58 protein-coding genes (1 of these 58 running past the window's edge) are annotated in these 55,241 nt (G+C 64.4%); 35 read left to right on the plus strand and 23 right to left on the minus strand.

All coding sequences use genetic code 11. The features are described from left to right. Nucleotides 1-333 precede the first annotated feature (333 nt). The 5 genes from GRS80_RS01625 to GRS80_RS01645 all read left to right on the plus strand — a co-directional run bounded on the left by GRS80_RS01625 (nt 334) and on the right by GRS80_RS01645 (nt 7,663). Nucleotides 334-618 carry a hypothetical protein gene (locus GRS80_RS01625; protein ID WP_235019608.1) on the plus strand — a complete coding sequence of 95 codons (285 nt, stop codon included), beginning with the start codon at nt 334-336 and terminating at the stop codon, nt 616-618. A gap of 152 nt (nt 619-770) precedes the next feature. Then, the gene (locus tag GRS80_RS01630) at nt 771-1,961 is read left to right on the plus strand and encodes a threonine synthase (protein ID WP_160046110.1); all 1,191 of its coding nucleotides are present in this window, start codon (nt 771-773) and stop codon (nt 1,959-1,961) included. Between the two features lie 509 nt (nt 1,962-2,470). Next, entirely contained in the window at nt 2,471-6,148 is a 3,678-nt protein-coding gene (locus GRS80_RS01635; protein WP_160046034.1) for an MMPL family transporter, read from the plus strand. Further along, nucleotides 6,145-6,897 carry a helix-turn-helix domain-containing protein gene (locus GRS80_RS01640; RefSeq protein WP_160046035.1) on the plus strand — a complete coding sequence of 251 codons (753 nt, stop codon included), beginning with the start codon at nt 6,145-6,147 and terminating at the stop codon, nt 6,895-6,897. Before GRS80_RS01635 ends, GRS80_RS01640 begins: the two co-directional genes overlap by 4 nt. 82 nt (nt 6,898-6,979) lie before the next feature. Then, nucleotides 6,980-7,663: an HAD-IIB family hydrolase gene (locus GRS80_RS01645; protein WP_160046036.1), complete on the plus strand. Its 684-nt coding sequence runs from the start codon at nt 6,980-6,982 to the stop codon at nt 7,661-7,663. 21 nt (nt 7,664-7,684) lie between these two features. Here the strand turns inward: GRS80_RS01645 and GRS80_RS01650 are convergent, their stop codons facing one another. Then, nucleotides 7,685-8,881, minus strand: coding sequence for an iron-containing alcohol dehydrogenase (locus GRS80_RS01650; RefSeq protein ID WP_160046037.1), 1,197 nt, complete (start codon nt 8,879-8,881; stop codon nt 7,685-7,687). Between the two features lie 98 nt (nt 8,882-8,979). On the opposite strand from GRS80_RS01650, the gene GRS80_RS01655 reads away from it, so the two are divergent. From GRS80_RS01655 to ribB, 5 genes are all read left to right on the plus strand, one after another. Continuing rightward, entirely contained in the window at nt 8,980-9,309 is a 330-nt protein-coding gene (locus GRS80_RS01655; RefSeq protein WP_160046038.1) for a hypothetical protein, read from the plus strand. Between the two features lie 79 nt (nt 9,310-9,388). After that, the gene (twy1, locus tag GRS80_RS01660) at nt 9,389-10,423 is read left to right on the plus strand and encodes a 4-demethylwyosine synthase TYW1 (RefSeq protein WP_160046039.1); all 1,035 of its coding nucleotides are present in this window, start codon (nt 9,389-9,391) and stop codon (nt 10,421-10,423) included. Nucleotides 10,424-10,471: 48 nt separating this feature from the next. Beyond that, nucleotides 10,472-11,359 carry a DICT sensory domain-containing protein gene (locus GRS80_RS01665; protein ID WP_343161402.1) on the plus strand — a complete coding sequence of 296 codons (888 nt, stop codon included), beginning with the start codon at nt 10,472-10,474 and terminating at the stop codon, nt 11,357-11,359. A gap of 115 nt (nt 11,360-11,474) precedes the next feature. Continuing rightward, the gene (locus GRS80_RS01670) at nt 11,475-12,179 is read left to right on the plus strand and encodes a DUF120 domain-containing protein (protein ID WP_160046041.1); all 705 of its coding nucleotides are present in this window, start codon (nt 11,475-11,477) and stop codon (nt 12,177-12,179) included. Beyond that, entirely contained in the window at nt 12,179-12,892 is a 714-nt protein-coding gene (gene ribB, locus GRS80_RS01675; protein ID WP_160046042.1) for a 3,4-dihydroxy-2-butanone-4-phosphate synthase, read from the plus strand. Before GRS80_RS01670 ends, ribB begins: the two co-directional genes overlap by 1 nt. A gap of 145 nt (nt 12,893-13,037) precedes the next feature. Here ribB and GRS80_RS01680 read toward each other — a convergent pair whose 3' ends face one another. Then, nucleotides 13,038-13,388 (minus strand): hypothetical protein, encoded by a 351-nt coding sequence (locus GRS80_RS01680; RefSeq protein ID WP_160046043.1) that lies wholly within the window; start codon nt 13,386-13,388, stop codon nt 13,038-13,040. A gap of 216 nt (nt 13,389-13,604) precedes the next feature. Here GRS80_RS01680 and GRS80_RS01685 point away from each other — a divergent pair, with 216 nt between their 5' ends. Both GRS80_RS01685 and GRS80_RS01690 read left to right on the plus strand, forming a co-directional pair. Next, complete coding sequence (locus GRS80_RS01685) at nt 13,605-14,132, plus strand: helix-turn-helix domain-containing protein (protein WP_160046044.1); 528 nt, start codon at nt 13,605-13,607, stop codon at nt 14,130-14,132. Between the two features lie 250 nt (nt 14,133-14,382). Then, nucleotides 14,383-15,312 carry a branched-chain amino acid transaminase gene (locus tag GRS80_RS01690; RefSeq protein ID WP_160046045.1) on the plus strand — a complete coding sequence of 310 codons (930 nt, stop codon included), beginning with the start codon at nt 14,383-14,385 and terminating at the stop codon, nt 15,310-15,312. 116 nt (nt 15,313-15,428) lie between these two features. Here the strand turns inward: GRS80_RS01690 and GRS80_RS01695 are convergent, their stop codons facing one another. Together GRS80_RS01695 and GRS80_RS01700 are read right to left on the minus strand one after the other, a co-directional pair. Next, nucleotides 15,429-16,784, minus strand: coding sequence for an MFS transporter (locus GRS80_RS01695; protein ID WP_160046046.1), 1,356 nt, complete (start codon nt 16,782-16,784; stop codon nt 15,429-15,431). Between the two features lie 220 nt (nt 16,785-17,004). Next, nucleotides 17,005-17,709 (minus strand): DUF502 domain-containing protein, encoded by a 705-nt coding sequence (locus tag GRS80_RS01700; RefSeq protein ID WP_149082389.1) that lies wholly within the window; start codon nt 17,707-17,709, stop codon nt 17,005-17,007. Between the two features lie 215 nt (nt 17,710-17,924). On the opposite strand from GRS80_RS01700, the gene GRS80_RS01705 reads away from it, so the two are divergent. The 3 genes from GRS80_RS01705 (at nt 17,925) to GRS80_RS01715 (ending at nt 22,260) form a co-directional block, all read left to right on the plus strand. Then, nucleotides 17,925-19,463 carry a heme-binding protein gene (locus GRS80_RS01705; protein WP_160046047.1) on the plus strand — a complete coding sequence of 513 codons (1,539 nt, stop codon included), beginning with the start codon at nt 17,925-17,927 and terminating at the stop codon, nt 19,461-19,463. A 75-nt stretch (nt 19,464-19,538) separates the two neighbouring features. Further along, complete coding sequence (locus GRS80_RS01710) at nt 19,539-21,290, plus strand: histidine kinase N-terminal 7TM domain-containing protein (protein ID WP_160046048.1); 1,752 nt, start codon at nt 19,539-19,541, stop codon at nt 21,288-21,290. 184 nt (nt 21,291-21,474) lie between these two features. Continuing rightward, nucleotides 21,475-22,260, plus strand: coding sequence for a hypothetical protein (locus tag GRS80_RS01715; RefSeq protein WP_160046049.1), 786 nt, complete (start codon nt 21,475-21,477; stop codon nt 22,258-22,260). 80 nt (nt 22,261-22,340) lie between these two features. Here GRS80_RS01715 and GRS80_RS01720 read toward each other — a convergent pair whose 3' ends face one another. Then, entirely contained in the window at nt 22,341-23,459 is a 1,119-nt protein-coding gene (locus tag GRS80_RS01720) for a hybrid sensor histidine kinase/response regulator (RefSeq protein ID WP_149082393.1), read from the minus strand. 102 nt (nt 23,460-23,561) lie between these two features. Between GRS80_RS01720 and GRS80_RS01725 the strand changes: the two genes are divergently transcribed. Further along, nucleotides 23,562-24,383 carry a winged helix-turn-helix transcriptional regulator gene (locus tag GRS80_RS01725; RefSeq protein WP_160046050.1) on the plus strand — a complete coding sequence of 274 codons (822 nt, stop codon included), beginning with the start codon at nt 23,562-23,564 and terminating at the stop codon, nt 24,381-24,383. Nucleotides 24,384-24,441: 58 nt separating this feature from the next. Here the strand turns inward: GRS80_RS01725 and GRS80_RS01730 are convergent, their stop codons facing one another. From GRS80_RS01730 to GRS80_RS01740, 3 genes are all read right to left on the minus strand, one after another. Then, entirely contained in the window at nt 24,442-24,630 is a 189-nt protein-coding gene (locus GRS80_RS01730) for a hypothetical protein (protein WP_149082395.1), read from the minus strand. Between the two features lie 177 nt (nt 24,631-24,807). After that, the gene (locus GRS80_RS01735) at nt 24,808-25,191 is read right to left on the minus strand and encodes a DUF5611 family protein (RefSeq protein ID WP_160046051.1); all 384 of its coding nucleotides are present in this window, start codon (nt 25,189-25,191) and stop codon (nt 24,808-24,810) included. Between the two features lie 142 nt (nt 25,192-25,333). Then, nucleotides 25,334-26,317, minus strand: a complete 984-nt coding sequence (locus GRS80_RS01740) for a hypothetical protein (protein ID WP_160046052.1) — start codon at nt 26,315-26,317, stop codon at nt 25,334-25,336. A gap of 130 nt (nt 26,318-26,447) precedes the next feature. On the opposite strand from GRS80_RS01740, the gene GRS80_RS01745 reads away from it, so the two are divergent. Together GRS80_RS01745 and GRS80_RS01750 are read left to right on the plus strand one after the other, a co-directional pair. Then, a complete protein-coding gene (locus GRS80_RS01745; RefSeq protein WP_160046053.1) occupies nt 26,448-26,747 on the plus strand; it encodes a DUF6432 family protein in 300 nt (99 codons plus the stop codon). Nucleotides 26,748-26,829: 82 nt separating this feature from the next. After that, nucleotides 26,830-27,957: an aminomethyltransferase family protein gene (locus tag GRS80_RS01750; RefSeq protein ID WP_160046054.1), complete on the plus strand. Its 1,128-nt coding sequence runs from the start codon at nt 26,830-26,832 to the stop codon at nt 27,955-27,957. A 260-nt stretch (nt 27,958-28,217) separates the two neighbouring features. On the opposite strand, the gene GRS80_RS01755 is transcribed toward GRS80_RS01750, so the two are convergent. Further along, a complete protein-coding gene (locus tag GRS80_RS01755) occupies nt 28,218-29,606 on the minus strand; it encodes a hemolysin family protein (RefSeq protein WP_160046055.1) in 1,389 nt (462 codons plus the stop codon). 102 nt (nt 29,607-29,708) lie between these two features. Here GRS80_RS01755 and GRS80_RS01760 point away from each other — a divergent pair, with 102 nt between their 5' ends. Both GRS80_RS01760 and GRS80_RS01765 read left to right on the plus strand, forming a co-directional pair. Beyond that, nucleotides 29,709-30,020, plus strand: a complete 312-nt coding sequence (locus GRS80_RS01760) for a glutathione S-transferase N-terminal domain-containing protein (RefSeq protein WP_160046056.1) — start codon at nt 29,709-29,711, stop codon at nt 30,018-30,020. After that, nucleotides 30,020-30,559: a redoxin domain-containing protein gene (locus GRS80_RS01765; protein WP_160046057.1), complete on the plus strand. Its 540-nt coding sequence runs from the start codon at nt 30,020-30,022 to the stop codon at nt 30,557-30,559. The genes GRS80_RS01760 and GRS80_RS01765 overlap by 1 nt, the downstream gene beginning before the upstream one ends. A gap of 31 nt (nt 30,560-30,590) precedes the next feature. Here GRS80_RS01765 and GRS80_RS01770 read toward each other — a convergent pair whose 3' ends face one another. Next, nucleotides 30,591-31,178, minus strand: coding sequence for a hypothetical protein (locus GRS80_RS01770; RefSeq protein ID WP_160046058.1), 588 nt, complete (start codon nt 31,176-31,178; stop codon nt 30,591-30,593). A 75-nt stretch (nt 31,179-31,253) separates the two neighbouring features. Here GRS80_RS01770 and GRS80_RS01775 point away from each other — a divergent pair, with 75 nt between their 5' ends. Together GRS80_RS01775 and GRS80_RS01780 are read left to right on the plus strand one after the other, a co-directional pair. Then, nucleotides 31,254-31,847 (plus strand): L-threonylcarbamoyladenylate synthase, encoded by a 594-nt coding sequence (locus tag GRS80_RS01775; RefSeq protein ID WP_160046059.1) that lies wholly within the window; start codon nt 31,254-31,256, stop codon nt 31,845-31,847. 61 nt (nt 31,848-31,908) lie between these two features. After that, nucleotides 31,909-32,490: a flavodoxin domain-containing protein gene (locus GRS80_RS01780; RefSeq protein ID WP_160046060.1), complete on the plus strand. Its 582-nt coding sequence runs from the start codon at nt 31,909-31,911 to the stop codon at nt 32,488-32,490. Nucleotides 32,491-32,599: 109 nt separating this feature from the next. On the opposite strand, the gene GRS80_RS01785 is transcribed toward GRS80_RS01780, so the two are convergent. Further along, complete coding sequence (locus GRS80_RS01785; RefSeq protein ID WP_160046111.1) at nt 32,600-33,967, minus strand: restriction endonuclease; 1,368 nt, start codon at nt 33,965-33,967, stop codon at nt 32,600-32,602. 145 nt (nt 33,968-34,112) lie between these two features. On the opposite strand from GRS80_RS01785, the gene GRS80_RS01790 reads away from it, so the two are divergent. The 3 genes from GRS80_RS01790 to GRS80_RS01800 all read left to right on the plus strand — a co-directional run bounded on the left by GRS80_RS01790 (nt 34,113) and on the right by GRS80_RS01800 (nt 35,520). Next, nucleotides 34,113-34,811 carry a hypothetical protein gene (locus GRS80_RS01790; protein WP_160046061.1) on the plus strand — a complete coding sequence of 233 codons (699 nt, stop codon included), beginning with the start codon at nt 34,113-34,115 and terminating at the stop codon, nt 34,809-34,811. A gap of 119 nt (nt 34,812-34,930) precedes the next feature. Beyond that, a complete protein-coding gene (locus GRS80_RS01795; RefSeq protein WP_343161403.1) occupies nt 34,931-35,128 on the plus strand; it encodes an antitoxin VapB family protein in 198 nt (65 codons plus the stop codon). Beyond that, a complete protein-coding gene (locus tag GRS80_RS01800) occupies nt 35,125-35,520 on the plus strand; it encodes a PIN domain-containing protein (RefSeq protein ID WP_160046062.1) in 396 nt (131 codons plus the stop codon). The genes GRS80_RS01795 and GRS80_RS01800 overlap by 4 nt, the downstream gene beginning before the upstream one ends. Nucleotides 35,521-35,568: 48 nt before the next feature. Here GRS80_RS01800 and GRS80_RS01805 read toward each other — a convergent pair whose 3' ends face one another. Together GRS80_RS01805 and GRS80_RS01810 are read right to left on the minus strand one after the other, a co-directional pair. Beyond that, complete coding sequence (locus GRS80_RS01805) at nt 35,569-36,798, minus strand: phosphohydrolase (RefSeq protein WP_160046063.1); 1,230 nt, start codon at nt 36,796-36,798, stop codon at nt 35,569-35,571. Between the two features lie 44 nt (nt 36,799-36,842). Continuing rightward, complete coding sequence (locus GRS80_RS01810; protein ID WP_160046064.1) at nt 36,843-37,295, minus strand: universal stress protein; 453 nt, start codon at nt 37,293-37,295, stop codon at nt 36,843-36,845. A gap of 109 nt (nt 37,296-37,404) precedes the next feature. Between GRS80_RS01810 and GRS80_RS01815 the strand changes: the two genes are divergently transcribed. After that, nucleotides 37,405-37,866, plus strand: coding sequence for a universal stress protein (locus tag GRS80_RS01815; protein ID WP_160046065.1), 462 nt, complete (start codon nt 37,405-37,407; stop codon nt 37,864-37,866). Between the two features lie 319 nt (nt 37,867-38,185). Here the strand turns inward: GRS80_RS01815 and GRS80_RS01820 are convergent, their stop codons facing one another. Further along, nucleotides 38,186-38,779, minus strand: coding sequence for a GNAT family N-acetyltransferase (locus tag GRS80_RS01820; RefSeq protein WP_160046066.1), 594 nt, complete (start codon nt 38,777-38,779; stop codon nt 38,186-38,188). A gap of 2 nt (nt 38,780-38,781) precedes the next feature. Beyond that, entirely contained in the window at nt 38,782-39,150 is a 369-nt protein-coding gene (locus GRS80_RS01825) for a universal stress protein (RefSeq protein ID WP_160046067.1), read from the minus strand. A gap of 126 nt (nt 39,151-39,276) precedes the next feature. On the opposite strand from GRS80_RS01825, the gene GRS80_RS01830 reads away from it, so the two are divergent. Then, nucleotides 39,277-40,689, plus strand: coding sequence for an ATP-binding protein (locus GRS80_RS01830; RefSeq protein WP_160046068.1), 1,413 nt, complete (start codon nt 39,277-39,279; stop codon nt 40,687-40,689). Between the two features lie 180 nt (nt 40,690-40,869). Here GRS80_RS01830 and GRS80_RS01835 read toward each other — a convergent pair whose 3' ends face one another. Beyond that, nucleotides 40,870-41,685 carry a hypothetical protein gene (locus GRS80_RS01835; protein ID WP_160046069.1) on the minus strand — a complete coding sequence of 272 codons (816 nt, stop codon included), beginning with the start codon at nt 41,683-41,685 and terminating at the stop codon, nt 40,870-40,872. A gap of 57 nt (nt 41,686-41,742) precedes the next feature. Further along, the gene (locus GRS80_RS01840; protein ID WP_160046070.1) at nt 41,743-42,204 is read right to left on the minus strand and encodes a helix-turn-helix domain-containing protein; all 462 of its coding nucleotides are present in this window, start codon (nt 42,202-42,204) and stop codon (nt 41,743-41,745) included. Nucleotides 42,205-42,496: 292 nt separating this feature from the next. On the opposite strand from GRS80_RS01840, the gene GRS80_RS01845 reads away from it, so the two are divergent. Next, nucleotides 42,497-43,321, plus strand: a complete 825-nt coding sequence (locus GRS80_RS01845; RefSeq protein ID WP_160046071.1) for an MBL fold metallo-hydrolase — start codon at nt 42,497-42,499, stop codon at nt 43,319-43,321. 160 nt (nt 43,322-43,481) lie between these two features. On the opposite strand, the gene GRS80_RS01850 is transcribed toward GRS80_RS01845, so the two are convergent. After that, a complete protein-coding gene (locus GRS80_RS01850; protein WP_343161404.1) occupies nt 43,482-44,486 on the minus strand; it encodes a DUF5787 family protein in 1,005 nt (334 codons plus the stop codon). A 353-nt stretch (nt 44,487-44,839) separates the two neighbouring features. Between GRS80_RS01850 and GRS80_RS01855 the strand changes: the two genes are divergently transcribed. Genes GRS80_RS01855 through GRS80_RS01875 form a run of 5 tightly spaced genes read left to right on the plus strand, consistent with a single transcriptional unit; the run spans nt 44,840 to nt 47,854 of the window. Continuing rightward, a complete protein-coding gene (locus GRS80_RS01855; RefSeq protein ID WP_149082418.1) occupies nt 44,840-46,072 on the plus strand; it encodes a translation initiation factor IF-2 subunit gamma in 1,233 nt (410 codons plus the stop codon). A gap of 23 nt (nt 46,073-46,095) precedes the next feature. Continuing rightward, nucleotides 46,096-46,482 carry a PIN domain-containing protein gene (locus tag GRS80_RS01860; protein WP_149082419.1) on the plus strand — a complete coding sequence of 129 codons (387 nt, stop codon included), beginning with the start codon at nt 46,096-46,098 and terminating at the stop codon, nt 46,480-46,482. Continuing rightward, on the plus strand, nt 46,483-47,052 hold the full coding sequence (locus GRS80_RS01865) for a DNA-directed RNA polymerase (RefSeq protein ID WP_160046073.1): 570 nt from the start codon (nt 46,483-46,485) through the stop codon (nt 47,050-47,052). A 2-nt stretch (nt 47,053-47,054) separates the two neighbouring features. After that, entirely contained in the window at nt 47,055-47,252 is a 198-nt protein-coding gene (spt4, locus tag GRS80_RS01870; protein ID WP_149082421.1) for a transcription elongation factor subunit Spt4, read from the plus strand. A 2-nt stretch (nt 47,253-47,254) separates the two neighbouring features. Next, nucleotides 47,255-47,854, plus strand: coding sequence for a GTP-dependent dephospho-CoA kinase family protein (locus GRS80_RS01875; RefSeq protein WP_343161405.1), 600 nt, complete (start codon nt 47,255-47,257; stop codon nt 47,852-47,854). A gap of 209 nt (nt 47,855-48,063) precedes the next feature. Here GRS80_RS01875 and GRS80_RS01880 read toward each other — a convergent pair whose 3' ends face one another. From GRS80_RS01880 to GRS80_RS01895, 4 genes are all read right to left on the minus strand, one after another. Next, on the minus strand, nt 48,064-48,786 hold the full coding sequence (locus GRS80_RS01880) for a hypothetical protein (protein ID WP_160046074.1): 723 nt from the start codon (nt 48,784-48,786) through the stop codon (nt 48,064-48,066). Nucleotides 48,787-48,788: 2 nt separating this feature from the next. Next, entirely contained in the window at nt 48,789-49,619 is an 831-nt protein-coding gene (locus GRS80_RS01885) for a hypothetical protein (RefSeq protein WP_160046075.1), read from the minus strand. Between the two features lie 170 nt (nt 49,620-49,789). Beyond that, the gene (locus tag GRS80_RS01890) at nt 49,790-50,923 is read right to left on the minus strand and encodes a hypothetical protein (RefSeq protein ID WP_160046076.1); all 1,134 of its coding nucleotides are present in this window, start codon (nt 50,921-50,923) and stop codon (nt 49,790-49,792) included. A 174-nt stretch (nt 50,924-51,097) separates the two neighbouring features. After that, entirely contained in the window at nt 51,098-51,349 is a 252-nt protein-coding gene (locus GRS80_RS01895) for a hypothetical protein (RefSeq protein ID WP_160046077.1), read from the minus strand. Between the two features lie 259 nt (nt 51,350-51,608). On the opposite strand from GRS80_RS01895, the gene GRS80_RS01900 reads away from it, so the two are divergent. Together GRS80_RS01900 and GRS80_RS01905 are read left to right on the plus strand one after the other, a co-directional pair. Further along, nucleotides 51,609-52,694 (plus strand): geranylgeranyl reductase family protein, encoded by a 1,086-nt coding sequence (locus tag GRS80_RS01900; protein ID WP_160046078.1) that lies wholly within the window; start codon nt 51,609-51,611, stop codon nt 52,692-52,694. 139 nt (nt 52,695-52,833) lie between these two features. Beyond that, nucleotides 52,834-54,480, plus strand: a complete 1,647-nt coding sequence (locus GRS80_RS01905) for an MATE family efflux transporter (protein ID WP_160046079.1) — start codon at nt 52,834-52,836, stop codon at nt 54,478-54,480. A 16-nt stretch (nt 54,481-54,496) separates the two neighbouring features. On the opposite strand, the gene GRS80_RS01910 is transcribed toward GRS80_RS01905, so the two are convergent. Then, nucleotides 54,497-55,241 carry the final stretch of a stage II sporulation protein M gene (locus tag GRS80_RS01910; protein WP_160046080.1) on the minus strand. It continues 791 nt past the right edge of the window, so the window shows 745 of its 1,536 coding nt (coding positions 792-1,536); its start codon lies off the right edge, out of view; the stop codon is at nt 54,497-54,499.

Consider the following 55,241-nt stretch of genomic DNA (forward strand, 5'->3'; position numbering starts at 1 on the left):
CGCCGGCTTCATCGAGCCGATCACGGAGGAACTGCCCATCGAGTACGCGGTCGAACTGAATCGCTTGATCGAACTCGAGATGGAGGGAAGTCTCGGCTAAGCGGTCGATATGAGTAAACGGAACTCACACCGTAGAAAGCGGTCGAACCGACGATCGGATAGGAACTCCAGCGGGAAGTTGCTGGGAACACGGATCTCGAAAGCGAGATATACATGAAACACGGAACGGATACCGAATCGCCACGGCTTCGATGCTACGAGTGCGGATGCCAGTACGGGTATCTTGGATCGAATCCACACCCGGGTCGATGCCCGTCATGCGGCTCGAGGTGCGTGTCTCCAGCTGGCGAACTCGTCGTCATCAACGTCGAAAAATGGCAAAACGCCACCGGGCTCTCGAAGATCTGGGTCGAGACGATCGACGAACGGGACCGTCAGTTTCGATTCGAGATTGTAGCGGCTGGAAGTGAGGGCAAGGTGGTTACCGTCACTGTCGGGGATGCTGTCCTCGATCCGGCAATGGACCCTTCTCTGCAACGTCTTCCTCCAGTTATTTCGGAGCTGGTCGCACACATCGGTATCTCCGACCTCGAACCGGGACGGACATCGCCCGCCTGATGCGGATTGCTGTCGTTTGGTGCCGATGATCGGTCGGACGGGGCAGCGGCCGAACGACTCGCGATTTGAACTTGCTTTTTGTTGCGCTCGGCGTACTACTCCGGCCCGATGGACAGTCATTAGTCTGGGGCCGCGAACAATCGCGTATGGAACTGGCAACGACTGACGCGTTCGTTGGCCTCGAGTGCGTCGACTGCGACGCGACTTACGACGCCGACGAAACGAACCGGTGTCCGGACTGCGGGGGGATTCTCGAGCCGAGTTACGACTACGACGCGATCGACCTCGAGCGGGAGGCCCTCGAGTCGCGGTCGTTCGACTCGCTGTGGCGCTACGAGGAACTGCTCCCCTTCGTCAGGGAAACGGCCGTTACGACCGACGAGGGGGCAACGCCGCTGGTCGAGTGTCCGACCCTCGCCGAGGAACTCGGCGTCGGCCGGCTGCTGATCAAAGACGAAGGGCGGAATCCGACGGGAACGATCCGGGACCGCGGCCAGTCGGTGGCGGTCACGGCCGTCGCCGGACGCGGCGGGACCGACGTCGCACTCGCGTCGACGGGCGACGGCGGGCAGTCCGCGGCGGCCTACGCCGGCCGCGCGGGCCTCGAGTCTCACGTCTATCTCCCCTCGCGCTCGGGCTTTTCGAACAAGGCGATGGTGAACGTCCACGGCGGCGACATGAACGTCGTCGGCGGGCGCTACGACGACGCCGTCGGTGCCTTCGAGGAAGGCCTCGCGGAACACGACGAGTGGGAATCGCTGCAGGCGTTTTCGACGCCGTACCGCCACGAGGGCGAGAAGACGACGCTGTTCGAGATCACGGAGCAACTCGAGTGGGCGGTGCCCGACGCGGTCGTCTACCCGACCGGCGGCGGGGTCGCGCTGGTCGGCGGTTGCAAGGCGGCGACGGAGTTGCAGACGCTCGGACTGGTCGACGACCGGCCGTCGCTGTACGCCGCCCAGGCCGAGGGTTGTGCGCCGATCGTCGACGCGTTCGAGTCGGGGGCCGCCGATACGGAACCGGTCGAGACGCCCGACACGATCTGTGGCGGGATCGAGGTACCCGATCCTGTCGCCGGTGGGAGGGTACTCGAGGCAATCTCCGAGACCGGCGGCGGCGCGGTCGCGACCGACGACCAGGACATCCTCGAGGCGGGCGTGACGGTGGCCCAACACGAGGGCCTCGAGATGACCCCGAGCGCCGCGGCGGCGGCCGGCGGTGCGTGGGAACTCGCCGAGCGCGGCGAGTTCGACGGCGACGAGACGGTCGTTCTCGTCAACACCGCGACCGGGAACAAGGAGGCGGACGTGTTGCGCAGTTACCTGATGAGCCAGGGCGTCTAGACGGTCTCAGGCTCGCCGAGTGGGCGAGTCGGTCCGCGTTACCGTCACGTCTCGAAAGTCACCTGGGTTACGATCGGCCTCGAGACTCCCCGTCCTTGCCGATCGCTTTTGCGGATTCGTCGCCGCCTTCGGGCGGCCACTCCTTTACTTCGCACCCCTGTACCTCGTTTCTCTCCAACCTCGGCACGTCACTCCGTTCTGCCCCGTCCCTCGCACGGGGGTGGCGACGACGTTTCGCAGCGCCCGATGCCGTCACCAGCGCACGCCGATGGGGGCGAATGGGAACTACCACCCAACGTATTGGTAAGAAATGTGCGGGGTACGTTACGGTGGGTTGGAGGGACGATAACGAACTTCATTGGGTCCCTCAGTGCTCGAGATGTGTATCAACGGTCGTGACGTTCACGATAATGTAAGTCTGCAAACACGTATATGCGGTCGTGTTTTTAGGATCGTAACAACAGCATGGTCCTCGAACCTGTCTACCTCGAGTCGGCGGAGGAGATCGAATGAGCGCGGCGGATCGGATCGCGAAGTTCGTCACCTCCAACGCGCGCATCGTTCTCGTTTCCCTCTTGCTCACGACGGCGCTGGTCGGCGCCGGCGCGTCGATGGTCGACGACGACTCTTCGCTCGAGCAGTTCGAGAGCGACTCGCCCGAGGGCGAAGCGATGGAAGCGATCGACGACCGCTTCGGCGTCGACGACGAGGAGGAGACGACCAGCGTGCAGGTGATCACCCGCGGCGACGGCGAGAACGTTCTGACGCGGGAATCACTGCTCGAGTCCCTCGAGTTCCAGGAGGAGATCAGGGAGAACGGATCGATCAACGAGACGCTCGTCGAAGACGACGCGATCACCGGCGTCGAGAACGTGGTCGCGATCACGGCGATCACGAACGAGCAGATCGCGGAACTCGAGGAACTGGGCGACGACATCGAGGAACGAGAGACGGAGTTGAACGAGACGAGCGAGGAACTCGAGGAACGCGGCGAGGAGCTCGAGCAACGTGGTGAGGAGCTCGAAGAGCGTGGTGGGGAACTCGAAGAGCGAGGTGCCGAACTCGAGCAACGCGAGGCGGAGTTAAACGAGACGAGCGAACGGCTCGAGGACGGCATCGACGCGTCGATCGGCATCCAGCGCGAGTACGAGGAGCTGGCAGCGACTTACGACGAAGACGACCCCGAGTATCAGGAGGGTGCGGCCGAACTCGAGGCGGAGTTCGACGCCACGATCGAGGAGGCGACCGCGGGCCTCGACGACGAACAGGCCGCCGAGTACGAGGAACTGGCCCAGCAGGCGCGGGCGATCGAGTCGGATCGGTTCGCGATCGAGCAGACGACCGACGACCCCGAGTCGGATCCGGAGTACCAGGAGCTCACCGAAGCGCTCGAGGACGTCTACCTCGGCGCGACGATGGCCGTTCTCGAGGAGGAGTACGAGCAACTCGAGGAAGAGGCCGACGAACTCGAAGCGGAAAGAGCCCAACTCGAGGCCGAGAGCGAGCAACTCGAGGAAGACAGCGAGCAACTCGAGGCCGAGAGCGAGCAACTCGAGGAGGAGTACGAACGGCTCGGTGAGGACGCCGAGGAACTCGAGGAACTGCAGGACGAACTCGAGGACGACGACGGACCGACGCTCGACGAACAGATCGAGACGCTCTCCGAGATCGACGACGACGAGTTCGAGGAGGCCCTCGAGGACGCGCTGTCGGACGACGACGAGAACCAGGGAGCCGCCCTCGGGTTCATGCCCTCCGACTACGATCCGGGATCGACCGAGGCTGACGCGCGGATGACGTTCGTCACCCAGGAGATCGGCGACGCCGACATCGAGACGGGTGCCGTCGACGAGGACGTCCTCGAGACCCAACTCGACCTCCAAGAACTTGCGGCCGGCCACGAACACGAGCAGATCGTCTTCGGCGTCGGCATCATCACCGACGAGATCGACCGCTCGATGGGCGACAGTCTGGCGATCGTCGGACCGCTCGCGCTCGCGTTCGTCGTCGCCGCACTCCTGATCGCCTACCGCGATCCGCTCGATATCGTCCTTGGCGTCGTCGGCATCGTGACGGTGTTGGTCTGGACGTTCGGCTTCATGGGCTGGACGGGGATCGCGTTCAACCAGATGATGATCGCGATTCCCGTCCTGTTGATCGGGCTCTCGATCGATTATGCGATTCACGTCTTCATGCGGTATCGAGAGCAACGCGAGACGCCACGGGTCTCGGATGAGCGAACGGGGAGTGAACCGACCCGTGAGCAACGTGAGACCCCACGGGTCTCGGACGAGCGAGCGGAGAGTGAACCGACCCGTGAGCACCGCGAGACGCCACGGGTCTCGGACGAACGAACGGGCGATCGTGCCGTCACGGACTCGAGCACCGTCCGCGGATCGATGGGCGTCGCGCTCGCGGGCGTCGGTGTCGCGCTCGTCTGGGTCACGGCGACGACCGCGATCGGATTTCTCGCGAACCTGATCAGCCCGATCGGCCCGATCCAGGAGTTCGGCGTCGTGAGCGCGTTCGGTATCCTCGCGGCGCTGGTCGTCTTCGGCGGGCTGATTCCGGCGGCGAAAGTCGAGATCGACTCGGCGCTCGAGGCCCGGGGTTTCGACCGCCGCAAGCGCGCGTTCGGCACCGGGGGCGGACGGCTGGGTGACGTCCTCTCCGTGGGTGCAGTCGCGGCCAGGCGGGCACCGCTCGTGTTGTTGCTCGTCGTCCTCCTCGTGACCGCCGGCGGCGTCTACGGCGCGAGCCAGGTCGACACCAGCTTCGACGAGGAGGATTTCCTGGCGGAGAGTCCGCCAGCGTGGACGGAGTCGCTTCCCGGCGGGATGGCACCTGGCGAGTACCAGGCCGCTGGCGATCTCGACTACGTCAACGAGAACTTCCAGCGCGACGATCTGCAGGCACAGATTCTCGTCGAGGGCGACGTCGCCGACGGGGACGTGCTGGAACGCCTCGAGACGGCCCAGGACGAAGCCGCCGCCAGCGACGTCGCGTACACCCTGCCCAACGGCGAAGCCGACGTCCAGGGGCCGCTATCGGTTATGGAGGAGACCGCCGCCCAGAACGAGTCGTTCAACGAATCGTTCGAGGCCGCCGACACGACGGGTGACGGGATTCCGGACGAGAACGTCGAGGCACTGTACGACGAACTGTTCGAAGTGAACGAAGACGAGGCGAGGCAGGTCCTCCACCGGAGCGACGACGGGACGTACGACGCCACTCGGCTGATCGTCGCCGTCGAGGGCGATGCGGCGTTCGAGCAGACGACCGACGAGATGCGTGCCATCGCGGCGACGATCGACGACGACGGCGTCGGCGACGAACGCGGGCTCGAGGCCGGTGAGCGAGCCGACGGCGAGTCGACGAACGATGACGAAATAGACGAGGACGACCCAGCGGTTCTCGCCGGTTCGGGCGGTGTCAGCGCCATCGCCACCGGCGACCCGATCGTCAACTACATCGTCGAACAGGATCTGCTCGACACCGTCCTCCAGAGCCTGTTGATAACGCTCGTCGCGGTATTTACCTTCCTCTCGATCGCCTACCGGCTGACCGGAAACAGCGCGACGCTCGGCGTCGTGACGTTGTTGCCAGTCGCGTTCGCCGTCAGCTGGATTCTGGGGACGATGTACCTCATCGGGATGCCCTTTAACGTCCTGACGGGGATGATCACCAGCCTCACGATCGGCCTCGGGGTCGCCTACAGCATTCACGTCAGCTCCCGGTACACCCTCGAACTCGAGCGCCAGGGCAACGTCTGGTTGGCCCTCGAGACGACGGTCACCGGCACCGGCGGCGCGCTCCTCGGAAGCGCGGCGACGACCGTCGGCGGCTTCGGCACACTCGCGTTCGCCATCCTCCCGGTGCTCGAGCAGTTCGGGATCATCACGGCGTTGACGATCACGTACGCGTTCCTCGCGAGCGTCATCGTCCTCCCGACGCTGTTGGTCCTCTGGACCCGGTACTTCGGTCCCGACGTGTCCTTCGACGTCCGGTCGCTTCGTCGGCCGACGCCGACGGCAAGCGACGGCGGGATGCCCGAAGACGTCGATCGCGACGGCGGTGAGGAGAACCCTGCGGACGCGACCGAAACGAACGGAACCGACGGGGCGACGGCAGGCGGAGATGTCGACAGTGCGGGCCGGAGCCGTCCCGACGACGGAGGTGGAGAATGAGCACGGACGAGACCGAAGCCGTCGACGCCTTCGAGCGCCTCGGGCTCACCAGCTACGAAGCGAAGGTGTTCATCGCGCTCCACCGCCTCGGCTCCGGCACCGCACGGGACGTCGCCCACATTGCGGACGTCCCCCGGTCGCAAGTCTACAGTGTCGCCGAGAGTCTGGGGGACCGGGGGCTGCTCGAGGTCCAGCAATCGAACCCGATCCGCTACCGGCCGGTCAGCGTCGAGGAAGCCCGAGAAACGCTCGAGAAACGGTTCGAGCACGAACGCGAACGTGCGTTCGACTACGTCGATCGAGTGAGCGAGGAGTCGGTCGGCGAGGAGACCCAGGAGGACATCTGGACGGTCCGGGGCCGCGACCGGGTCGACGACCGGGTCGTCGATCTCCTCTCGAGCGCCGAGGACCGGATCGTCTTCGGGACCCGGCTACCGGCGCTTGTCACCGACGAGATCGAGGCGACCCTCCGGAATCGGGCCACTGCGGGCGTTTCGGTTCTCGCCGTCAGCCGGACTGGCGCAGTCAGAGAACGGCTCGCATCGCTCGAGGGCGTCGAGTGTGAACTGCCGCCGGACCACCACGGCGACGACCAGCGGTCCGGTCGGATCGTTATCGTCGACGACGACGGAATCCTGCTCAGCGTCGTCGACGACGATGGCGGCGAGACGGCGATCTGGAGCTCCGGATCACGGTTTGCCTCCGTTCTGATCCAGCTCATCAGAGCTAGCACGCAGACGCCGGCGTGAGAGGGGTCGCTCACTCGCTGGCGACGGGAGCGACCTGCTTTCGATCCGACCGCTTTAGACGACGGAACGCCTACGTCGTGGTATGACGGCCGACCCGCCGCTGCTTCTCGACATTGACGGCACGTTGACCCGCCCCGACGCCTGGGGGATCGACCCCCGGATCTTCGATCCGCTGCGCGAGTGGGACGCCCCGGTCGTCGTCGCCACCGGGAAGGCGTTTCCGTACCCGATCGCGCTCTGTCACTTCGCCGCGATCCCCGAACTCGTCGTCGCCGAAAACGGCGGCGTCGTCTACACCGGCGACGACATCTTCGTCACCGCCGACCGCGAGGCACCTCGAGCCGTCGCCGAGGCCTACCGCGCGGCGGGCTACTCGCTGGGCTGGGGCGAGGAGGACACCGTCAACCGCTGGCGTGAGACCGAAATCGCCGTCAACCGCGAACAGCCGCTCGAGCCGCTTCGCGAGATCGCCGCCGAGTTCGGCCTCGAGGTGATCGACACCGGCTACGCCTACCACGTCAAGGATACGACGCCGAACAAGGGCGATGGTGTCGAGCGGATCGCCGACCACATCGGGTTCGACCTCGCCGACGCCGTCGCCGTCGGTGACTCGATCAACGATGTCCCGACGTTCCGGGTCGCCGGCCGAAGTTTTGCCGTCGCGAACGCCGACGAGGACGCGAAAGCGGCCGCCGACGAACTGCTCGAGGAGATCCACGCCGACGGCACGCTTTCGGTCCTCGAGCGGGTTCGCGACTCGAGATGATCGGTTCGTCGAAGACAGCCGTCAGTAAGCCGTCTCGAAGACGCCCACGATGTCGTCTTTCGTCATCCGCCGCGGGTTCCGATCGACGTTGTGCCGGGAGTGTTCGAGCGCGATGTCGGCGAAGGCGTCGAACGCGTTCGGGTCGACGTCCGCCTCGAGGTCGCGGATCCGGTTCGGAATCCCGATACCGTCGTTGAGTTCCTCGACGGCATCGACGCCGCGGTAGGCGCACTCGAGGGTGGTCTCGCCGTCGCGTTCGGGAACGCCGAGGAGGGTCGCGATCTCGGCGAATCGGTCGGCTTCGGCGGGGACGTTGTACGCCATCACGTGTGGGAGCAAGACGGCGTTGGCGAGCCCGTGACCGAGCCCGCACTCGGTGGCGAGCGGGTAGGTGAGCGCGTGGACGGCCCCGAGCCCGGAGTTGACGAACGCCTGGCCGCCGAGCATCGCGGCAAGGCTCATCCCGTAGCGGGCTTCGTCGTTGTGTTCGCCCTGGTGGATCGCCTCCCTGAGATTGTCGCCGACCAACTCGATCGCCCGTCGTGCGAGCGCGTCGGTGTAGGGGGTTCGAAGCGTCGAGACGTACGCCTCGACGGCGTGGGTGAGCGCGTCCATCCCGGTGGCGGCCACGACTCCCGGCGGCTGTGAGCGCGTCAGCTCCGGATCGACGATCGCCAGTTCCGCGAAGAGGTGATCGGAGTAGACGACCTTCTTGTTCCCCCCGTCGTCGCCGTCGGCGAAGACGCCGATGTGCGTCACCTCGCTACCGGTTCCGGCAGTGGTCGGCAACAGCACCGTCGGTCTGCCGGGCCCGGGGACGTTCCCCATCCCGAGTAGCTCTCGTACAGGGACGTCGTGTTCGGCCAGTGCGGACGCGGCTTTCGCCGTATCGAGGCTGGAGCCGCCGCCGACGCCGATCATGACGTCGGCATCGACCCGCGTCAGTTCGTCTGCCGCACGTTCGACGAGTTCGAGTTTCGGCTCCGGCTGGACGCCGTCGTACGTCTCGACGTCGACGTCCGCCGCCTCGAGCGCCGCGAAGACAGGGTCGGCCGCGCCTGCCTCGAGGACGCCCTCGTCGGTGACGACGAGCGCCGACTCGAGGTCCTCGTCGGTGACGTAGCCCTCGAGTTTCGCCGTCGCCCCCATCCCGTACTGGATCGCGTTCGGACTGCGAACTGCGTTGACGTCGTCGATCGAACCGATGCCATCGAACATGCTGGAATAGATCCCGATACGGGACAAAAGTGTTTACTTCCGTGAATGTATCGCTCGCTCGCGGAACCCTTTTGCCGTCGTCGACCGGATTCGTCGGTATGGTCGTGGAGTCGCCGCTGGTCGCCGCGCTCGGACTCGTGGCGACAGCCGTTATCTTCTGGATCGTCCGCTGGGACGCGATCCGCTCGGAGATCGGCCGACCACAGTTGTGGGCCGCCGTGGCCGCGGTCCCGTTTCTGGTCGGCATCTCGCTGTATCTGTTCGCGACGGTCCCGACGACGGGTGTCATCATGACCGCGAACACGGGGCTCGTCCTCTACACGTTCGAACGGGAGGTCGTGGCCGAGGACGACCAACCGGCCGAACCCGGACAGCTTCCACACGCCCCGTCCGAATCGACTCGAGGAGAGGACGGCTCCGAGGAGTGATCGAGCCGGCCGAGGGTCGATTGCGTTCGGAGACGGACACCACACGGCTTTTGTCCGCGCCACTCGAACCGACGCTATCATGAGCGACTCCGCCGACACCGGCGATTCCCTGACAGGGGCGGGGACGGACGCCGAGGGGGGCGACGACGGCGGCCCGGCCCAGGTCTCGAGTCCGAACTACCACAGCGAGAATCACACGGCGGCCCAGACCTGCGGCTGGACCGCAAACGCCCTGCGCGGGGAGGGCAAGTGCTACAAGAACATCTACTACGGCATCGAGTCACACCGCTGCATCCAGATGACGCCCGTGGTCAGGTGCAACGAGCGCTGTGTCTTCTGCTGGCGCGATCACAACGGTCACGCCTACGAGATGGACGACGTCGAGTGGGACGACCCCGAGGCCGTCGTCGACGCCTCGATCGACCTCCAGAAGAAACTCCTCTCGGGCTTTGGCGGCAACGAGGAGGTCCCCCGCGAGGTGTTCGAGGAGTCGATGGAGCCACGCCACGTCGCCATCTCGCTTGACGGCGAGCCGACGCTCTACCCCTACCTTCCCGAACTGATCGAGGCCTTCCACGACCGGGACATCACGACGTTTCTGGTCTCCAACGGTACCCGTCCGGAGGTGTTGCGGGAGTGCGATCCGACCCAGCTCTACGTCAGCGTCGACGCACCCGAACGACACACCTTCGATCAGGTCGTCAAGGCGATGGAGGACGACGCCTGGGATCGCCTGCTTAAGACGATGGACGTCCTCGCCGAGAAAGACGAGACCAGGACGGTTCTCCGAACCACGCTGGTCAAAGGCGAGAACATGCACCATCCCGACTGGTACGCCGGGTTCTACCAGCAGGCCGATCCCGACTTCGTCGAACTGAAAGCGTACATGCACGTGGGTCACTCCCGCGGGCGGCTGGATCGGTCGTCGATGCCCGACCACGACGAGGTCGTCGAGTTCGCGGAATCGATCCGGGAGTACATGCCGGCGTTTACCGAGTGCAAGGGGGTCCCTGCCTCTCGAGTCGCCTTGCTCTCGAAGACAACCGATACGTGGGTCCCGAAGCTGAAAAAAGACAGCGAGTTCTGGGAGCGCGACGCCGTCACCGGCGACTGATCGCCGACGGCGAGAACAGTTATGCGTCGTGACGATCTACCGCCGAACGTGATCTCGCGTTCGCTGGTCGACGAGGTCGGTGACGTCGACCACACGATCGCGGTCGTCGGCGACGATACGGCGAGCCCGCTCACGCCGTTGCTCGCTGACGCCTTCGACGACGCCGGCATCTCCGTCGAGACGACCGACGACGCCTCGAACACCAGCGGCGCTGGCGACGGAACCGAATTCGACGTCGACGACCTCGCCGGAGGCGAACTCGACCCTACCGTCGCGACGGGCGTCGAGTCCGACGGGACGACGGCCGTGTTGCTCGAGGAGGGCGTACCGGTCGCGGCGTCGCCGACGATGGATCTCTACGAGTCGATTCTCGCGATCAATTCGGATCTGTTCGCGACCGGCGCACGCGGTCTCGGCGAGGTCGATCTGCCCGATGTGTTGAGCGGTCTGGCGGATAGTCGACTCCGCTTGCGGGGGTATCCGCTCGCACACAGGGAGAAGCTCCTGTTGATCCTCATTTCACGGTACATCGAACAGGAAGCCTGGCAGGGCGACTCCGGGACGCTCCGGTCGGCGTTCCAACAGCTCTCGCGAATCGACGACGAGATCGGGACCCGACGAGCCTACAGACGACTCGCGGAAACCGACGTCGACGTCCACATCTACGGCGTCGACGACGGCGATCGACCGACCGTCGATTCGGCGACGGTCCACGCCGGGACTGGACCGGCCTATCGGGACTCGTGGTTCGTCGTGTATCGTCCGCCGGATGGTGCCAGCACGGACGGGGCTGCACTGGTTTCGGTGGAGACCGAACCCAGGGTCTGGGACGGGTTTTTCACGTTCGATCCCGATCACGTCGCCCGCATCGACGACGCCATTAGCCGCGAGTTCGGAACCAGCGCCGACGAACCCGAGAGATCCGGGCACCGATGACTTTTTCCCTCGATACTTCGATAGCCGAGATAGCTCGCCGGCCGAACCCCATCACAAAATCGTTATCCATTCCATTTCCAATACGCTTTTGGGAGCTGATCTCAAACGGGTACGTATGTCCGTGTCAACGGGGTCCGACGTCGGCTTCGACGAACTCGCCGTTCTGAAACTTCTTGCCCTCGAGGGTGCACTCGAGGGGGACGTCAAACTCTCGTGTTCGCATCTCGCTGACCGACTCGAGGCATCGAACCAGACCGCCTCGCGTCGACTTCGGCGTCTCGAGAGCGCCGATCTCGTCGTCCGAGAGACGGTCAGCGACGGCCAGTGGGTAGAGATCACTGACGAGGGCGAGCGCACACTCCACGCGGAGTACGAGGATTATCGACGACTGTTCGAGACCGACTCGACCGTCGACCTCGATGGATTCGTGACCAGCGGAATGGGGGAAGGACGCCACTACATTTCGCTTCCAGGGTACAAGCGCCAGTTCGCCGAGCGACTCGGCTACGAACCGTTCCCTGGTACACTCAACGTCGACCTCGACGAAGAGAGCGTTCGTCGGCGAGGAGCCGTCACCTCGCTCGAGCCGATTCCGATCGACGGCTGGGAAGACGACGAACGTACGTACGGCCCTGCGGTCTGTCGCCCGGCGACCGTCGAGACGGCCGACGGTGACGTCTACGAGACGGCACACGTCATCTCCCCCGAGCGCACCCACCACGACGACGACCAACTTGAGGTGATCGCACCGGAGAAACTTCGCGAGACGCTCGAACTCGAGGATGGCGATCACGTCATGGTTTCACTTGGTGATCGGTGATGACGGGCAACTGGACCGAACCGCGTCCGAACACGGACGGGCAGCCGGAGGTCTCGACATCGGTCGACAACAGCGCGTTCGAGGAGGCACTCGAGGCGCTTCGAGCGGGCGATCCCGTCCTCGTCCACGACGCCGCAGACCGCGAGGGCGAGACGGACCTCATCTATCACGCGGACGCGGTCACACCCGATGCGGTCGCGCGGATGCGAAACGACGCCGGCGGGCTCATCTGTACGGCGCTCGACCACGAGACCGCCGAGGCGTTCGATCTCCCGTTTCTGACGGAGGAACTCGACCACCCTGCCGCGAGCGACCACGACCTCGGCTACGACGAACGGTCGTCGTTCTCGCTGACGGTCAACCACCGTGATACGTACACAGGTGTCACGGACAAGGACCGTTCACGAACGATCCAAGCACTGGGGGAGGCCGCCACTTCTCCGACCGATGTCACGTTCGCCGAGGAGTTTCGCGTTCCTGGGCACGTCCATCTACTGAAGGCCGCACCCGAGTTGCTGGCCCAGCGGGAAGGTCACACCGAGCTCGGCATCGCGCTCGCGAAGGCAGCCGATCTCTCGCCCGCTGTCGTCGTCTGTGAGATGCTCGACGGTGAAACTGGCGAAGAACGCTCGCCCGTCGACGCTCGAGCGTACGCTCGCCGTAACGGGTTCACGTATCTCGAGGGCAAGGACGTGCTCGCGAACCTGTCGTGATCGATACGGCTGCTCTCCGTCAGTTTCGGGACCGGAGAATGGGTGTGGCCCCACCGATACCGACTCACAATAGACCGTATCGTACGGACCGCAGTGTGTCTGTCCCGATCGATCGGGGACCGGCAATCACTCATCGCAAACCGTATCAGTCGCCGTCGGTCTCCATCGTGTTCCGTCCCGATCCGGGGCCGCTTCGGTAGACGGCATAGAGGATCAGGACGGCGATCGTGAAGTCGAGTCCGTGTTCGACGAGGTGATGGACCGTCATCGGGACGACGCCGAATACCGTTCCGAGACCGACGAACGAGCGAGCGGCGAGCAAGCCGAGGACGACCGTAATCAGGAGGTATCGCGTCGATCGTCGGCGGACGTAGGCGACGACGCCGCAGGCGAACAAAATCGTCGTCCCGAGAGCCGCGAGGACGATCACGGCGAGGAGGACGGGGGCAAGCTGTGGATCGAGCCACCCGATCTCGAACGGGCTCGTGTGGTTCATCTCCGCTATGCTACGTCGGTCGGAGAGACACGTATGTGCTTCGGTCATTCTCGGCGCTGTGGCTCTCGGCTACTCTCACGGCAATGCTCGGGCTCCGGAAATGGACGGGTCATATGGCGGTTCTCAGTTCCCTGGAACAATCGAAACCCGTTATCGTCGTCTACCGACTAGATCAGAGTACGCCGCGACGATCAACGGAAAACGCGATCGATACCAATGAACGAGACACGACGACAGATCGAAGCACACGTCCAGGAAAACGTCGGAATCCACTTCAACGAGCTCGTCCGCGAATCCGAGTTCGCGCCGGGTCAGATCCAGTATCACGTCCGGCGGCTGATCAAGGGCGATCACCTCGTCAGAGCTGAGTTCTACGGCCGAACGCACTACTATCCGCCATCGTACGACGAGTGGGAGCGAGCGGCCCTCGCGTTGTTTCGCCGCGAGACGACCCGCGAAATCGTCGTTCACCTGATCGAACACGAGCCCGCAGATCCGGATTCGGTTGCCGACGCACTCGACATCGCCAGGAGTACCCTCGAGTACCACCTCTCCCGACTCGTCGAGCATGAGATCGTCGAGAAGCGCTATGACGACCGAAAACGAGTCACACTCCGGCTCGCGAACCCCGACCGGACCGGTCGACTGCTGTCGGCGGTCGAGCCGACGGTCCCCGACCGACTCGTCGACCGGTTCACCCGACTCGTCGACAACCTGCTCGAGCCTCCGGCTAACTCGCCCTGACGCCGCTGGGCGCGACCGGACAGGTTGTATCGGCCCGATCGCCCTCCCGTATCTCGGTCAGTCTCGGTCGAACCGCCCTCCGCGGAGCCGTAACGACTCGAGCGCACCTCGTATCCGTCACCGCGTGTGAAACCACAGCTCGGTTCCGGTACGACCGTATTCTGGGCACCGGTGTAACCGTGCCGACGGACCGCGCTCCGTTCGTGTAAATCGCGAACACTTAGTACGGTGGCTTTCTACACCTACGATCATGGGATTCGACGAGATGGACGTCGACACGATCTGGATGGACGGGGAGTACGTCGACTGGGACGAGGCGCAGGTTCACGTCCTCACGCACGGACTCCACTACGGAAGCGGCGTCTTCGAGGGCGCACGCTGTTATGACACCGAGCAGGGGCCGGCCATCTTCCGCTGGGAGGAACACTTAGAACGGCTCTTCCAGTCGGCCAAGCCCTACGAGATGGAGATCGACCACTCGGTCGAGGAACTCACCGAGGCGACGATCGAACTCATCCAGCGCCAGGAGCTTCCCTCCTGTTACATCCGCCCGATCGCCTTCTACGGCTACAACTCGCTGGGCGTCAGTCCCAAGGACTGTCCCACCCGCACCGCCATCGCCGTCTGGCCGTGGGGTGCCTACCTCGGCGAGGAAGCCTTAGAGAACGGCATCGACGTGATGATCTCCTCGTGGCGCAAACACGCCTCGAGCCAGATTCCGACGAATGCGAAGACGACGGGACTGTACGTTAACAGCATGCTCGCCGGCGAGGAAGCCCGTCGCAACGGCTACGCCGAGGCGATCGTCCTGAACAAGGAGGGCAACGTCGCCGAAGGTCCCGGCGAGAACGTCTTTCTCGTTCGCGACGGCGAGATCTACACGCCCGGTCTCTCGGAGTCGATCTTGGACGGCATTACGCGCGAGACCGTGATCACCCTCGCGGAGGATCTCGGCTATACGGTCCACGACAACGTCTCGATCTCCCGAGGTGAACTCAACACGGCCGACGAACTGTTCTTTACTGGCTCGGCAGCCGAGGTTACACCGATCCGCAAGGTCGACAACGTCGTCGTCGGCGACGGCTCGCGCGGACCCGTCACCGAGGACATCCAGTCGCGCTTTTTCGACGTCGTCGAGCGCAAGACAGACGAGTACGACGAGTGGTTCACGTACGTCTAACCGACTCGAGCGGGTGCTGACGTCGCACCGAAACCGATTTTGCCTCTTCTCGTGCGGTTTGGGACGACTGACGGCCGAGAGATCGTACGAGGCGTACGCGATCTCGAGTCCCGTGCTCAGTCCGACCCTTCGGGGCCGCTCCGAAGGTCTGGGTCCGGTTCTGGCTCCGACGCCGGGGCGAAGACGCGATCGGAGTAGAGCAACGCGACGAAGACGGCCGCCAGTACCGTCCCGAACGAGACGACGAGATAGCCCGAACGCATCCCGAGATGCTCGAGCAGATACCCGATGAGGGTGGGAAATGCCGCGCCAGTCAGCGTTCCAGCCGTGAAGATGTAGCCGAACACTCGGCCTTCGAACTCGGGGGGCGTGAGATCGCTGATCAGCGCGTCTCGAGCCGGGTTGACGCCGTAGAGGCCGCCGCCGAGGACGAACAGTACGGCGACGAGCGCCGCCGGGTGGAGGTCGAAGACGGCCAGCGCCACCATGCCGACGGTCGCGAGCAGCATACAGCCGATCAACACGAGCCGCGAGTCGTACTCGTCGGTTACCCCGCCCAGGTATAATTGTGTCGCAGCGCCGGCGAGCAACACCAGCGCGAAGTAGACGCTGGCAACCGACTCGGTGCCGACGTAGACGCCGACGGCCTCGAACGAGTGGGCGTACACCGCGACCAGAAACGCCGGGAGAAAGGCGGTGATGGCGTGACTCGTCACACTGCTCGAGACGAAAAAGAAGTAGATCACGGCCATCGGATAGAAGAACGTTCGGGGCTCCTCTCGGGCTAGCTCCGTCGTTGTTGTCGCAGCTGTACCGGTGTCCGTTCGCTGCCCGGACGGGACCGTCTCGAACTCGTCGCTGCGCAAGGCCAGAAAGAGCGCGACTCCGTAGAGGATCCCTCCTACGCCGAAGACGAGGATGATCCGCTCCCAGGATAACAAGAGGATCAGCCCGGCGATAGCAGCGGGCGTCGCAGCGTCGCCGAGTTTCGACGAGGCGCCGAACAAGCCGAGGACCTTCCCCTTGTTTCGGCCGTCAACGTTGTCCGTGATCATCGGGTAGCCGGCCGGGTGGACGACGGCCAGTCCGACGCCGACGATCACCATCGCGAGGGCCATAACGAGAAATCCCCCCTCGAAGCTGGTTCCGAACACCGTCACGACAGGCAACGACCCACCGAGAGTCGGCGCGAACGCGAAGAGAACGTACGCCCCGCCGGCGATCACGAGTCCGGTCGGGAGGAGATAACGGCGATCGATCCGGTCCGCGAGGACACCCAGCGGTGCCTGGACGATCCCCATGCCGATCGAGTACAGCGTAATCAACAGCCCCAGTTGCCACAGTGGGTACTCGAGTGCAACCGCGAGGACAGGGACGAGCGGTGGAAGCACCCGGTAGAAGACGTGCTGAACGAAGTGTGACGAACTGATCAGAACTGCGAACTCGAGTTCGCGCCGAGAGAGACCATACATCGATCTGACGTCGCCCACCACGGCCCTTGACCGTCTGCGTCTCGGCAAAACAGGTCAGTTCTCACTGCGCGAACAGAATCGGAACCGAGTGGGATGGATCCCGCTGCCAGCAGTCTCTCTCGGACGAGTTACTCTCCGTCACTGCCGGCCCACCCGCGACCCGTCTGCGGGTTCGCCGGGAGATCGGAACAGCAATCCGTTCCAGTCATCGCAAACCATATCAATCGTCGTCGGTCGCATCCGCGTTCTTACTCGTGGTCGCCTCGTCGACGACGTCGATCGAGACGCCAGCGTCCATGCCGCGCTGACGGTCCGCATCGCCGAACCCGGCGCTCAAGACCCGCGTGAGCGCATCCTCGACGTCCTCGTCTAGTTCCTCGATTCGGTCCGAGTGAACCTCGATGACGAACCCCGTGGTAATGTTCGGCGACGTCGGCAGAAACAGTACTTCCCTCCCGTCTTCAGTCACTTTCCCCGTCTTGAACGCCGTCATCCGGAGCCCCTCCCAGACCTCGAGTTTGACCGGGGTCTGAAGCGATTCCTGCTCGCCGAAGGCGGTTTCCGCCGCCATCTTCGAGGCGTTGTAGACGACGCGCATAACGGGGACGCGGTTCGCGACGTTGTCGACGAGACGTTCGACGAGCCCGCCGACGGTCGTCCGCATGAGATACCCCACCGAGAGCGTGAGAATAACGAAGACGGTTAACGTGACGAGGACCCGGAGAAACTGGGCGAGCTGTCGTCGGGTCTGGGCGGCCTGGTCGCTCTCGCCCGGAATGAGGGGCTCGAGGGCATCCGGTCGGAGAATGAGTTCAGGAGAGAACCCGGCGACGAGCCCGTAGATCCAGTAGATAACGTAGAGAGTGATGAGAATTGGGCCGAGGACGATCAGCCCGCTCGCGAAGTCCCGCTTCCACGAAGCCATGGTGTGAACCACTCACCAGGGACTAATGAGCCCTTCCCTTTAGCGCCCGAGGATCGCCCGGAGGGCGAATCGTCGGTTTTCATTCCGTTCCAGCACTCGGCGTAGAAGTGCGAATTCCGTTGATCGCCGTCGGGGTCGACTGATATAGATTATCGTCGACGTGCAGCGAGTCGAAAACCCGGTCCTTCTTAGCCTCGCCGCGGTAACCGTTGTACATGGACCGTCGCACACCACCGCAGACCGAAGAGGGCTGGTACGTGCTCCACGACTTCCGGTCGATCGACTGGGATGCCTGGCGCGACGCACCCGAGCGCCGACGTTCACAGGCGATCGACGAGGGGATCGAATATCTCGCCGCGGCCGAACGACTCGAGGACGCCGACGCGGGCGACTCGGCGACGTTCTCCGTGCTCGGCCACAAGGCCGACCTGCTGATCCTCCACCTCCGGCCGACACTCGCGGATATCGACGCCTTAGAGCGCCAGTTCGAACACACCGCATTCGCCGAGTTCACCGAGCGCGCCGACTCGTACGTCTCCGTGACCGAAGTGTCGGGGTATCTGTCCCAGGAGTACTTCGAAGAGGACAGCGAAGTCGAGGATACGGGTATCAAGCGCTACATCGAGTCCCGCCTCGAGCCCGAGATTCCGGACGCCGAGTTCTGTAGCTTCTACCCGATGGACAAGCGCCGCGGCCCGGATCACAACTGGTACGAACTCCCGTTCGACGAGCGTGCCGAGTTCCTCTCGAATCACGGCGAGATCGGCAAAGAGTACGCCGGACGAGTTACCCAGATCATCTCCGGGAGCATCGGCCTCGACGACTTCGAGTGGGGCGTAACGCTGTTCAGCGACGATCCGGCCGACGTCAAGGAACTGCTCTACGAGATGCGTTTCGATCCCTCGAGTTCGCGTTTCGCCGAGTTCGGCCGGTTCCTCTCCGCTCGCCGGTTCCCCGCCGAAAACCTCGGCGCGTACCTCGCAGGCGAATCGGTTCCCCAGAACGGGACGACCGACGCGCACGGTCACCCACACGGCAGGTCGGAGGGGGGCCAGGGCCACGGCTCGAGTGGCCACTCACACGGCGGGTCGGACGGACACTCCCACGGCTCCGACGGCGACTCCGACGGCGGCCCGCATAGTGGCGATTCGGACGTCCGGAGCGAACTCGAGGAGGCGGGCATCTACGCGGGCAAGCCCCACGGTGAGGACGTCCACGCGGTCGTCCTCTACTCGGCGGCCGATCCCGACGAGCTGTTCGAGGAGGTAGAGGGCCTCCGGGCGAACTTCGACCACTACGATACGCACGTCAAGACCGCAGTGTACGAACCGAGCGAGGCGGGCTCGAGCGGGGAGGATGGCGAAACCGGGGTCGTCAGCCTCTGGGAGACCGACCGCGCGGCGAATACGGCCGCCGGCTTCCTCGCGGATCTGCCGGAGGTCGTACGCCAGGCCGGAGACGATACCGAGGGTTCCTGGGGGACGATGGGGATGTTCTACACCGTCAAATCCGAGCACAGAGACGACTTCACGGACACGTTCGGCGATGTCGCCGCGTTGCTCGCCGACATGGACGGCCACCGGAAGACCGACCTGCTGGTCAACCGCGAGAACGAAGACGACATGTTCATCGCCAGCCGCTGGGACTCCCGTGGCGACGCGATGGAGTTCTTCCGGAGCGACGCGTTCTCCGAGACCGTCGAGTTCGGCCGTGACGTCCTCGCCGATCGACCGCGACACGTCTTCCTGGCCTGACCGCCGCGATCGGCGTTCGATTCGTTCGGTCCTCGATTCGGAAACCGACCGCAGTCTGCGGACGACGATGTGTCGATGACGTCACCTGCACTCGCTACCGTACAGTTGCTCGGCGCAGTGGTCGCGATCGCACTCGCGAGCTACGCCTATCGGCACCGTGATCGGCCGGGCGTCATCTGGCTCGTCGCGGTTCTGTTCGGAAACACGGTCTGGATGGTCGCGGCAGGTATCAACTACGCGACTGGGTCAACCACGGTCTCGACGGCGATGTTGCAAGTGCGCTACGTCGGGATCACCGTCGTCCCCGTCGCGCTGTTGTTCTTCGCCCTGTCGTACACCGGCACCGACGAGTGGCTGGGGCGGCGACGGCAGCTCCTGATCGCGTCGCCGGCCGCCGGAGCGCTCGCCCTCGCGCTCACCGACCACGTCCACGGGCTGTTCTACGCGGGCGTCACCCCGGCGTCGAACCCCCAGCAGATCGCCTACGAGTACGGAATGGTCGCGGTGCCGTGGATCGCCTACGCGTTCGTGCTCGTAGTAGCCGCCGCGGCCGTCTTCGTTCGGTACGCGACGATCACCGAAGGTGTCTACCGCTGGCAGGCGCTCGCGCTGGCCGGCGTCGTGTTGATGGGGACCGCCGCCGACGTGCTGTACTTCCTGCCGGTGCCGCCGACCGGGTTCGCGATTACCCCCCTGGCTATCCTCCTCTCAAGTGCGATCGCCGTCGGCCTCGTCGTCCGGTACGACTTCGTCCGTCTCGTCCCTGCGACCCGCGAACTCGGGCGGCGGGAACTCATCGAGCGGATGGAGCTGGGTATGGTGGTACTGGATGCCGACGGCAGGGTCATCGACGTCAATCCCGCCGCGGCCAAACTCCTGGAGTGTGACCTCGAGGCGGTTATCGGCGAGCAGGCACCGGACTCCCTCCCCGGTCCGGAGGGCCCCGCCATCGCCGAACGTACGTTCAACGTCGACGGTATCGACCGCGACGTCGAGATTCGGACTCACCGGGTCGACATCGGCTCGGGGATCACGTTGCTTACCCTCCGGCAACTCGACGATCTGACGGACGTCGTCTCTCACGATCTGCAGGGCCCGCTCATGGAGATCCGCGGGAGCGCAGACATGGCGATCGCGACGGGCGACATCACCCACGTCGATCGCGTCCTCGCCGCCGCCAACCGGATCGACGATCTCGCGACCGACCTGTTAGAGCTCGCACACACGGGCCGAGGACTCGAGACGCGTGAGCCAGTCGAGCTTTCCGAAATCGCCGAGACGGCGTGGAGACATCTCTGGACGCCGGAAACAGAACTCGTCGTCGAGACGGACCGGTCGGTCGTCGGCGATCCAGACCGGCTCCAACAACTGTTCGAAAACCTCCTTCGGAACAGCGTCGAACACGCCTCGAGCGACCACGAACGAGGTGATGACGGTATCGACACGATCGCGTACAGCGAAGCGACGGGAGACGACGTCACCCAGGCACAGCGGACGACTCGTAAGTCCACTCGAGAATCGAACTTCGGTCCGGTCGACGAGCGCGAGACCGCTCCCGCAGACGGGGGTCGTATCGTCGTCGGCTCGCTTCCTACCGGGTTTTACGTCGAGGACGACGGACCGGGTATCCCGCCCGAGAAGCGAGAGCGAATCTTCGAGAAGGGGTACACCACGTCGCCGACCGGAACCGGGCTCGGGCTGAGCATCGTCGGCCGGATCGTCGCTGCCCACGGCTGGTCCGTCCGCGCGACTGACGGCCCGCTCGGGGGAGCGCGAATCGAGATCACGGACGTCGATTTCGTCGACGACTCCGAGCAGATCGAGTGACGGCGCATCGAATAGCCAGCACGATCGATTGAATCGGCCGGTGTTGCCATCTGAGCGGTCGGCTCGAGCGTCGAGTTCGAGATGAATTCTCTCTCGGTTCGGCTGGTCCCGGTTACGTCGCGGTAGGTCTCCGGTGAGTTCCGGGTTAGCTAACGTACTAACGGGTCATGGACCGACGTGTGGTATGCACGTTTCGACGGGGCGGCGCCGATTGCTCGCCTCCTGTGGGGCCGGTGTTGGGTTCGTCCTCGCCGGATGTATCGAAACCACGATCGACGACTCGAGTTCCGAGGGCGACGACTCGAGTTCCGAAGCGATCGGTGACGACGCTGGAGACGGAACGACGGCTGGAGCCGACGGCGACGATCCCGCGGCGTCGTCGGACGGCGGGCACAATCCCGAGGCCGATGCCGAAAACGCCCAATCCGAGGAGGCAGACGACGCGCTTTCCGTGGATGGTGCCGAGTACGAGTCGATCGACGGCGGTCCGCCGATCGGAGAGCTCGTCGAGTGGGGTGACTCCTACGTCATCGACATCGAGATGCGCAGAGCCAGTGCGGGGGATTTCGAGGGAACCGGCAGGCAGGTCGTTCACCAGGGGGAGTTTCACTACGAACTCTCGATGGACGACGGGAAACTCGAGATCTATCAGTTCGATTCGACCGAGTACTACGTCTTCGGCGGCCACTGTCGCGAACGGGAGCCGACCGAGCCCGACCTCCACGTGCTCGAGCCCGAGAGACGACCCGGTGAGGTGTTTCCGGAGACGGAGCCGATCGCGAGGACGACGATCGACGGCTCGGACGTCTACGTCTACGAGATGCCGGCGTCACCCGAGAACGAGTACTGGTATCTCAGCACGTCGACGGGCTATCCGGTTCGGTTCAGATCCCAGCGAGTCACCGCAGAGTTTCGCTCCTGGGACGAGACTGAGTCGATTTCGCCGCCGGAGATGGAGTGTGAGAGCTGAGACGGATTGCCGTCCCGATATACCGGTGCAACCGCCACACGGGTCGCGGGTGCGCCGGAACTGACTTACAGTAAACCGTATCAGTCGTCGCGATAGACGCCGACCCGGTCGAGACCGACGGTTACGACGGTTCCCCGTGGCCGGTTGTCCTCGACGCGAAACTCGGCGTCGATGCTCTCGAGGACGGTCGCAACGAAGTACAGTCCCGCGCCGATTCCGGCACGCCGATCCGCGTCGTCGCCGACGTTCGTGAGGCGACGTTTCTGCGCGTCGGGGATGCCGACGCCGTCGTCGGCGATCGAAACGATGACTCGCTCGTCGGTCACCTCGAGGTCCACCTCGACGGTCGATCGGTCGCGGTCGGTGTGGGTTATCGCGTTCGTGAGCAGTTGTTCGAAGACGGCCCCGAGCGTCGGCGTTCCCACGACCGACAGCGGCTCGTCGTCCGCCGTCGCCCAGTCGACGGTGAGGTCGACGTCGGTCTCGCGCCGACAGCGCTCGAGTTCCGCGGAGAGAATCGCACGGAGGTCGCAGGGTTCGGATTCCGTTACTCGTTCCTCGGAAAGGACGTCGATCAGTTTGGCGGCGGTGTCAGTGAGTTCGAGGGCGTGTTGGCTCGCCTCGAGTATCGACTCGACGGACTCCCGGTCGTCCGGACCGACCCGGTCTCGAAGCTGATCGCCCCAGCCGACGATCATACTGACGTCGTTTCGGAGATCGGTCCGGAGAATCTCGTTGACCAGCGCGAGTCGATGGTTTCGGTCGCGGAGTTCGCGCGTGATGCGGACGCGCTCGATCGCGTACTGGATCGTCCGAACGAGAATGTCGACGCTGATCCGGCCTTTGACGAGATAATCCTGTGCGCCCCGTCGGATCGCTTCGACCCCGACGCCGCTTTGGCCCGTCAGCACGACCACCGGAACGGAGGGTGCGCGCTCGACCATCGCGTCGACCGTCTCGAGGCCGTTGCTGTCCGGAAGACCGAGATCGAGCAGGACGATGTCGATGCGATCGTCGGTAACCCGTTCGAGTCCGTCCCCGAGCCGTTCGACGTGCTCGATCTCGGTGACCTCGACCGATCGATCCTCGCCCTGTGTCCCACGTTCACTTCCGTGTTCGACGAGCAACCGCTCGACGAACTGCGCGTCGTTGGGATTATCCTCGACGAGCAGAAGAGTCGTTCCCTCTGACGAGTCCATACGCGTCTCTGTGCACAGTCCCTCCTAACCGTTACGTTCACTCGATTCGTCATCGGCTTCGGAGGACAAAACGAATATGGCGGTCCACTCGGTACTGGACCCATGACCTATCGTGACGCTGATATCCCGGCGGAAAATCATCGAGCGCTCGAGGCGTTGACACTGCTCTCGAAGAAGTGGTCGCCGATCATCCTGCTCATGTTACAACATCACGGCTCGAAGGGCTTTAACGAGCTTCTCGAGGGAGTCCCGGACATCTCGTCGAAGGTGCTCTCGGATACGCTCGATACGCTTCAGGAGGCGGGACTGATCGAGCGACGAGTGGTCAGCGAGTCGCCGCTTCGCGTCGAATACGACCTGACCGAGGCCGGACGGGATATGGAGCCCATCTTCGAATCGCTGGCCGACTGGGTCGAGGAACATCTCGAGACGACGACACGAACGGTCTTGCTCGCCGACGGCGACCGACGGATCACGGAGATGTACCGACAGTGGCTGTCGGATCGATACACCGTCGTCCGGGCACACGATAGTAAGGAGTTCTACGAGCGGTTCGACGATCGAATCGACGTCGTCCTCCTCGACGCCGGTCTACCCGGAATCGATCCACGACGCTTCGTCGACGACGCGAAAGAGCTCTGTCGAACGGCCCTCATCGTCGGTGACCGACCCGATCCCGAACTGCTGTCCGTCGACTGCGACGATATCTTGCGAAAGCCGTTCGTCCGTGAAACGGCCCTCAAAACGGTCGCCGATCAGCTCTCGCGTCTCGAGGAGTCCGAAGACCAGCGCGCCCGGACGGCGCTCGAGGCAAAGCGATCGCTGTTCGAGTCGATCTATTCGACCGAACAACTCGAGGAGGAACAAGCCTATCGAGACGCGCTCGCGCGTCTCACCGAACTCGAGCGACAGGAGTCGGAGTGAGCTCGAGAAACGGAAATCGGAGCAAGGCGACCGCGAGTCATACGGATCGCAGACCGTATCAAATGTTGCCGTCGGAACTCGTTTCGTCGTAGAAAAAGTAGGCAGCGACGCCAGCGAGGCCCAACGCGAGGGTGACGTACGGCCAGCGTCCGGCGTTCCGTTCAGTAAACGATGCGTGTGCCGCGACGAAAATCGCAAAGCCAACGTGGGCGAGCGCCGTCGCGAGCAGAAACGAGGCCAGATCCATCGTATCCGACGTTTCTATTTCGTATCGATAGCCGTTTCGAACTCGACCGATCCGCTCGAGGTGAAGCCGCGAGCAGCCGCGATTTCACCGACGCTGGCCGACGAGAGCCCGACCATACGTGAGGAGTCGTATCACTCCATAGGGGTTTCAGCCCGGCAGATCGGGCGTAAAACGCGACTATAAGTTGTGATCCGGATCGTCCTCGACTGTGCGTTTCATCGAGTCCCGACGCGATTTGGCGTCACGGCCGGTCGCCTCGAGCAGGAAATCGTTTTTCGCGTCGACGGCATCACCGGCGGCCTCGAGTTCGTCCGGTCCGAGTTCCGTCGGATCGCGCTCGTGGAACTCGACGCCGAGTTTGTCCTTCTTGCCGGAGTATTCGACTGCACCGACGATGATCTTCTCGAAGACGGGGTTGTCGGGTTCTCCGACGACGTAGAGGTCGCTTCCCTTGTACTCCTCGGTGGTGGTTATCGGGCCGAAATAGTCCTCGACCGTCGACTCCATATCGGGAATTCGTTCCTCGAGATATTCACCGCGACGCATCTTGTACTCCTTCATGGATTGGAGATACACGGCGGGGTGTTTACCTCTTTTCATAGGGGATGTTTTGGATAGTCAACAGAATTCGGCGGCCACCCGCCCAGCGTTCGAAGACGCGGTCTCGGCGAACAATCCGAGAACGAACTGCAACCGGCAGGCGTTACTGGACGGGGCGTTCCCCGAGATACCCCTTTCGACACTCGGGGCAGATGTCGCCGGCGCGCAACGAACCGCGGTCGTCGACGTCGACGTAGTCACAGCGTGGACAGTAAAACTCCGTCGGGACGTCCTCTGACTGCCGATCGGGCGTATCGCCCGGGTTCGGAGCGGGTTCGGCCCGTTGGATACCCGATCCGGAGTCGGTAGCCGGATCGGTATCGACGTCGGCGGCGTCGAGGATCTCCGACTCCGTCGCGATCGCTTCGGCACCGCTCGAGGAGTCGACCGTCGACTCGTCGTGTTCGAGGACGATCGCGTCGTCTTCGATCGGTTCGTCCTCGAGGCTGGTCTCGGACGACGATTCCGGCTCGTCGTCTGCCCGTTCGGGCCAGGACGTGGCGTCGTCGGGCTCCGCGTCGACCGGCGGGCCAACGTCGTCCGACTCCGGCCACTCGCCGCGCTCGCGGTCGTCGGCCGGCCGATTGGCTGTCTCTTCGTCGAGGATCTCGCCGTCGTCCGTGATCGGCTCGCCGCTCTCGTCGGTCGGGACGTCGAGATCGTCCGATTCCTCGCGTTCGTCAGTATCGCTCGAAGCGGGCGCGGGATCGGCGTCAGCCGGTTCGTCGGTCGACACGTCCTCGTCGGGTTCGGCGTCAACGATGACCGCGTCGGAGGTCGCTTCGTCCGGCGGGGGTGTCGTCTCGGCCACGTCCGGCTCCCCGTCAGCAGTTTCGGTGACGTCTGCGTCGGGAGTGGGGCGTTGAGCGGTCGGTTCTGGCTCGGAATCAGTGGGCGAACGATCGTTCGAGTCGGCGGCGAGACTCGTCACTTCGGTGTTCTCACTGATGACGTTGCGCTCGCCACAGCGGACACACTCTTCGAACTCCTGTACGGTGACGACGACCTCACTGCCCCGTTCTTCGCGCTCGCGTTGAACTTCCGGCTCACCGTAGGCATGCCCGAGCAGCGAACATCGCAGGACCATTGTCCCATCGTACCGATCGAGGGCATAAAAAACGTACTGGCTACGTCGGACGCTCACGTGGTGGCGACTTTCACGTGTGCGATCCGGGAACGACAAACGTCAAATCCCGGGTGGTCGAATACGGTACTGGATGAGAGTCAAGCGGGAGTACCGAGACCGTGCGGGGACAGAGGTGGCGGTACTCGACGCCCTCGTCGACCGCGCGGACGACGGGATGACCGTCTTCGAGCTTCGAGCCGCCGTCGAAGCCGAGATCGACGACCTGGAGGAGGCGCTCTCGACGCTCAAAGCCGACGGGTTGATCGTCGTCGACTCCGACGGAAGCGAGACGGTTATCAAACCGGACGATCGAGTCGTTCCCGACGAACCGCTCGACGTCGACGACGAGCAGACGATCGGCGACTGGATCCGCGACCGATTCCCGTTTTGACACCGACACGATTCGTCGCCCTCGAGTAGACTCGAGCGACCGAATCGAAACCCCTGAGAGGCCCACGCCCCTCTGGGTAGACATGACCGTCATCGAGTCCGTCCACGCGGACCACGGGGCGACCTTCGGCGAGCGCGGCGGCCGGAAAATCGTCGAGCACTTCGGCCGACCCGAACGAGCACACCGCGCGGTTCGAAACGGCGTCGGCCTCATCGAGGCCGTCTATGGCGTGATCGTCGTCGAAGGCGACGACCGCTGCGAGTACGTTGACAACGTCGTCTCCAACCGCGTGCCAGCCGAGGACGGCCAGGGCTGTTATGCGCTCGTGTTAGGCCCACAGGGAGGGATCGAGGTCGAACTCTACATCTACAACGCCGGCGAGCGGCTTCTGTTGTTCGTCCCGCCTGAGACGGCTGAACCGCTCGCCGAAGACTGGTCCGAGAAGGTGTTCATCCAGGACGTCGAGATCACCGTCGCGACCGACGAGTACGCGATCTTCGGGATCCACGGCCCCAAGGCGACGGAGAAGATCGCGAGCGTCTTAAACGGAGCCGCCTCCCCCGACGAGCGCCTCTCGTTCGTCCGCGGGACGATGGGCGACGCCGGCGTCAGCGTCGTCCGCACGGACGCGATCACCGGCGAGGAGAGCTACGAGGTGATCTGTGGCGTCGACGACGCCACGGACGTCTACGACGTCCTCCTGAATCAGGGACTGAACGCCGCTCCGTTCGGCTACCGAACCTTCGAGAGCCTCGCACTCGAGGCGGGCTCGCCGCTTTTCGGCACCGAACTCGAGGGACGGATTCCGAACGTGCTCGGACTCCGAACCGCACTGGACTTCGAGAAGGGCTGTTACGTCGGCCAGGAAGTGGTCTCCCGCGTCGAGAACCGCGGCCGTCCGAGCAAACGACTCGTCGGGCTCACGCTCGACACCGACGCGACGCTCGAAGCCAGTGAGAGACCGACGGACCAACCGGTTCCGGAGGCGGGTGCGGCCGTCTTCGACGGCGACTCGAGCGTCGGCGAGGTCACGCGAGCGGGCGTGAGCGAACTGCTCGAGGTGCCGATTGCGCTCGCCGTGGTCGCATACGACGTAGAGAACGATCAGTTGTCGGTTCGCGTCGACGGCGAGGAACTCCCGGCGGTCCGAACGGACCTGCCGTTCGTCGACGGCTCGGATCGGTCCGGTCGGCTCCCGACTTACGAGTGAGCCGGGTTGCTGTCCCGATCTCCCGGCGCAATCGCCCTAGTGCTTTGGCAAGCCTGCACTGTAGGGTCGAATTCGGTGGTGTGGTTCGATTCGATCCTGCAGTCGACGCTTGTCGAAGTACTAGGGGTCGCAGGTGCGCTGGAACTGACTGACAGTAAACCGTACGAGACGGTCCGGTGTCCGTCAGTTTGAACGCGACAGTGCAAAACGGCGTCCCAGGACAGTGGGACGAAAGGTGTCCCGATGCGATCGGAGAACGGTCACTCGACGCCGTCGTCGGTCGCGTCGTCGTCCACGTCGGATTCGTCCTCCGACGGTACCTCGAACTTGTGGAGACGGGCCTTCATGATTCGCGTGTTCTCGACGCTCTCGACGGTGATTCGGACGCCATCGTAGGTGATCTCCTCGCCTTCCTCTACGAGGCGGCCGGCGCGGTTGAAGATGAAGCCGGCGATCGTCTCGAACTCCTCGCCCTCGGGGAGGTCGATCTCGAGGGCCTCGTTGACGTCTTCGATGTTGACCTCGCCGCGGACGAGGACGGTTCGCTCGTCGAGTTCCTCGACGGGCTCGTCCTCGCCGGTTTTCAGGATCTCGCCGACGATCTCCTCGATCATGTCCTCGACGGTCACCAGCCCCTCGGTCGTGCCGAACTCGTCGATGACGATCGCCATGTGCATTCGATTCTCCCGCATCTCGGTCAGCAGTTCGTCGATGTTCTTCGACTCGGGGACGTGCAGCGTCGGCTGGATGAGGTCGGCGAGTTCGAGGTCTTCGGTTTCTGTCTCGCCGTAGTTCAGATCGCGAACGAGATCCCGGATGTGGACGACGCCCTGGACGTTGTCGAGACTCCCCTCGTACACCGGGATCCGGGCGTGGCCGCTCTGGATACAGGTCTCGATTGCTTCGTCGATCCCCGCGTCTTTCGGCACCGCCGTCATATCGAGTCGGGGCGTCATCACCTCCTTGACGATGGTGTTGTTGAAACGGAAGATGCGGGTCAGCATCTCGTGTTCTTCCTCCTCGAGAACGCCCTCGCGCTCGCCGGATTCGATCATCTCCTGGATCTCGTCTCTGGTGACGTACGGCGACTCGATCGCGCCCGTCGAGCCGGTGAGCTTGTTCACCTGGCGGGTGAGGTAGTCGAAGAGGACGATCAGCGGGAACAGCAGGTACTCGGTGCCTTTCAGCGGCTTCGAGATGCGGATCGCCCACGACTCGGTGTTCTCGACCGCGTAGGACTTTGGGACGCTCTCGCCGAACAGCAGGACGATCGCGGTGATGCCGAACGTCGCGAGGATCACCCCGAGCAGGCCGCCGAAATGAATCGAGAGGACGGCGGTCGCGATCGAGGACATCGCGATGTTGACGATGTTGTTTCCGACGAGAATCGTCACGAGCAACCGGTGTGGGTCGTCTTTCAACTCCTTTACGAGGTCGGCGCCCGCGATGCCGTCCTCGACCATCCCCTCGAGGCGGTGTTTCGGGAGGTTGAACATGGCGATCTCCGAAGAGGAGAAAAAGCCGGAGAGCGCGATGAGGACGACGACTGCGACCGCGCCGAAAATCGTCACCGTCGACTCGGCGACCTCGAGTCCGACGACGGGAACCTCGTAGACGAGCACGATCTCGAGCGGGAGAGAGAACGCCATCGATGGTGGGGCTTGTCGCCGAATCGGTTAACCGTTTACCATTCTTTCGTCCGCTCGATCGTCGACGATACGTTTACCGGGCTGTTTCCCCAACGAGCGTGTATGAGCGACCGCACCGACGTGCCGATCACGTTCTACCGGCTCCAGGGCTGTCCGTACTGCGAGCGCGTCACTCGCCTCCTGCAGGCGTACGATCTCGACTACCGCTCGCGGTTCGTCGAACCGATGCACTCCGATCGGGACGTGGTCAAACGCGTCGCCGGCGTCCGGACCGTCCCGGTCATCGTCGACGAACGAACCGGCGTAACGATGGCCGAGAGCGCAAACATCGTCGACTACCTCGAGTCGACTTACGGCGAGGAGAGCGAGACGGCGGGTCCCGCGGCCGCCGCCGGGGCGGGGGGTGAGGACTGATGCCCGAGTTCGACGTCGTCGACCTCGAGCCGACGGATCATCCCGAACCCGGCGAGCGGGTTCCCGACTTCACTCGGCCGCTGGTCAACCACGAGTACTGGGAGGATCGATCGCTGTCGGAACTCGTCGACGCCGGCGATACCGAAAGCGAATCCGGCGGTTCGGAACCGACGATCGTCGTCTTCACGCCGATGGTCGGCTCGTTTCTCGCCACGTACGTCTGGGACGAGCTCGCGGAGCGGGAGTGGGACGAGCGAGCCGGTCGCGTCGTCGGGATCACGGCCGCGAACCCCTACGCAGTCAAGCGCTTCCTCGAGGAAAACGACCTCCCGTTTTCCCTCTTTGCCGATCCGGCCAACGGCGTCGCAAAATCGTACGACGTCGTCCACGATCTGGACGGAATGGCCGGCATCACCGAGCCGAGGCTTGCTTTCCTCGCGCTCGAGTCGGACCTGTCCGTCGCCGACGCCTGGGTCGCCACCGAGTGGCCGGGGTTTCCCGACTACGACGACCTCGAGGAACGGTTCGGCCTCGAGTAGTCGACGGGCTCGAGTCCTCGGAGTAGTCGAATCAGAAGCCGCCGACTGGCTCGAACGTTCCGTCGGAGTCGAACGTCTCGGTGCCGTCAGTGCCGTTCGTGAACGTCACGCGAACCGCCTCGGGTTCCCACGCCGAGTCGACGCGAACCAGCCGCGGCTGGGGTGCCCAGTCGTCGGTCATCCCCCGCCTGCGGATACAGATGTAGCAGTGGACCCGGTCGTCCTCGCGGACGACGTGCGTGACGCGTGCGTCGGTCGACTGCCCCGACGAGCCGACGATGATCCCGACGACGAACGCCTCGTCGAACGCCGTCTCCTCGAGAAACGTGCGGTCCTCGTCGGCTAGCTCGGCGTCGGTCTCGGCGGCGAACTCCGACGGCGGCTCGAATCGTTCGACGTGGTCCGGCCGCGTCGCCAGCGCGGCGTCTTCCTGTTGGACCCACCTGCTGATCGAGCGAAGCCGCTGTGTCTCGAACTCGAGGCGGTCGGCGCGAAACGACGGCCGCGAACACACCGTGGGGAGGCCCGTGGTACAGCCGGCGAGCGTCGTCGTTCCGACCGCCGCGAGGAGCGTACGACGGCGGACCGTGGCCGTCGAAGGGAGGGCAGGACGGCGCATAGTGGTGACGTAGCCCCGAACTGGTAAGTAGCTTGTCTCGGTACGTTTTTGTCCGCCACGACGAGACGCGTGGGTATGGATTCGGAGGACCTCGAGCGCGCCGCACGGACGATTCGCGAGGGCGGGCTCGTCGTCTACCCGACCGAGACGGTCTACGGCCTCGGCGCAGACGCGCTCGATCCCGACGCCGCCGACCGCGTCTTCGCCGTCAAGGGCCGGGACCGGTCGAAACCGATCTCGCTCGGCGTCCCGCGGTTCGAGACCGCACTCGAGGAGGGGTACGTCGAGGCGAACGAGCGCGAGCGGCGCTTCGCGGAGGCGTTTCTCCCCGGTCCCGTCACGCTCCTCTGTCGGCGCGGCGACGTCGTCCCCGACGCCCTCACCGCGGGCCGGGACCGCGTCGGGATCAGAGTGCCCGACTGCGAGCCCGCGCTGGCGTTGCTCGAGCGCGCCGAGCGCCCGATCACGGCGACAAGCGCGAACCTAAGCGGGGAGCCGAGCGCCCGTCGCGTCGAGGACGTTGCCCGGCAGGTTCGCGACGAGGCGGTCGTTCTCGACGGTGGTGAGACGCCGGGAGCCGAGAGCACCGTCGTCGATCTCTCGAGGGGGACGATCCACCGCCGGGGCGCACTCGCCTCGGAGATCGACGCGTGGCTGGCGGAAAACTGACCCGCGACCGCCGGCGTGCTCACGGTCTCGTTTGATATCGACGGGCGTGGAACCGTCGGCAATGACGGCTCGAACTCTCGTCTGTTACGGCTCGAGCGAGGGCCAGACCGCGTCGATCGCCGAGCGGATAGGCGACGCCCTCGAAGCCGACGGATACGACGCGACGCTCGTCCACCTGAAACACCCGCCGGCGGATCTCGACCTCGAGGCATACGACGGCGTGATCGTCGGTGGGTCGATCCACATGGGTCACCACCAGCGGTACGTGACCGAGTTCGTCCGCGATAACGTCGAGGCGTTGAACCGGCTCCCGTCGGCGTTTTTCTCCGTGAGTCTGTCGGCAGCGGGCGACGATCCCGACTCGCAGGAGACGGCTCGAGAGCTGCTCGCCGAACTACCGACGGAGACGGGCTGGGAGCCCGACCGGACGCTTACCGTTGCGGGCGCGCTCAAGTACCGACAGTACGGCCTCCTCAAACGGTTCGCGATGCGCGGAATCGCCGGGAGAGCCGGCGGGGATACCGACACGTCCCGGAACCACGAGTACACCGACTGGGACGAAATCGAGTCGTTCGCCCTCGAGTTCGCGACGGACTGCCTCGAAGAGCGGCCGTCGGTTCGAAGCGACGGTCCCGACGTCTGATACGGTCTGCTGTAAATCGTTACCGGCGAAACCACGAGCCGTCTGTGGTTTCACCGGTAAACCGTTACAGCAATCCGTATGAGCCAGCAGTCCGTCGACCGCCGAACGGTCACAGCCCGACGGCGACCACGAGGACGAACAGTAAGAACACCACCGCGAGGAGGATTCCGACCGCGAGCGGGACGTTCTCCATCGCCTTTTCGTGAAACGCCATCGCGTCGTACTCCTCGCGGAACGCCTCGAGGTTCTCCTCGTCGTAGAAGTATTTGCGCTTCAGCGCGAACCGCTCGGTGACCGCACAGCCGGTACAGACCGGTTCGTTCTCGAGTCGTTCCGTCCGAACGTGGTCGGCGCAGTTGATGCTCCCACAGTTCGAACAGTAGGTGACGGGTCCGTCGCCTCGAGCGCCGCCAGTGTCACAGTGAACACACCGGTGTAAGTCGTTCGTCGTCTCCGTCCACGAGAGGCCGGCGGCGTAGTACTCGTATCGGTAGTCGTACTCGCCGAGAGTGAGCCGGGAACGGACGTGGGGGAGGTAGACCGGGTTGATCGACTGGATCGAGACATCCGACTGGGTGGGCGTACAGGTCTTCTCGTAGTCGACGTTGTTGTCGCCGGTGTAGTGGACCGTCGTCGTGTGGATGGCCCGGAACTTGTCGACCGCCCACTCCCTGTACCCCGTCTCGGTCCGGCCAAAGCGCGACTGCTCGAGGTCGTCGAACCCGTTCTCGAGGTTTCGCTCGTACTCGTCGAGATCGATCCGAGGTGCGGTTCGACCAGCCACGAGCGACCGGAGTTCCGACCGGACGACTCGCGGCGGTTCGCGATCGGCACGGATCACGAGGTCGGTCGTCTCGTCCAGGCTGTGGACGACGCCGACGGATGTCTCGAAGGTGGCGCTCGTCCTGCCCGAGACCCGGACCGTCGGCTCGAGTTCGAGCGTCGTCTCCGGGTCGGGAACCGATGCGGACTCGAGGTTCTCGACCGCGTCGACGACCTCAAGAAGCGGCGCGTGATCCCCCGCAGTCGGGTGGGTGGGCCACAGGGCCTCCTCGCAAAGGATCTCGATCCGGCCGTTGTAGAGATCCATCCCGATCTCCTCGCCGATCTCTCGGAGATCCGCCCCGTCGAGCAGTTCGACGCTGCCGTCACCGTCGCCGAGGTCGTGTGCGTACTCCCTCGCGGGGCCGGTGAACCGGCCGGTCGTGGCGACCATCCCGCGTCTCGGTCCGTCGTACTCGTACGTCGCGACCGCGGAGTGGAGCTTCTGGACGACGGGGCGGCTGACGGTATCCGTGTGCTTGCACTCGACGACCACTGCGCGCCGCCGGCCGTCGACGACCTCCTCCATCAGCACGTCCCGACCCTCGTCGGCCGTCCGCGCCGACTGGCGGACGTTCTCGTAGCCGAGGTGACGGAAGACGTCCACCATCAGATCCTCGAACTCGTAACCCGAGAGTTCGTCGAGTAGCGCCATCGCGTTCACCGGGTCTTACCTGTCGGGAAGACGATAATCTTTCGGCCTCGCTCGAGCGGCACTGTGTCCTTCGAGTCACCTGTGGTCCTCGAACCGACCGACAGTAAGGGGCACGTTTTTCCACGCCGGTCGACAAGAGCCGTCAATGAGTTCGTTCGAGACCCCACACGAGACCGAGCGCGGATTCGGTCTCTCGAGTCGCGAGGTCCAGGTGATCGGCGGCGCGAGCGCGTTGATGACGATCACCGTTGCCCTGATGTACGTCTTCGCGATGACGCCGCTCGCGGTCGTCAACGACTACCTGTTCGCGGCTCCGATCCTCGGCGTCATCGTCTACGGGGCGGCGATCATGGGCGGCGAGCTGATCGCCGAACGCGGCGTCAAAGGCGGCGATATGGGCATCGCGTTCGTCGGCATGGTCGTCTTGCAACTCGCGTTCGGCGTCTTCGGAGCGGGCATCATCTCCTTTGCGCCCGCCGACGCCCGCGTGACGATCCTCGGGATCACCGCCGTCGTAACCGCAATCGTGACCGCGATCATCACGGGCTACGTCTACGCCCGCTCGAGCACGTTCGAACACTGGGGTCGGTTCGCTAACTTCGCCTTTCTCGGCGGCGTCGTCGTCATCGCCATCGGGACGTTCGTTCTACCGGTGTTGTTGCTCGTCGGCTTCGTCTTCATCTTCCTCGGCTTTCTGCTCCGACTCGGATACGAGATCTGGCAGGTCCGAGACAAACGCGACGCGTCGACCGCGCTCCAGACCATCGGCGTCTACATCGCCGTCGCCGGTGTCTTCGTCCACGTCCTCCAGCTCGTGATGCGGTACGTGCTCTCACAGGAGTGAGCAGTTCCAACGGCGACGGTCGGCCGAGAAGCGCCGATCCGTGTTCCACGTTCGGAGTTGACAGGAATTCAGATCGATCCGACGAAAGAGCTTAGAAAGTGCATACAGTACGCATACGTGTGAGTACCTCGATCAGAGTCTCCGAGGAGACGAAAGCGAAACTCGACCGCCTCAAGCGCGGCGACGAGAGCTTCGACGACCTGCTCGAGCGGCTGGCGACCGACGAGGAGCCGATCGACGTCGGATCGTGGGATTCCGAAACCGCGGACCGTGCCCGCGACGCCGTCGATCGGTCCCGGTCGAGCTTCAAGCGATGACGTTTCTCGACTCGTCGGTCATCATCGACATGCTCGAGGGTATCGAGGAAACCGTCGAGTACGTCGAAGATCAGGGCGGACCGTATCTGACGTCGACGATCTGCGTCTACGAAGTTCTCGAGGGACCGCTCGGAAGCGGCCGAACCGACGTTCGTGCCGAACGACAGCGCTTCGGCGGTGTTCGCGCTCTCGAGTTTAACGAGGACCTCGCGTTAGAAGCGGCCCGGTTGCAGGACGAACTTCTCGCCGATGGCGAGCGGATGGCCGTTCGGGACCTGCTGATCGCGGCAACCGCACGGTCGACCGGGGATCACCTCGTCGTTGCCGATGATGACCTCCGAACGGACGCACTCGAGTCGACGGTTCGGGTGACGAACCTCCGAGAGCGATAGATCAAAAATTGAGCGCCATCGGGGGACTCGACCGTTCGAGCGCTCTGCCTACGCGTCTACTTCGTCGTCGCTTCCCCCTTCGTCTGATTCCGCCGCGACGACCTCCTCGAACGCCTCGAGGATGACCTGTTTGGTCACCGCGCCGCGGGAGGTCCAGTGGTGGGCGTAGTCGAGCATGTCGTCGTAGATGTCGGGCTTGCAGCCCGCCGCCTTGGGGTGACCGCCGCCGTTGACTCGCCCCGCGACCTCGTGGCAGCGGTCGAACGCGTCGGTTCCTCGGATCGAGGCGGAGCCAGCGGGTTTGACGATCACCGAGGCGTCGGCACCCTGCTCGCGCATCGCCTCCGCGACTTCGTTTTGCGAACAGCGCCCGTAGGTGATCCCCACCGTGTAGCCGCCGATCTCGCGCAGCTCCGAACGGCCGACCGCGCGGTCGATCAGCGCCTCCTTCTCGACGCGACGCTCGGTGATGAACTCCTGGACCCACTCGGGGAGGTCGACACCGTACTCGCGGACGACCTCGACGTACTCCGCGGGCTCGGTCCAGTAGGCGTAATCCGCCAGGTCGTCGCTTCGAGAGTCCTCCCGGAGCCAGAGGTCGTGATCGCGCGTCACGGCGGCGAGTTCCTCGTACACCGGGTTGAACTCGTACTCGAGCGAGCGGAAGACGACGTCGGCGCTACACTCCTCCTCGGAGTCGCCGACGACGAGTTCGACTCCCGCCTCACGGACGGCCGCGGCGACCTCGTCGTCCCACTGGTGATGGTCGTACCACGCGACGCGCTCGGCCCTCTCGAGGGCGGCGTCGAGTTCCGCCTCGACGTACTCGTAGCGATCCGGCGCGAGATCACAGACGTAGAGGCCGATGCCGTCGGCGGCGTGTTCGGCCACCCGGGCCAGCGCGTCCTCGACGTCGTGGGGACTTGCCGGGACGAGCGCGACGGAGTGGGGCGTCGGCTCGGGTGTCTCGAGCGGATCCTCGTCGGCACCGAGAACGGCCGCGTCGCTCCCGGTTTCGTCGGCCGAATCGTCGAAACCGGCGTCGGGGTCGGGGACGTTTCTGACGTCGTCGTAGGCCTCCCGGATCAGCGCGACGCAGGCCAGCCCGTCGGCGTCGGGGTCGGCGACGACGGCGACGTCGGCCCCCTCGAGTGCAGCCTCGGTTCGTTCCGCCTCTAAATCGTCCTCGAGCGTGTCGGGGAGAAAGAAGCCGGTACCCGGCAAGACGGATTTGCGGGCGATCGACAAGTCGCTGCTGTCGATGAGATCGTCGTACATACCCCCGAATGCGGGCCGACGGCGGAAGTACCCCCCGGTCCCGGTTACGCGCTCGCGCTCGCGTCGTCGTCGACCGTCTCGAGTTGGCGAACGGTGAGGACGGGAACCGGCGAGACTCGGACGATCCGTTCGGCGACGCTCCCGAGCAGGAGTCGGTTCTCGCCGTGACGGCCGCGGGTCCCCGTCGCGATCAGGTCGGCGTCGATCTCGCGAGCGTACTCACAGATTTCGGCACCCGGACGACCCTCGCGAACGGCGGTCGTCACCGCTCTGTTGGCCCGGTTTTCGACGGTCGCGAGCGCGGCGTCGGCGTGGGTCTCGAGAGCGGTTCGCAGTTCCTCCCGGAGCTGTTCGGGAGAGGCGTCGACCTCTCCGGCGTCGACGACGGAGAGTGCGTGGACGTCGGCGTCGAACCGATCGGCGAGGTCGAGCGCGACGTCGACCGCGCGCTCGACGCTGTCGGAGCCGTCCGTAGCGACAACGACCGTATCGAACATGGACGGGGATTTCTTCCGGAGCGGCTTAAATACCCCCGGTACCGCCGTCGAACCCCCGCAATTCGCCGACGGGGGAGCATTTTTTGTACCGGGCAACAGACTGGCGGGTATGGACGATAGCGAGCAGTTTTCGGTCGACACGGTTCTCGCGCCGGTCGACGGGAGCGACGAGTCCGCCACCGCCGTCGAGTACGCCATCGCAATCGCCGATCGGTACGATGCCTCCGTCCACGCACTGTACGTTCTCGGCCACGGAGTCGTTCGCGGGATAGACGTCGGAACCGTCGAGGAGACGGTCGTCGCAGAGAACACCCAAGGGTTTTTCGACGACATCAGCAACGTCGCCGAGAACGCAGGCGTCCCGCTGTCGACGTCGGTCGACGACGGCTTCTCACAGAGTCGGAAAACCCGCCATCCCGGCAACGTCGTCCTCGATACCGCCGACGAGATCGACGCCGATTTCATCGTCCTTCCACGCGAGCCGGTAACCGACGCCGCCTCGGCAGAGGTTCTCGAGAAGGTCGCCGAATACGTCCTCTCGTACGCGAGCCAGCCCGTCCTTTCGGTCTAGTGGCGGTCCAAACCTGAACTGATGAGTGAAATCATGCGGTGTGGTCCGATTTCACTCATCAGTCGACGGTTGGAACGGTACTAGTACGCCGACAAGCGTCGACTGCGGGGTCGACTCGGATCACACCACCAAATTCGACCCTGCAGTGCAGGCTTGCCGAAGCACTGGTGGCGTCCCGGACCAGCTACGGTTTGTTTCGGCCCGATACGGTTTCCTGTCCGTCAGTGCTGGCGCAGCCGCGACCCCATGGCAGGTGGACCGGGAGGCCGGGACAGTAATCCGTTCGAGTCGATGAAAACGCCTTGCAACGGGAATCGGTTCAGCTGTTACTATCGCCCTCCAGTCGAATCGCCATCTCCTGTTCGAAGCTCTGTGAGCCGGTCGTCTCGAAGCCGACGCGTTCGTAGAGGGCGATCGCCGGGTGATTCCAGCGCTCGACGGTCAGCCACACCCACTCGATACCGAGGTCGATCGCCCGCCCGAGTAGATGCTCGAGAAGCATCGTCCCGATTCCGGCCCGCTGATAGTCTTGAACGACGAATATCGCGAGTTCCCACTCTCCCCCGGCTGGATCGGCGATTTCCTCGTGCTCGCCGTCAGGATCGTCGATGTCGGGAACGAGCATCGCGTGTCCAACGACGTCGCCGTCGTGGGTCGCGACCACGTTGACGCTTTCCTCGCCGATCCCCTCGAGCCAGCTTCGGATCCGTTCCTCGCCGGTCGGCGGGATGCCCTGTGCCCGGTCGGCCGGATCGAACCGAACGTACATCTCGACGACGTCCGCGAGCAGGTCACCGGAGAGCGCGCCGGCCGCCTCGAGCGTAATCTCTCGATCGTCACGATCCGGCACAGTCGTCGGTGGCGACGGGAACGAACCGGCCGGCTCGTCCGGATACATTTTCGTTTCTGGCATCGTTATCGGACCAGCTTGACGGTCGTCGGTGCGTTCAACAGCACGAACTCGGTGATCGGCCCGAGTTGTATCTTCCCCATCGGACTCAACGTTCCCCCGCCGATCACCAGCTGATCGTACTCACCCTGTTCGGCGTAGTCGACGAGCGAACTCCCCGGATCCCCCTCGAGCCTGACGATCTCGCTGTCGACGCCGGCGTCATCGAGTAGTTTCGCGGTGTCGTCGTACATCTCGTCTTGGGATCGCGGTGAGTCGGGTTTATCGAGGACGGCGACGGTCAGATCGTCGCCAACCTCCTGGGTGCGTTCGATCGTCCGTCGGAGCGTCTTTATCGATTCGTCGCTTCCTCCGAGGCCGACTAAGACGTTCATATCACCGATTGCGAGATGGGAGACGAAAGTCGTTGTGCCGTGGCCCACGGCGGAGTTCCTGGGTACGTCTCGCACACCTTCCCCAGGACGACGCCGTTAAGAGCGTGTGGACGGTACGATTATCGAATGAGTGATGCGGCGCTCGATGTCGTCGAGTTTCTGCTCACGACGAGCGTGTATTCCGACGACAGGACGTTAGACGAGAACGACTTGCCCCCATCGTTTCGCCGGGTGTTCTGGACCGGCGGAGCCGACGGGGACGACGGTGACGGCGAGCGAGGACGAACGGGTATCAGCCGCCCGCTCTCCGCGACAAACGGGACCACGCGCGAGGCCACCGGTGTCGACCAGCCCTGGGACGCCGTCTCGGAGCTGATGTTCACCGAGCGCGACGAGTTCTCCGGTACCGTCACCCTCGCCGAACAGGAGATGGCCGAACGCTGGTTCGCCGAACGAGTCGACGACGATCGACTTCGCGAGAATCCGACGCTCGCAAAACGGTTCGAAGACGACGGGGAGTTCGACGTCACCCACGAGGAGGCTCGCGACGCAAACCGGCCGATCCAGGCCGACCGCGTCTGGATCGACGGCCTGCTCGAGGAGTACTTCGACGACGAGGACGACGAGGAGATGCTCGATCTGGTCGACGTCCGCGCCCCGGAGGAGGTCGACATCACGCTCGACGATCTCGTTCTGACGGAGGGCCAGGAAGCCGAGATCGACAAGATCGCGAAGGCGATCGAACACCGCGATTACCTCGCCAACATCGGGCTGCGCGAGATCGGCAAGCTGCTGTTCGTCGGGCCCCCCGGAACCGGGAAGACATCGACCGCACAGGCGCTTGCTCGCGATATGGACCTGCCGTTCGTCGAGGTAAAACTCTCGATGATCACCTCCCAGTATCTGGGCGAGACGGCGAAAAACGTCGACAAGACCTTCGAGGTCGCAAAGCGACTCTCGCCGTGTATCCTCTTTATCGACGAGTTCGACTTCGTCGCGAAGACGCGTCGAAGCGACGAACACGCAGCGCTGAAACGTGCCGTCAACACCCTGCTCAAGAGCATCGACAACATCTCGCTCATCGAAGACGACGTCCTGCTGATCGGCGCGACCAACCACCCCGACCAACTCGACAACGCCGCCTGGCGGCGCTTCGACGAGATCATCAACTTTCCAAAACCCGACTACGGGATGCGCGCGGACATCCTCCGAGTCATCACCCGGACGATGAATATCGAGGAGTTCGATCCCCAGCTGATCGCCGAGATCACCGAGGGACTGACCGGCAGCGACCTCCGGATGGTGCTTCGCGAGGCCGTCCTCGAGGCGCTGACCGAAGATCGGACGACGCTGACCCAGGAGGACCTGCTGAACGCCGTCGAGGAGTTCGAGGAGCGTGACAGCCTGAAGAACATGGACATGATCGAGGGGGACCACGACGCGCTCGTCGCCGGCGGAGACATCGGCAAGGCGGGTGACGGCGGCCACGATCACGACGGTCACGACCACAGCCACGACCACAGCCACGACCACGAGTAAACGGTTCACCGGTGCTGATTCTCGCGATCACGACGAGTTGAGCGGCCACAATCTCGACTGGGAGCGTGCCCTCGAGTGATACGGTCTGCGATGACTGATACGGTTTCTTGTCCGTCAGTGCCGGCACAGCCGCGACCCGTAGCGAGTGCGCCGGGATATCGGGACGGCAATCCGCATGAATCACTCGAGTACGCCCTGGACGTAGAGATGACAGAACACCGCCGCGGAAACGGCCGAGGAGAGATACGTCAGGGCGGTGCTCCCGCCGAAGACGACAGTCGCCGTCATCTCGGCACCGACGATGGGGTACGGCTCGAGTGTGGCGCTGATCTCGGTCATCGCGAACGCCGTGGCGATCGCGACCACCATACTGACGAGCACGATGGTGGTCCGGCGTCGAAAGGAGACGAGTCCCCAGCTCACGCGGAGAGCGGCGATCGGGCCGTAACCGCCCACGACGACGGCCTCTGCCGCGAGAATGAACTTGACGAGTACGACGATGAGGAGGACGAACAACACGAGGAGCGCGACGATCCCGGCCCCGGTCAGGAGCGCGCTGTCGCTCAGAACAACGACGATCCCGAGGATCGTGCCGACGAAGACCAGTCCCATCGTCGCGACACCCACAAACATCATCGTCGCGATCACCGCGGGCGTGCGACGGAGCGCGTGTCCGGCTGCACGCCTCGGCGTGTATCGGTGCCCAGTTATTTCTCCCGAGACGATTGTCACCGCGTATCCCCGAGCCAGGGGAGCGGCGAAAAACACGAGACCGGAGGTAGCGAGTTCCAGGCCAAGCGGCCCGACGTATCCGGCGAACTGGACGACGCCGAGTGCGAGAAACACAAGCGGGATCGACTGACGATCGCGGAGGAAACCGACGGACCAGAGGAGGACGTCACCGATACCACGTCGCGTCGCGATCGACCGAACGCCTCGACACTCGAGGCAGGCACAGCCGTCGACGTCGTCTCGGTGTTTGACCCGTTCGACCATTCATTCGGAATACATCCGCCAACTGGCATAAATTCAGCTATCCGACCGTAGCTCCCGTTACGCCGCGTCGGAGTCGCCGACGTATCGGGCCAACGTCTCCCAGACGGCGATGAGAATCGACACTGGACCGACGGCGACGGCGAGGTTCTTAAACGCCACTCGGAGCCCTGGCTGGTCGTCCTCGGTGCCGAGAAAGAGGACCAGTGGTTCGTCGGAGACCGCGTAGACGTCCATCTCGCGTCCCTTCTCGGAGTAGCAGGTGTCGGCGACGTCGATGAGACCTGTCTCAGAGAGATTCTCGAGGTGGTAGCTCACGCTCTGGATGGACATATCCAGTCGGTCGGCGAGCGCCGCGGCGGTCAGCGGCCGCTCGTTCAGTTCTCGGAAGATGTCGCGGGCGGTTTCCGAAGAGAGCGCCGCGAGGACGTCGCTCGTTCGGTCGTCGTCGATACACAGGAGCGACGGGTCACCCGTCCGCTCCGTCGAGGCGTTCGTCGTCGTCGGGAGGAGCCGTGACATAGATCGATACCGGGCGGTGGTTGTGACCGTTCGGGCGGACAGTACCTAACTACTTCCATAACTCAAAATCGGTTTTGACTCATCGCACGTGCCGCAATCGTCTCCATCACGTCACACACGCCGCAATCGTTTCCATCACGTCGAGATCGAGCGGTGATCGGGAGGTACCGCGCCGGGAATGCGTATTCCACTGACGGCACGGGGAACACCCTTATGTACTGCCTTCGAATGAGGGGGCGATGAGCGACGAATCGCCACACGAGATCGCTGTCGGTGAGGATCTCGAATAGCGATGCGTGTGACACTGCTCGGAACCGGCGATACGACCGGGACACCGACCGTCGGCTGTGACTGTGAAACCTGCGAACTCGCGCGCAAACGAGACCTCGAGCGCACGCGGTTCTCGGTCCACGTGGAGAACGAACGGGGCGGAACGTCCCTGCTGATCGATTTCAGCCCCGACTTCCGGAGACAGTTTCTCCGCGAGGAGGTCCCGCTCCCGGACGCCGCCGTCGTCACGCACATTCACTTCGACCACCTCGACGGGCTCGGCAACACCTTTCGACTGTTGGACTCGCTGTCGGTGTACGCGGCAGACGAGACCGACCCGATGACCGGCGAAAGCGTCGCCGAGACGGTCGCCTCGAAGTACGACTATCTCGGATTGCTCTCGGTGGAGCCGACGACGCCGTTCGAGCCGGTTCGGATCTGTGGCCTCGAGGTGACGCTGGTCCCGGTCGAACACCCGCCACAGGTCTGTTACGGGCTCGCGATCGAAGATCCCGAAACCGGTGCGAAGCTGTCGATCACGGGGGATACGAACTACGCGATTTCGGAGCGCTCGCGGGAGGTCCTCGCCGATCCCGACCTGTTGCTCGCCGACGCCATCGTTCCAGCACACCTCTGTGAGTACCACCCCGCCGGCGGGAAACACGACGATTCCGACGGCGTCCCCCGGACGTTCGGCGGGAAACACATGACGCGTGAGGGAGCGCTCGCACTCGCGGACGAGCTGAACGCGGATCGAACGCGGCTCGTCCATGTCGCCCACTACTATCCGGCCGACGAGGCCTTCGAAGAGCCGCTGGCGGTCGACGGCGAGACGTACACGATATAGTAGCCTCCCACGCGTCGATTACAGGGTCGAACTCGGTGGCGTGGGTCGGTTCGACCCTGCAGTGCAGACGTGGGACGCCACGATCCAAGCTGGGCAGTCCTGACGAGTAGAGAACCGAGCCAGTCCCGACGAATCCGCCGACCCGAGCCAGTCGACCTCCCTATCCAAACCGGTCCAGTCCGGACTGACGCCGCCGGCGACCCTCCGGGTTCGCCCGCCACGGCGTCTTTCGGTCGCGTTCGGCCTCGAGGTCGACGGTCGGCGCGTCGGCGGGGTCGTAGCCCGGGCACGCGGGACCGCACTCAGTAGCCGCGTCGACGACCCGGTCGTTCCAGACACAGTGTGGGAGCGTCGCACCCCCAGCGTCGTCGGTCGGTGAACAGGCCGCGCAGGCGGGAAACTCGTACGTTCGCCATCCCTTTCCGTAGGCACGCTCGGCGAGGCGACGCCGAGCTCGGGCCTTCTTTCCGGGGGAGACGACGGCGACCTCGGTTCGGCCGGGGTGGGACTCGAGCGGTTCGATCCCCGGTTCGTCGACGGGAAGCGGCGTCGGCTCGCGAACGACCTCGATCCGGATCGCGGATCCGTCGTCCGGATCGGCGCTTCCCTCGCGGTGGACTCGCCAGACGCCGACCTCCTCCGGAATACGATTCAGGTGTGCGCGGGTGACGTAGCTCTCGGTCGCGAGAATCGCCTCGTCGACCAGCGCGAGGCAGACGTCCGTCCGGAGCTGCGACTCGAGGTCGCCGGGTCGGCCGAGGTCGGGTTTGTTCTCGATGCCGACGATGCGGTCGACCCACTCCGGGTAGCGGGCGACCTGCCGGACGTACTCGCGGCCGTTTCGACGTTCGGACTCGAAAAAACCGATCTCGCAGGCCCGCTCGGTCGCCCGACGGGCGTGGTCCGGGCGACAGTCGTCGCCGAACGCCTCCTTCCAGTAGCGCGCCCGGCCGGTCCCGACGTCGGACTCGATCGCCGCATCCGGGATGGCCTCGCACGTAATCGCCGCCCGCTCCTCAAAACTCGAGGTTGGCTCGATTCGGACGACGTCGAGGATGCGCCCGCCGGGATCCGCGACGCTCGCGCCGAGTTGACGGGCGAGGATCCCCTCGTGGCGAGACTCGAGGTGCGCACAGAGCTCGAGTTCGAACGCGAACTCGGACACGGTTCGACGAAGGAAGGGTGGCGACAAAAGACGACCGGTTACCGCGTCGAGGATGCTACCGCGCGAGAACGAAACCGTCACCGGTCTAGCCAGCGTCGACGGCGACTGTCTCGTGGCGACCGACCGTGGTACGGGGTTCGTACAACGAGTGGACGGCTGGGAGAAAGCGGGCGAATTCCCCGTCCGAGGCCGCTCACGGGACGGTATACGCCGATCGCGCTTGCGGATTACCCCTCGGATCGAGGGACACAGACACACGATTCGGACGCCGTGTCGGACGTTGAGCGTCGAGATAGCTCGCAACCTTTATCAAGCGCACGGCGGAACTCCTATCTAAGATTACTCACCGTCTTATGGCAGGAAATCAACAACCGGAGGTGAACATCGGGCTCGTCGGTCACGTCGACCACGGCAAGACGACGCTGGTACAGGCGTTGAGCGGCTCGTGGACTGACCAGCACAGCGAAGAGATGAAACGCGGCATCTCCATCCGGCTAGGCTACGCCGACGCGACGTTCCGTCACTGTCCAGACGTGGACGAACCCGAGTGTTACACCGTAACAGAGGAGTGTCCGGACGGCTCGGAGAGCGAGCCACTTCGGACCGTGTCGTTCGTCGACGCCCCGGGTCACGAGACCCTGATGGCGACGATGCTTTCTGGTGCGTCGCTGATGGACGGAGCGGTGTTGGTAATCAGCGCCAGCGAGCCGGTTCCCCAGCCCCAGACCGAAGAACACCTGATGGCACTCGACATCATCGGGATCGACAACATCGTCATCGCCCAGAACAAGGTCGACCTCGTGAGCTCCGACCAGGCCCGACAGAACTACGAGGAGATCCAGGAGTTCGTCGAGGGGACCGTCGCCGAAGACGCGCCCGTTGTCCCCGTCTCCGCGGGCCAGGAGGTCAACATGGATCTGCTGATCCAGGCGATCGAAGCGGAGATCCCGACGCCGGATCGCGACCCTGACACCGATCCCCGGATGCACGTCGCCCGCAGTTTCGACATCAACAAACCTGGGACGAGCGCCGCCGACCTCACCGGCGGCGTTCTCGGTGGAAGCCTGATCCGAGGCGAACTCGCGGTCGACGACGAGATCGAGATCCGCCCCGGACGCGAGGTCGAGGAAGGCGGTCAGTCGGAGTACGTTCCAATCGAGACGACCGTCCGGTCGCTGCAGGCCGGCGGCGAAACCGTCGACACGGTCACGCCCGGCGGGTTGCTCGGCGTCGGCACGGGACTCGATCCGTCGCTGACGAAAGGCGATGCGCTTGCGGGCCGGATCGCCGGTCCGCCGGGGTCGCTTCCGCCTACCTGGGACAGCTTTACGATGGACGTCGATCTGTTAGAGCGCGTCGTCGGACTCGACGGCGGCGAAGCCGTCGACGAGATCAGCACCGGCGAACCCCTGATGATGACCGTCGGGACGGCGACGACCGTCGGTGCGGTCACGAGCGCCCGCGAAGGAGAGTGTGAGGTCAACCTCAAACGTCCCGTCGCGGCCGAGCCCGGTGCGAAGATCGCGATCAACCGCCGGATCGGCGCACGATGGCGGCTGATCGGCCTCGGAACGTTGCAAGGCTAGATCGGATATCCGAGAAGACTGAAATGAGTACGCGGGTCGCCCTCGATACGAGCGCGTTGATGATGCCGGTCGAACTCGACGTCCGGCTGTTCGACGAACTCGAGCGACTCCTCGAGGGGTTCGAACTCACGACGCCGCAATCGGTTATCGAGGAGCTTCGGCGGCTGTCGGAGAAAGGAGGAACGGAGGGGACGGCGGCGAACGTCGGTCACGATCTGGCGACCGAGCGCTGTCTCGTCGTCGATACCGAAGCATCGTACGCCGACGACGCGCTCGTCGAACTTGCCCGCGAGGGAAACGTCGACTACGTCGTCACGAACGACCGCCCGCTTCGCGACCGGATCCTCGAGACAGGTGTACCGGTAATTGCATTACGCGGGAGAAACAAGCTAGCGATCACTCGACCATAGATGTACAAACGGGTCAGATTGAAAGACACGGTGGAGGTACCGCCGGAGGCACTCGGTGACGTCTCGCCGAACCTCGTGAAGCGACTGCTGCAGGACAAACTCGAAGGCCGGATGGACGAGGAGGTGGGCAGCATCGTCTCGGTCACCGAGGTCCACGACATCGGCCAGGGGACGGTCCTGCCGAACGAACCGGGCGTCTACTACGAGGCCGACTTCGACGCCGTCACGTTCGACCCCCAGATGCAGGAGGTCGTCGACGGCACCGTCGTCGAAGTCGTCGAGTTCGGTGCCTTCGTCGGGATCGGTCCCGTTGACGGCTTGCTCCACGTCTCCCAGATCTCGGACGAGTATCTGGCGTTCGACAGGGAGAACCAACAGCTCGCCTCGAACGAATCGAACCGCACGCTCGGCGTCGAAGACGCCGTCAGAGCCCGGATCGTCACCAAGAGCATCGACGAGCGCAACCCGCGTGACTCGAAGATCGGCCTGACGGCGAAACAACCGGGGTTGGGCAAACACGGCTGGCTCGAGGAAGAACACGAAAAGCAAGAAGCGGCCGCAGGTGAGTAACCATGGCGTCGAACCGTCTCGTCTGTCGCGAGTGTCACCGGGTCAACGATCCGGACAACGAGACCTGTGACGCCTGTAACTCGTCGTCGCTGACCGAAGACTGGGCCGGCTACGTCGTCATCGCCCACCCCGAGGAGAGCCAGATCGCGACGGAGATGCAGGTCACCGAACCCGGCGCGTACGCGCTCAAAGTCCGATAGCCGTGGCCCGCGAGGACCGGCCGCCGTCGGCGAGATCCGGTTCGGCGAACGGCGGCCACAGCGACGAGCCCGAATCGCTTCTGTTCCTGCCCGAGGAACTTCGTGGCGAGTTCAAAGAGCCGATGGGCCCCCTCGAGACCGATGCGGCCGTCCTTCTCGAGTCGGTCGACGGGACGCTGATCGCCGTCGGCGACGTCGTCACCGACCACCTTCTGCGCGCCGGCCGCGAGCCGGACGTCGCGCTCGTCGACGAACGCACCAAGCGCCGCGACGTCGACGAGGAAATCCGCGAGCGCGTCGCCGCGGAGCCGGATCTCGAGGCCGAGAACCCGCCCGCGGAAATCTCCGCGGACGCCGTCTCGACGCTGCTCGAGGCGCTCGCACTCGAGGAGCCGACGACGGTGCTCGTCGACGGCGAGGAGGATCTGCTGGCGCTCCCCGCCATCGTCGCCGCCCCCGAGGGTGCGAGCGTCGTCTACGGCCAGCCCGACGAGGGGATGGTCCACGTTCGCGTTACCGAGGAGACGAAATCGGAGATGCGGGCACTACTCGAGGGCTTCGAGGGCGATACGGAGCAATTCTGGCGACTGCTCGAGGAGTGACCCAGAACCGAGGCGGCCAGCGGAGTGCGGACTCGTCATAGTCGGGCTGCTCGTCAGGGTCGATCCTCGAGTCGAATATGGATGTAAAACGCTTCAGACGGCTCGACGGCCCGAACGGTCCGAGCGGTCCGATTTTCGGGGATGTCCGTTCGCCACGGGATCAGCGTAACCGACGGGAAACAGGAACGGAGATTGCAGTCCGAATCACGCTATCCGCGGCATCGAAGTGTTAACCCGATCAGCACGAGTACGGCACTCCCAGCGACCACACTGCCAAATCCGGGCACCGAGTCATCACCACCAGTCGTGTCATCGGCGGACACAGCCCCATCAGACGGCAGCGCGATCGTCGCTTCGAAGCCGTCGAAGTCCGTCCCGCTAGCCCACGTCACCTGCCGATCACTCCGATCAGTCGGCTCCGGCGTTACTGTCTCGACCGTCGAATCGGCCGGCGCGGTGACGACGACCGGTCGGTCCGCCTCGTACCCGCTCGCGAACGGTTCGGTCACGACAAGGTTACTTCCGTCGACTGCTCCGAGATTCTGCCAGTGCACCGAGAGTACGACTACGCCGCGGTCGTCCCCGGTCCGAACGTCAACTGCGTCGGCCGTGACCGTCATCTCTCGGTCGACGTCGTCGATCGATCGTTCGGCCGTCTCCTGCATTCGGTCGGCGAACCGATCGAGCAGCTCCGTTTGGGCGTCTTCATCCGCCTCGAGGGTCTCGAACGCGTCGCGTTCGTCCTCGTCCGCGAAGTCGGAGACGGTAACCAGCGAAACCGTCGCGTCGCCATCCTCAGAGAGGTCGACGTGCAACTTCGGGTCGTCGTCGGTCGTCGGGGCATCGGTTACTGCGCCGGCACCGGACACCGGCGCGAGCAGGAGCGCCGACACGACAACGAAGACACCGAGGTACGCTATCCTGCGTGCCATTCTTACCGATTCTCTGCTGCAGTGTCACCCGCCGACGTATCGGTGTCAGGTTCCTCGTCCGACTCGTCTGTATTGGCGTCAGCCGACTCGTCTGTATTGGCGTCTGCTTCGTTCTGTTCAGGCTCGTCAGTACCCGGAGCGTCTGCTTCGTTCTGTTCAGGCTCGTCAGCATCCGAGGCGTCCGCATCATTTGCAGGCCCCTGGTCACCGTGTGGCGTTTCGATCGGTGCACCGGGTCCACGGTCTTCGTCGACTGCCTGACCGACCTGCGGACCGGCGATCGACTGTGCAATCTCCGAAACTTCCTCGCCGTCGAGTTCGGCGGCGCGGTCCGAAAGCGTCTGGATCGCCTCGGCGTCGATGCCACGTTCCGCGAGCACCTCGTCGTCGAGTCCGTCGGCGGCTGCCGCCGTGCCGTCCGCTAACCGTTCAGCCGTTCGCTGTTCAGCCGCGATCGAAGCCATTTCGGCCCGGTACTCGCCCTGACTGATCTCGCCGGCCTCGTACGCAGCGTTCAGTTCTTCACTGCGAGTTTCGAGTTCCTCAAGTCGGTCCTCGACGTCAGTCAACTGGTCACCGACGACATCGGCTTTCGCGTCATCGGTCTGTGCGTTCGCGATCTTGATCCCGAACGTGCGTTCCGAGACGTCTCCCTCTAGTTCGGCTTCCTGGACGCCGACGACGCCCGCGAGCTGTTCGCCGGGCGCAATGTCGTCGGTTTCGTCCGTCTCGTCTTCTTCCTGCGCGCCCGCAGCGTCGGCGGCTGCAAGCGGCATCGCCATCACCGAAACGGCGAGCAACAGTGCGAGCATGATTTTCGTGATCCGCTTCATGACAACTACTGCGACGACCGATCACTCCATATATACGGTCGATTATCACCCCGATTCGACGATAGTTGACGACGGTTGCCGACCGTTGACGCCGGTTGCGACGGACCGAAACGGTCGTAAAATGGGCGAAACGGTCCGTCGCAGTCAGGCGATTTTCGGTCGTTTCCCCGTCACTCTCCTTCGTCCCCTACCTGGACCAGTTCGTCCTGTTTTCCAGGTAAGACGAGGACGTTTTCACGACCCAGTCGGAACGATTCGAGTTTGTCCTCCTCGCGAAGTCCGCTGACGACCTTGCTGGTTTTCGCGTCGGTCCAGCCCAGTTCCGAGACGACGTCTTGCTGTTTCATCCGCCCGCCGTGTTCCTCGAGCAGTCGGAGGACGCGTTCCTCGTTGCTCAGGAACTCCTCCTGCACGGCCTGGTCTGGCTGATCGGCCGCAAGCGCGTCAGTGGCCTCACCCATCGCATCGTCGGTGGAGTCGTCGGCTGCTCTCGAAACGGCTATCGGGAGTGAGTGCCCGTCCCCGTCCGCCGTCCGTCGGTGATACCAGAATACGACGACGACCGCAATTCCACCGAGCACTGCGACGCCGGCCGCGATCGCCACCGTCGATACCCCCGTCCCGCTCGAGGCGACGACGCGGGGTTCACCGGTAACGAAATCGGTCTGCGAGCCGTGCCAGATGACCGCGTGCTCGCGGTGGTCGTCGGGTTCGGGGCTCGCGTGCTCAAGGGAGTGCGTTTCGGGCCACGAGATCAGCAATCGGGTCTCATCGGTGAGGTAGAGTCGCTCGATCGCATCGCCAGCACGGAGTTCGGAGCCGTCGGCGACGGCGAATCCGTGCCAGTCGAACGTGTAGATAATGACGCCGTAGTCCTGCGCTAACGATTGGCGCTCCGTCTCGACGGCGAAGTTGTCGGTCGACATCTCGCGATCCGTCGCATCGCTGGCGGTAGCCGTGGTCGAATCGATTCGGTCGGCGAACCGGGTCAGATACGGGTCCGGATCGTCGTCGATATCGTCGCTGATCGACTCGAAAGCGGCGGTCGATTCGTCGTCCTCAAGTTCGACCCAGAACGCCATCCGCCACTCCGCGGAGCCGTCTTCCGCCAGCGCGACGTTCATCCGGACGTGATCCGGATCGATCTCGTCCGGCGTCGCCGAGAAGGCGTCGGGTTCGTCGGCTGCGTGGACCGACGATTGGGGGCCGCTCGCCCCGACAACCGAAAGCGGCCCGGAAACGAGAAGGGAAAGGGCAAGCACGACAAGCACCAGCCGAACGAGCACTCGAGTGGACCCCGTCATCGTCGTGTAACGTGTCGGTTTCGGTCATTCACCGGTGCGAGCCCAGCAGGTAAATAAAATGTAGAATACGGTCCCAAACCCATTCAGTCAATCACGGAATTCAGTATCTGCTGGCACTCTAATACACCTTTTGATCCCCAACACTATTATTAAATGAATTACCATTATGACCAGTCAACTGGATACCGGGCCACCGTCAGACGGCGGAGCGACGTCGGTCGTACCCGCAGATCCAACGGTACCGAGGGTTTCATCGATAGCGTCGACGAACCCGCTGATGGTCTCGATCAGGTCCGACACGAAGTCGGGAACCGGCTCCGGAAGGTCGTTTGGTGGGCCCTCACCGGGCGTCGCTGCGGCGGGCCCCGCCGTCCCGGCGAGTACCGCGAGACTAACTACGATCGCAAGCAGTGTATAGCGGTGCATGTAGTCGGTTGATTACCGAGAAGGAACATGAATTGGAGTGTCGTTGTCGCCGGTTTTCGTCCGTTTTCGTGCATTATCGGTGGTCTGTGCGGACGACTTCGTCGTGATCGACAGGCGGTTCATGACGGCCCTCAGGGTGTCGCCGATGCCACAGTATCATCGTGACTGCGAGTCAGTGTACGTGTAGTTACGGTACCATCCGTTGCTATCGTACCCCCCTTCGACAGGATATTTATTCGCCCGCGTGAACGTGACCGACATGTACGATTTCGTCGTCGTGGGAGTGGGGCCCGCCGGAGCGCGGTTCTCGCGACGCGCAGCGGAGAACGGCTACGACGTGCTGGCCCTCGAGAAAGGAGAGATCGGCACGCCGCTTGCCTGTTCGGGCCACGTCAGCACCGATATCTGGAACTTCACCGGCCCAGGAGCACGTTCGGAGCTGTTCCAGAACGAGGTCTACGGCGCGCGGTTTCACGTCGGCGGCCCGCACAGCGATTCCTATCCCTTCTACAAGCGGGAGGTCGCCTCGAACGTTATCGATCGCGTCGGGCTGGATCGCCACCTCGCGGACCTGGCTCGTGAGGCAGGTGCGGACGTCCGCGAGGGTCACACCGTTACCGACGTCACGGAGCGACCCGACCGCGTCGAGGTCGTCGCGAACGGCCCCGACGGCACCGAAACGGTCGAAGCGAAGATGGTCGCCGGCTGCGACGGCCCCCGCTCGCGGGTTCGAGACGAACTCGGACTCCCGCAACCGGGCGAGTTGCTCCACGGCGTGCTCGCCTTCTCGGCGGAGGACGATCACGACGACTTCGTCGACGTCCACCTCACCGCGCCGACGTTCTTCGCGTGGCGCATCCCACGGGGCGAGGCAGGCGTCGAGTACGGACTCGCCGCACCGCCGGGCGTCCAGGTCACCAAACACTTCGAAGAACTGATCGACGGCTACGAGATCGACGTCTCCCACCGATGTTCGGGTGCGATTCCCATCGGCGCACCCCACCAGGTGACGAGTAGACGGGGGTTCCTGATCGGCGACGCGGCCGCCCAGACCAAACCGTTCACCGGCGGCGGCATCCTCTACGGCATGACCAGCGCCGACCACGCCGCTCGCGAAATCGATCCCGATCGACCCGCGACGCTCGCGGCGTACGAAGACGCCTGGCGCGATGACCTGGCCCGAGAGATTAAACTCGGACATCTGATCCGTCGGGCGTACTCGTTGCCGGAACCGCTCCAGCACGTCGGCCTCTCCGCGGCCGCCGGCGAAATCGGCGTACACATGGATCGACCGACCTCGCTCGTCTCGGTCGACCACGTCAAGGCGTTACTCTCGCGGCTCTGATCGCTGGCTGTGGCCGAATCGGCCTCGAGATCGGCGGCTCGTGCTCGCGACGACGGACCAGACTCGATCGATACCGCGACTCGAGGAAGACAACCGGTAAGCGACAGATCGAAGGGAGCGGTAGCGAAACGATCCGACGATGAGCCGTCGGGACGGAGCCGTGATCGACATCGTCGGCAGGTTCCTCGAGCGACTGGGAGTCATCGACGCCGAGCGCTTTCGCCGGACGGCGGACCTCGCCTGGCCCCGGATCGTCACCGGATTCGCGATCATGTCCAAGCAGACGGCGGATCTGGCGATGGTCGGAATCGCCGTCGGGACGGCGGGAACTGCGGGAATGGCGTTTGCGCTCGCCTACTGGGAGATCGTGGTGATGATCGGGCTGGGGCTTGCGGGCGGGACGGTCAGTCTCGTCTCGCAGAACTACGGCGGCGAGGAGAGCGAGCGCGCGTCGCTGGTGGTCGGACAGAGCGTTCTTCTGGTGTTCGTGCTGGCGGCGCCGATGATGGCCGCGTTCGTCGTTCTCCCCGGACCGATGATCGGTCTGTTCGACCCGAGTCCGGAACCGCTCGCTCACGGTCGTACCTACCTCGTCTTCGTCGCGCCGGCGATCGGCTTCGAGATGCTCAACCTGATCGCCAGTCGCACCTACACCGCCGTCGGCGACACGTTCACCGAGATGGTCGCTCGAGCCAGCGGCGCCGTCCTCAACATCGTCGTGAGCGCCGTCCTCATCTTCGGATTCGAGATGGGCGTCGCAGGGGCGGCGATCGGCACCACCGTCTCGACCGGTGTCGTAACCGTGGTCCTCGGCTGGGGGATGGTCGGCCGATCGTACGGCAGTCTCGGCATGGAGCCGAGTCCCGTCCCGATCACGCGCGCCGCGGTCGGATTCGAACCGGCTATCGTCCGCCAGATCGTCGAGATTTCGGCCCCGGAGGTCGGCCGCCGCCTCACCGAGGGGATCATCGTCTTCCCGCTTCTGTGGATCGCAGCCGCGTTCGGTCCGGTGATCGTCACGGCGATCGAGGTCGGCCGCCGGATCAGGAGCCTGCTCAACAGCGTCAACTGGGGACTCGGGCTCGCTTCGAGTTCGCTCGTCGGCCAGCAACTGGGTGCCGGCGAAGAAGACGAGGCCGGCGCCTACGGCCGGGCGATCATCCGGCTCTCGATCGTGATCTACGTCGGACTCGCCCTCCTGGTCGTCGCCCTCGGGGAGCCGATCGCGAGCCTGTTCGTCGAAACGCCGGCGGAGGCCGCCCAGGCCGGCACCTTCGTGGCCGTCGGCGCGATCAGTGCGATCGGGTTGAGTATAGACGGCGCTGCGGCGGGGGCCCTCCTGGGTGCGGGCGACACTCGGTTGCCGTTCGTCGCCTCGCTTATCGGCCGCTACCTGTTCGCGTTGCCGGTCGCGGCGCTCGGGCTCGTGACGCCCCTCGGGATCGTCGCGCTCTATCTGGCGCTCTTGCTCGAGACGTACGTGCCCGGTGGGATCAACTACTGGCTGTTCCGGCGCGGGCGCTGGAAGGAAGTGAGCCGTCGCTACCGGCCCGACGCGAACGGTGAGACTGATTCTGAATCCGTCTCCGACGTCGATTCCGACCTCGACTCGGAAACGCGGCGCTCGTCCTGCAGATCCGACGAGCCCACGGGCGATCCCCTGGGGACCGACCGACTCGAGCGACCGGAACTCACGCACTCGGTGTCGGAACCGGCAGCGCTCATCCGGATTGCGATCCCGCTGTTCCGGCGAACCCCCAACAAGTCGCGAGTGCGCCGGAGTTGACCGACAGAAAACCGTCTCAGAGGAACAGCCGGAAGTAGTAGGGGCTGACGAACGCTTCCACGACCGCCGCGATGGCGAGTAGGATACCGATCCCGACGAGCACCCAGAACGCCCGCTCTAAGCCGTCGGCGAACGTCGGCCGGTCGATCCGCCCGCGGGAGGCGCGCCAGGTGACGAGGCCGATCCAGACGCCGAGCGCGCTCGCGACGAAGATCGCCGGAATCTCGACGACGCCGTGTGGAATCACGAACGCGAGCAACGTGAGGGGGTCGGTCTCGAGCTGGCCGACGATCCCCATGTAGACGCCGTTGAACAGCAGCGAGGCGATCGCCGGGATCGCGAAGACGACACCGCTGAAGGCCGTCGTGATCGCGACGAACCAGTTGTTGCCGAACAGCTCGAGTGCGAACGCCGGCGGGATGATCCCCTCGAGTCGGGCGAGGATCGACGCCTCGACAGCGCCATCGTAGGGGGCAGCGACGATCCAGCCGACCGCGAACGAGCCGAGACCGAGGACGACGACGGCCGCGTGGATGCCCGGCGTCTCCCGGACGAACGTCGTCATCTCGCGCCAGCCCCGCCGGAGGCCGTCGCGAAACTGCCCGCGGACCGACCGCTCTGGCATCGCCGGTGGCGCGAGTCGATCGCGGTACCGGGCGTAGAGGGCGGTCTTCAGCAGGCCGAGTGCTGGGAGTACTGCCACCGTGATGACGACCGTGGTCAACACGAAGATCTCGACGAGGACGAGGATGCTCGAGACG

Source organism: Natrialba sp. INN-245 (assembly GCF_009807105.1).
GTDB lineage: Archaea > Halobacteriota > Halobacteria > Halobacteriales > Natrialbaceae > Natrarchaeobius > Natrarchaeobius swarupiae.

Excerpts from the sequence above, each read along its gene's own strand:
- GRS80_RS01635 (WP_160046034.1), top strand. The coding sequence starts at position 2,471 with ATGAGCGCGGCGGATCGGATCGCGAAGTTCGTCACCTCCAACGCGCGC.
- GRS80_RS01640 (WP_160046035.1), top strand. The coding sequence starts at position 6,145 with ATGAGCACGGACGAGACCGAAGCCGTCGACGCCTTCGAGCGCCTCGGG.
- GRS80_RS01645 (WP_160046036.1), top strand. The coding sequence starts at position 6,980 with ATGACGGCCGACCCGCCGCTGCTTCTCGACATTGACGGCACGTTGACC.
- GRS80_RS01650 (WP_160046037.1), bottom strand. The coding sequence starts at position 8,881 with ATGTTCGATGGCATCGGTTCGATCGACGACGTCAACGCAGTTCGCAGT.
- GRS80_RS01655 (WP_160046038.1), top strand. The coding sequence starts at position 8,980 with ATGGTCGTGGAGTCGCCGCTGGTCGCCGCGCTCGGACTCGTGGCGACA.
- twy1 (WP_160046039.1), top strand. The coding sequence starts at position 9,389 with ATGAGCGACTCCGCCGACACCGGCGATTCCCTGACAGGGGCGGGGACG.
- GRS80_RS01670 (WP_160046041.1), top strand. The coding sequence starts at position 11,475 with ATGTCCGTGTCAACGGGGTCCGACGTCGGCTTCGACGAACTCGCCGTT.
- ribB (WP_160046042.1), top strand. The coding sequence starts at position 12,179 with ATGACGGGCAACTGGACCGAACCGCGTCCGAACACGGACGGGCAGCCG.
- GRS80_RS01680 (WP_160046043.1), bottom strand. The coding sequence starts at position 13,388 with ATGAACCACACGAGCCCGTTCGAGATCGGGTGGCTCGATCCACAGCTT.
- GRS80_RS01685 (WP_160046044.1), top strand. The coding sequence starts at position 13,605 with ATGAACGAGACACGACGACAGATCGAAGCACACGTCCAGGAAAACGTC.
- GRS80_RS01690 (WP_160046045.1), top strand. The coding sequence starts at position 14,383 with ATGGGATTCGACGAGATGGACGTCGACACGATCTGGATGGACGGGGAG.
- GRS80_RS01695 (WP_160046046.1), bottom strand. The coding sequence starts at position 16,784 with ATGTATGGTCTCTCTCGGCGCGAACTCGAGTTCGCAGTTCTGATCAGT.
- GRS80_RS01700 (WP_149082389.1), bottom strand. The coding sequence starts at position 17,709 with ATGGCTTCGTGGAAGCGGGACTTCGCGAGCGGGCTGATCGTCCTCGGC.
- GRS80_RS01705 (WP_160046047.1), top strand. The coding sequence starts at position 17,925 with ATGGACCGTCGCACACCACCGCAGACCGAAGAGGGCTGGTACGTGCTC.
- GRS80_RS01710 (WP_160046048.1), top strand. The coding sequence starts at position 19,539 with ATGACGTCACCTGCACTCGCTACCGTACAGTTGCTCGGCGCAGTGGTC.
- GRS80_RS01715 (WP_160046049.1), top strand. The coding sequence starts at position 21,475 with ATGCACGTTTCGACGGGGCGGCGCCGATTGCTCGCCTCCTGTGGGGCC.
- GRS80_RS01720 (WP_149082393.1), bottom strand. The coding sequence starts at position 23,459 with ATGGACTCGTCAGAGGGAACGACTCTTCTGCTCGTCGAGGATAATCCC.
- GRS80_RS01725 (WP_160046050.1), top strand. The coding sequence starts at position 23,562 with ATGACCTATCGTGACGCTGATATCCCGGCGGAAAATCATCGAGCGCTC.
- GRS80_RS01730 (WP_149082395.1), bottom strand. The coding sequence starts at position 24,630 with ATGGATCTGGCCTCGTTTCTGCTCGCGACGGCGCTCGCCCACGTTGGC.
- GRS80_RS01735 (WP_160046051.1), bottom strand. The coding sequence starts at position 25,191 with ATGAAGGAGTACAAGATGCGTCGCGGTGAATATCTCGAGGAACGAATT.
- GRS80_RS01740 (WP_160046052.1), bottom strand. The coding sequence starts at position 26,317 with ATGGTCCTGCGATGTTCGCTGCTCGGGCATGCCTACGGTGAGCCGGAA.
- GRS80_RS01745 (WP_160046053.1), top strand. The coding sequence starts at position 26,448 with ATGAGAGTCAAGCGGGAGTACCGAGACCGTGCGGGGACAGAGGTGGCG.
- GRS80_RS01750 (WP_160046054.1), top strand. The coding sequence starts at position 26,830 with ATGACCGTCATCGAGTCCGTCCACGCGGACCACGGGGCGACCTTCGGC.
- GRS80_RS01755 (WP_160046055.1), bottom strand. The coding sequence starts at position 29,606 with ATGGCGTTCTCTCTCCCGCTCGAGATCGTGCTCGTCTACGAGGTTCCC.
- GRS80_RS01760 (WP_160046056.1), top strand. The coding sequence starts at position 29,709 with ATGAGCGACCGCACCGACGTGCCGATCACGTTCTACCGGCTCCAGGGC.
- GRS80_RS01765 (WP_160046057.1), top strand. The coding sequence starts at position 30,020 with ATGCCCGAGTTCGACGTCGTCGACCTCGAGCCGACGGATCATCCCGAA.
- GRS80_RS01770 (WP_160046058.1), bottom strand. The coding sequence starts at position 31,178 with ATGCGCCGTCCTGCCCTCCCTTCGACGGCCACGGTCCGCCGTCGTACG.
- GRS80_RS01775 (WP_160046059.1), top strand. The coding sequence starts at position 31,254 with ATGGATTCGGAGGACCTCGAGCGCGCCGCACGGACGATTCGCGAGGGC.
- GRS80_RS01780 (WP_160046060.1), top strand. The coding sequence starts at position 31,909 with ATGACGGCTCGAACTCTCGTCTGTTACGGCTCGAGCGAGGGCCAGACC.
- GRS80_RS01785 (WP_160046111.1), bottom strand. The coding sequence starts at position 33,967 with ATGGCGCTACTCGACGAACTCTCGGGTTACGAGTTCGAGGATCTGATG.
- GRS80_RS01790 (WP_160046061.1), top strand. The coding sequence starts at position 34,113 with ATGAGTTCGTTCGAGACCCCACACGAGACCGAGCGCGGATTCGGTCTC.
- GRS80_RS01800 (WP_160046062.1), top strand. The coding sequence starts at position 35,125 with ATGACGTTTCTCGACTCGTCGGTCATCATCGACATGCTCGAGGGTATC.
- GRS80_RS01805 (WP_160046063.1), bottom strand. The coding sequence starts at position 36,798 with ATGTACGACGATCTCATCGACAGCAGCGACTTGTCGATCGCCCGCAAA.
- GRS80_RS01810 (WP_160046064.1), bottom strand. The coding sequence starts at position 37,295 with ATGTTCGATACGGTCGTTGTCGCTACGGACGGCTCCGACAGCGTCGAG.
- GRS80_RS01815 (WP_160046065.1), top strand. The coding sequence starts at position 37,405 with ATGGACGATAGCGAGCAGTTTTCGGTCGACACGGTTCTCGCGCCGGTC.
- GRS80_RS01820 (WP_160046066.1), bottom strand. The coding sequence starts at position 38,779 with ATGCCAGAAACGAAAATGTATCCGGACGAGCCGGCCGGTTCGTTCCCG.
- GRS80_RS01825 (WP_160046067.1), bottom strand. The coding sequence starts at position 39,150 with ATGAACGTCTTAGTCGGCCTCGGAGGAAGCGACGAATCGATAAAGACG.
- GRS80_RS01830 (WP_160046068.1), top strand. The coding sequence starts at position 39,277 with ATGAGTGATGCGGCGCTCGATGTCGTCGAGTTTCTGCTCACGACGAGC.
- GRS80_RS01835 (WP_160046069.1), bottom strand. The coding sequence starts at position 41,685 with ATGGTCGAACGGGTCAAACACCGAGACGACGTCGACGGCTGTGCCTGC.
- GRS80_RS01840 (WP_160046070.1), bottom strand. The coding sequence starts at position 42,204 with ATGTCACGGCTCCTCCCGACGACGACGAACGCCTCGACGGAGCGGACG.
- GRS80_RS01845 (WP_160046071.1), top strand. The coding sequence starts at position 42,497 with ATGCGTGTGACACTGCTCGGAACCGGCGATACGACCGGGACACCGACC.
- GRS80_RS01855 (WP_149082418.1), top strand. The coding sequence starts at position 44,840 with ATGGCAGGAAATCAACAACCGGAGGTGAACATCGGGCTCGTCGGTCAC.
- GRS80_RS01860 (WP_149082419.1), top strand. The coding sequence starts at position 46,096 with ATGAGTACGCGGGTCGCCCTCGATACGAGCGCGTTGATGATGCCGGTC.
- GRS80_RS01865 (WP_160046073.1), top strand. The coding sequence starts at position 46,483 with ATGTACAAACGGGTCAGATTGAAAGACACGGTGGAGGTACCGCCGGAG.
- spt4 (WP_149082421.1), top strand. The coding sequence starts at position 47,055 with ATGGCGTCGAACCGTCTCGTCTGTCGCGAGTGTCACCGGGTCAACGAT.
- GRS80_RS01880 (WP_160046074.1), bottom strand. The coding sequence starts at position 48,786 with ATGGCACGCAGGATAGCGTACCTCGGTGTCTTCGTTGTCGTGTCGGCG.
- GRS80_RS01885 (WP_160046075.1), bottom strand. The coding sequence starts at position 49,619 with ATGAAGCGGATCACGAAAATCATGCTCGCACTGTTGCTCGCCGTTTCG.
- GRS80_RS01890 (WP_160046076.1), bottom strand. The coding sequence starts at position 50,923 with ATGACGGGGTCCACTCGAGTGCTCGTTCGGCTGGTGCTTGTCGTGCTT.
- GRS80_RS01895 (WP_160046077.1), bottom strand. The coding sequence starts at position 51,349 with ATGCACCGCTATACACTGCTTGCGATCGTAGTTAGTCTCGCGGTACTC.
- GRS80_RS01900 (WP_160046078.1), top strand. The coding sequence starts at position 51,609 with ATGTACGATTTCGTCGTCGTGGGAGTGGGGCCCGCCGGAGCGCGGTTC.
- GRS80_RS01905 (WP_160046079.1), top strand. The coding sequence starts at position 52,834 with ATGAGCCGTCGGGACGGAGCCGTGATCGACATCGTCGGCAGGTTCCTC.